Raw genomic sequence first — 57,671 nt, 5'->3', positions numbered from 1 at the left:
TTATTTCCACTTGCTTGCTATAACCGCTATATTCTATCTTCACGCCGGAATTTTCTTTCGCCATCTCATAAGAGCCTGCAGCTACATAAATCTTCTTGCCATCCAGTTTGACTGCATTGGCGTTGGAGATGTCACTGTTACCATTCGTTTGTAACAAGTTGCGCAGCGCATCCACTCCCATAGCATTATCCCAATCCATACCGGTTGCGTTTCCGGCAGGCTGTTCTTTTACGTAATAAGCCGCAAGCTGCAGTTCTTCCGCATCTCCTCCCGGCAAAGTACCGCTATCCCACGGAGACACAATGGGTTCACTAATACTTATAATCGAACCTTCCACTTTCAGCGTGAATTCATAACACTTTGCGGGCTTCAATTCCGGAATACCGGGTAATACCAAATCTTCTCCCAAATAATTCAAAGAGACAAAGGTAGCGGTGGTTCCGGCTTTTCCGGGAGCTACGATGGCAGTATAAGTACAACCGTTCTGTCCTGCCTTACCACCTTCGGGAACTGTAATGAACGGTGATATCAAAGAAGTGCCCGATACCACTTCACCATTCGTGTATCCCTGATAAGAACCGATCTTTACTCCCTGCACCTTGCCTTGTCCGCCTACATCTGCAAGCGTCATAATCACTTTTGCCATTTTCCGGTTCATACCCAAACGAAGAATACGGGAACCATCATCTGTTGCATTCTCCACAGTACATGTCATATAGTCGGCTTTGGCCAGGTTTTCCAGACGTTGCTGGTTGGTGGGAAGTGTAAAGTTGGCCGTACTGGCTCCGCTCACCACCGGATAGAAAGCCGAGTAAGTCACCGGCTCCGCACCCCACCTTAAATAATAGTTATCCGTCGGTATCCATTTTCCTTCCGAGAGTACATAGCTCAAATACCCATCCTCACAACTTAACTGAATCTCATCACCCTCATTAAATTGTTTCTGCTGATCTCCCGCCGCACCGGGATTACTGCGGGTAAAGGCAGTATTAATAGAGGCTTCAATCCGGATAGCACCGGAATCTTCACCATACATAGCTATATTCTTATCTGTATCACAAGCCGCCATACTCGTCAGTAAATACGCAGCCAATATCAGTTTTGTAATCTTCATCGTTTATCTCCTCCTTCTTTAATTCCGGTCGATAAGTTGCCCGGTTGCCCAATTTCTGGCCATTTTAGCAGCCAGTCGGACTGTTGTGTTTACATTGAGAGTTAAGGTATGTTCCACTCCTTCTTCCAGTTCAATGGCCTCTTTAGCAGTCCAGATATACAGTTTCCCGTCATAGCTGAAATTGACAGAGAAGCCCTCTGCTATTTTTTGAGGAGGCAGGATACATTCGCAAGATTCCGTCCCTTTATAGGGAGCCACAGTTGCCACTACCGCATCCGCCGCAGGAACAACTACCGGAGCCGCTGCTGACAAATCACAAGTGGCATTGACAACAGCCCCATTGATAGCCATATCTCCTAACTTACTCATGGAAGCATCCGTCGTACCATTGACCGTGATTTTTATAATCAACTTACTCATGGCATGATTCAAAGAGATTTTCAGTTTCCCATCTGCCGTCAAATCCTGCTCCGGGTCAACTGTTGCTTTCATCAACAGGAAATCGGAGGATTTCACATTTTCTTCGGTAGACTGGTTGGTTAACGCATTGACCGTCAACGAAGCGTCCGGAGTGGCTTCACTCATAAATGGCGCATACGCTATCATCGTCACAGGTGTTCTTTCTGCATCCCAAAGCATCTGTTGACCGTCAGACGTACTCCATGCACTGCCGGAACCAACCATTTGTTTATGATAGTTATAAGCAGCATTTTCGCTGTTCCGGATCATTAATCCGAAACGTTCCAGATTCATGGCGTCATACCCTGCACGCGACAGAGGTTCATTCACTTCGGTAATGACGCGGATGACATGATCTTCGGGGAAACTGCCCGTTGATAGTAACTCATCCTCGTTGTTTGAGCATCCGGCTAGTGCGATACCCAAAGCTATTATATAAAATATCTTCTTCATGTTACAGTCGTTTTAAAGTTTAATTTGTCAGAACCGCATCATAAGCACCGGCTTGCATCTTGTTCGCATTACGAGTCACTCCGCGTTGGTCTATACCGAAAGCATCTTCACCGATCCATTCCACAAACACTTCTCCCAAATCAGCAATAGGCGAAGCCACCGGATTAAAACTTTTCGCAACTTCTATCACCGCCTGTTTGGTAGCATATCCTTTTACCGAACCAATCAGATTGAGATCCCACACATACACTCCCTTTTCATTCAGCGTGCCATTCACCGGATTGGGATAAGCCGTGTCGGACGCGCTCATCGTTATTCCCGTCACGCGCTGATACACATTATATCCTTTTGAGAAGGCTTCAAAGTTACTGCCATTCAGATTAAAGCTCGGAGCCGAAGGATTTTCAGAGATCAACAGGTTATTAATAAACTTCGTATCACCACCGGCACCTGTCTCACAACGTACCGCTCCATGAGTATCGCTCGCATTTCCAATGATTGTATTATTGGTCAGCAGGATGCTTCCTCCTCCGTTCAAAGCGGCACCCGTCCCCATATTATCTATCAGCGTGGTATTGTTAATACAGATATGTCCTTCCGACATCTGAATTCCATTTCCCCACGAGCCGTTATGAGAGTTGCCTTTCAACAGACAACCATTCATAAACACCACCGCTGTCTTGCTACTACAACGAACAGCTCCTCCACGACCGACAGCCTTATTATCCAGCAAGTTCACCTTATTCAGCCGCACCTGTCCCGACAAGACAAAGACTGCCGGACCACCCTGCTTGGCAGAAGTCGTTACTGCTGACGTACAATCTCTAATCACGCAATCGGTCAACTCGATGGAAGTATCACCGACACCACCGCTCACGTAAATTCCACTACCACATTCGGTTGTACTGGCATCTGCTTCAGACACATATCCATATTGGAAAGTAACTCCCTCAATGGCAATATGCCCTTTCTTCACCAATAACAAACCACAGTCACCGGCATCCGCCTGTTTATTTCCGTTCACATCGCCGCTGATAACAGTCACATACGCATCTATATCACGTGCCGAAACATCGGTCCCTTCGCTAAACTGACTATATCCGCCCTTAATCGCCTTTACATTCTTGCGAACAATTACACCAAGTCCACTTTCTTCGGACATGACATATTTCCCCTGACTCATGTAAATCGTACTCTTGGACAGATCGACAGAACCGCTCAACAACTTACGGAAGCCAGCCACATCCAACGCCTGTTCCCAGGAACTACCATCCATTTCCCCTTCACCGAATTGAGTCACGAAGTAACTCTCCAGTCCTTTCTGCATAATCACTTCTTCGTCCAGATCATCGTCGTAGTCGGTCATCATCGGCGGATCTATCATCTCATAGTCTTCCTGGCATCCCTGTGCCAACAGGAGAATGAAAGCCAGCATACATAGCTTCGATATTATGAATAAACTATTTTTCATTTTCTTTCTTTTTTAACTTGTACATTAGATAAGAATAATCACAAATTCACCGATTTCACCGGGCAATATCCGGATAACCGGGATTCTGTTTCAGGTATTCATTCTGTTCCAGTTGTGTCTGCGACAAGGGGAACAGTTCATAATGATTGTCCGCATCCCGTGGTTTGTCCCACCATGCTTCCTGATACCTGCCGAAACGAATCAAGTCTGTACGACGACGGCTTTCCGCCAGAAATTCCCGTCCCCACTCATCCAACATTTCTTTCTGATCGAGTACCACGTTGCCTTCCGGCTGGTAAGCGATATTCGCTGTAAAGTTTTCGTAGTTGCGCTTACGCACGCTGTTCAGCAATTTGCCAGCCTCACCTGCTTGTCCGAGACGGAGAAGGGCTTCAGCTTGAGAATAAATAATCTCTGCCAAACGAATCTCTGTATAGTCGGACTCAATATAATAACCTCCGGTAAACGGATAGAAAGGATACTTCACACAGTAAAGTCCGGAATTGAAGTCACCATTACCCAATTTAGATTCCTTATAAGCCGGATTAGAGATATAACCTGACTCTGCATTTCCCTCAAATCGTCCGACCTGGTCACGCAAATAAATCACATATTGATTATCCGGGTTCTTGGCATATCCTCCACTGACAGCGGAGTTGGCAATCTTACCTTCGAGAAAAAACATACCTTCGCGGGTATTGTTACCGGTGTTTACATATTGCTTATAACGTATGTCCCCCTGATATTTGGCAAACTTCCGGGTAACCATTCCCAATCCATAGTCGAACAGTTCGCGTGGCTGCTGATTGTCATAGCTCGGTGAAAGCGCGTATTTCGGATTCCGTTCGCCGTTTCCCTCTATTTTCAGGTAATACGCACTACCATAAGGCAAACCACGTCCGTAAACCGTTCTTCTGTCATTTTGCAGATGCCAGCTGGTCAGCCCGTAAGAACCGGGAAAACCGAAGATCACCTCATTGCACATTTCATTGTTCCAGTCGAAAGGTTCATACCAGTTATCGGCAATCGCATAATATCCGAACTCTCCTCCCGTGATACGTTTACACATATCGATACATTCCTGCCATTTCGCCTGACCAATCCATACCTCCGCATTCAAATAGAGACGCACCAATAAGGATGCCGCAGCAGCTTTCGTGAACTGTCCCTGTTGGCTACCATTCCCAGATTGTCCACTCTTGACGGGCAAAGCTGCCAGACAGTAATCTTTCAATTCACTCTCGATGAAATCGAACATTATTTGCGGAGAGACTTGCTTCCGGTTTTCCGGCAGTTCGTTCACAGCCTGGTCTGATGTAGTGGTGAGAATACAGTTGCGATGGGTATTCAACAGACGGAGATAACCCCAGGCACGCATACAGCGCAACTGTGCTTTAAAACTTTCAAATTCACTGTCACTCAAACCAAAATTGGACGGATTCAATTGGTTCAAGTCGTCCAATACCATATTACATTGGCCGATACCTACATAAAAGTTTTCCCATTCGCTCAACCAGTCGCCCTGATTGATATCATCATATTGATGACGGTGATACATTTCCCACAAACCTCCATCGTACCACCAAGTGCCACGAGTGGGAGTAATCAACTGGTCTGCGGGAAGTTCCTCGTTCTCATGGCGTATCCAGATACAGCAATACATGTGCTCAAAGGGACGGAAAACGGCGTTGATAACATCCTGTTTCGTGTTATAATAGTTTTTGGACATCACCTGGTCATACACCGTTTCCGACAGATCCGTACAAGACGGTAAGCCTAACACTGTGCCCGCCATCATACTTAATCCTATGATATATTTTGTTATTTTCATAATGGTTCTTTTTTTAAAAACTAACTTGTAAACCTAAAATAAACTGGAAGGCAGACGGATAATAGTTGTATCCTCCTCCGAAAGTACCCGGCGTCAGTCCGTTCACTTCGTAGGTAGAAGGGTCTACACCGGTGAACTTCGTGAATGTATAAAGATTGTTGGCTGTGCCGAACAAACGTATCTTTTCAATATACTTCTTATTCAGGTTCATGGTATATCCTAAAGTGATGTTGTCTATCTTCAGGTAATCACCCGGTTCGATGAAATAGTCGGTAATCACATTCTTACCCGTCATGATATGCGCATTCTTCGAATAGGCGGTAGTCAACTGGTTGGTACTCATACTCTGCAAGCCGAAATAGAAATCGTGCACATTGAATATATCAAACCCGGCAGCACCACGGAGGGCAACAGTCAAGTCGAAGTTCTTGTAAGTGAAGTTGTGCGTCATAGAACCGGTGAATTTCGGCAAACCGTTTCCGGTCACTGCCTTGTCTTCTTCCGTACCCTGCGCAACAGGAATCACATTTCCTTTCTTGTCATAAATCAGCCAGTCACCCTTTTTATCCACTCCTGCATAGCGGTAGGTGAAGTAGTTGCCGATACGTTCGCCTTCTTCAATCCGCTGCAAATATCCCGGATTGTTAGGATTCGCCATGTTGCAGGTGGAGTAATATTTCTGTCCCTTGTATACATCATTGGAGAAGCTGACAAACTTATTGTTATTGGTAGCTCCCACTAAGGTGAAACTATAAGTGAAATCCTTTGTCCGGACAGCATTTACGGTTATGTCAAGCTCGAAACCGGTATTGCGCAATGTACCTACATTGGCATAGATAGTAGAAAACAAATTGGGCGGAACCGATACGGAATAGCTACCGAGCAAATCGCTTTGTTTACGGTGGAAATAGTTAAATGACCCGGTCACTTTGTGCTTGAAGAGCGAGAAGTCCAAACCGATATTCTGATTGTGCCCTTTCTCCCAACGGAGTTCCGAATTGACATTCTTACTCGGTCCCCATACATGGAAGTTGTTGCCGCCATACTGATACCAGCCATAGGCTCTATAGGTTGCCAAAGACTGGTAATTACCTATTTCCTGATTACCTGTCACCCCATAGTCATAACGCACTTTCAAGTCGTCAATCCATGAGAGTCCTTTCATAAACTTCTCATCCGAGATACGCCAGCCGACAGATATCGCCGGGAAATTACCCCATTTATGATTCTCACCAAAGCGGGAGGAACCTTCGTGGCGTAAAGAGAAAGTGAACAGATAGCGCTCTTTCCAATCGTAATTGACACGTCCGAAGAAGCTGATTAATTTATGGTCATTTTTATAAGAACTCATCATGGTTTTTCCTTCTTTGGCTGCTTCCAGACCGGAGCCCAGATTATTGTACGTCAATCCGTCGGAAGAGAAGTCCCAGTTTTCGGCTCCCATACCCGAACTTACCCCATAATTGTAGCTATAACCTACCATTGCACGGATTTGATGATCCTTGATGCGTGTAGAGAAGTTGGTCACCCATTCGAGATTGTTGTTAGTGTTTTTATCAAAGTCACGGCTCGCTTTTCCGGCAACGCCCGAATTGACATTGGGACCATAAGTAGACGGAATGAACCATCCGTTGAACTTATCCACCTGATACTGTGAAACAGTAACCTGTGATTTCAAGACCATGTTCGGATTATTAGGATTGAACAACGGCAACAAATTAACGGCAGCAGTAGCATTCCATTCCAGCAATTTAATCTCTGTGCCATTCTCTTCCTCATTCAATTGTTCGACAATATTCGAGCTGTCGCCTCCAGACGGAAAACGATAATATCCGTTAGCTGATTCAGGATCATAAACCGGCATTGTCGGATTATTCTTGATGACACTGCCATAGACACTGGCTGACTTGTTCCGGTCGATGACACGGGGAGTCATGTTAGCTGCAAAGGTAAACAGGCCGTCTTTCGTTGTGTGGCTGATGGTAGCACGCGCACCATATTCCCTACGGTCGGAACGCAAGTCAATTCCCTGCGCTTTGCGATAATCGGCTGTTACACGATAATTGGTTCTCGCATTGCCTCCGGAGAAGGTCAACGTGTGCATGTGTGTCACTCCCAAACGGGTAACGGCATCAAACCAGTCCGTACTGGCTCCCATATCGGAAAGTGGATTGGAAACCGTGCGGTAAGCACGATATTCTTCCGCATTCATAATGTCGAGCTCTTTCTTTGCTTTATTGAAGGTGACGGCAGCACTGTAAGTCGTATGCACTTCCCCGTCACGGGTTCCTTTTTTCAGATTCACAAGGATCACACCGTTGCTACCCCGTGTACCGTAGATAGCGGAAGCGGCACCGTCTTTCAACACATCGATCGATTCAATATCGGCGGGATTGATATTCGTCATATCGCCTCCTGGCACTCCGTCTACAACAATCAACGGGCCCAGCCCGGCATTACGCGAAGATATGCCACGAATCTGGATACTTCCCGTACTGTTCGGATCGGCCAAAGCCGTATTGGAAACAGATACACTGGATACTTTCCCCTGCAACAGCATGGAAGCATCGAGACTGGAGATTTGATTCAGGTCTTTCGCACCGACATGGGAAATAGCCGAGGTCATTTCTTTCCGTTTCATCGTACCATAACCCACCACTACCACTTCATTCAACGCTGTGGATTCTTCTTTCAACACGATTTTCAGTAATTGCCGGTCTTTGATAGCCACCTCTTGTGTCTCATAACCGATATAGGATATTTTCAGGCGACCGTTCTGCGGAGCATTCACCTGAAATTTACCGTCGATATTGGTGATGGTGCCTTGTTTCGTCTCTACAACTACCACCGAAGCTCCGATGACAGGTTCCCCCTTTTCGTCGATCACCGTACCGGATATTTTACGTTCCTGCTGCACTTCTAAAGAAGCTCCTCTTGCCTGAATACCGGAAAACAGCATCAGCAATATACCTAACAGACAGGTACACGTTTTGAAATGAATATTTCTCATAAATAGATGATTTTTATATTAGATGATAAAGTTAACGAAGCCCTCTTGCCTGTAATGCCGGAATCAACAAGTCCGGTAAGTCCGTCTGTATCATACATACCATCGGATAGATTTGCAAGAGTTCATTCAGATAATCCTCGTTCAGTGTCCATTCGGATACGCTACTGCCACTTGCCGGAAGCATATTTACCGTAGCAAGCATTCCGTCATTGATTGAACTTCCCAAAGGAGTGCTTTTTCCGTTTGTCAGGTAGCTGTATTGCACAAAGTAATTGCCCGGCAGCCCTATCATCGGTTTATGACTTCCTGTCCATGTGTACACGTGCGCTTTAGGAGTAATGCCCAATACTTCTTCTGCTTTCTGCGCACTGTTACAATAGAAAAATACAGATTCCATCATATCCAGTTTCATCACGATATCCACCACCTGCTGCGAAGTAGCCGTGCGCGGAGAGTAGTCGAGATTGTAATAAATTCTACCTCGGCCTGCTTTCAGAAACTCTTCCAGAGTAGGCATTTTTTCATCAGTCACCCGGCCATTCCGGTCTTTCAGGTTGTACTTCTGTAATTCCGCATAGGTCATTTTTGTGATGTCGCCTGTGCCATCCGTAGTGGCATTAATGGTTTGGTCATGGCATACCACTACCACTCCGTCACTTGTCACATGAGTATCACACTCGATCACTTCCGCGCCCGAATCAATGGCATCTTCTACGGAAGAGACTGAATTTTCGGGAACAGTTCTGTCCGACGTGTGCGCCCGGTGTGTCATGACCCATACTTTTTTGTTGTCCGGCTCTCTGAATTGCTTCATCGCCTCCGTCAGTGCCAACAGATTATAGATACGGATTCTCTTCTGCACCTCATACTGACCTGCCGTAACATGCAGCGTGTAGTCACCACTTTGGGTATAAGCATAAGTGATAGGGGTAGCAGCTTTTCCTTCCTTGACCGTCCCGTCACCAAAATCGACAGTAATATCGGTATTTCCATCAATGTTGTTGAATTTGACCTCCACCACTTCTTTCAGCAGGGCACGGGTACTTACTTGCAGGTAAGGATTCTTTTTTACAGGATCATCGTCAGAGCAAGCGTTGCAGACTATTCCCAATAGAATAGCCCAACAGCATAACCAGCTTATCGGCTGGCGTTTTGTTCTTCTTCCTTTTTCCGGAACAAAAAAATGCAGTAATTCATTTTTCATTTGTATTTCTATAAAGGTTAATAAAAAAAGGAACTCCCGAAGGCGAAACCTATTCGTTCCGTTCGGTTATGACAAAAATAGAGGGAAATGCCCCGATAAAAAATAGCAAAGGGAATATAAGTGGAAATCTACAATTCTCTCAAAGAAATAACCACTTGATTATTAATATCTTACCTCTAAACAAGCTCACATTAAAAGGTAGATTGGGCACAGATTTTATTAACGGATTTTTGCCACCAAATCTTCAAAATCGTCTCGTGAAACACGTGCTTTTGTTTTTACTCTCGAACGGTAATTATAGATTGTATTCACCGAGTAATGCAGAAGTTCCGCAATCTGCGAACTGTCTTTTATTCCCAAACGTATCAAAGCAAAAATACGCAGTTCGGTATTCAGTAGTTCATCCGGTTTCAAAACAATTTGCTCATCCGGCAATAATAAGGCATTGAGAGATTCCACGAAATTAGGAAAGAGATGCAGAAAAGCGGAATCAAAGTTCGCATATAATTCTTGCACTTCAACGGTTACAATGTCATTGCTAAGATGTGTCATTTTGAGCAACTCTGCCACTTGTCCGCGTTGCAGTTTCTTGTTTACCAGCTTTCTGTACGCTTGCAAACGGTCTACATATACAGAGCACAGTTTGAAGAAACGGGCAATATAGGCTTCTTTAATGAGATTGGACTCGGAAAGCTCGAGATTGGTGGAACGAAGATGACGGTTCACTTCTTCGAGTTCTTCATTTAACGAGAAGAGCCGTTCGTTTACTTCCTGCAATCCTTTTTTCGCGATGGAAAGGGCTTTCATCTGCCGGTAGATATAGATTAATGCGATCACCAACAGTAATGCCAACAAGGCTACGCACGCAATATAGATCAGTAATTCCCGGTTCTGTTGCTTGATAATATCCTGATAATTCCCGTTTATCATAGAAAGCGGGGTGATATTCATCCAGCTCCGCAACCGCGTTTTATAGAATTGTGATATTTCCCATGAGAAATTGATATAGTCATAGGCACGTTTCAAATCTCCTTTTCTATTCAGTTCTTGTGCCAGTACCATCAAAGAAGATTGCTCCTTAATGGCGGAACGCACATCTGAAATGGCTGAAAGCACCAGATAATACAAATGCTCGTCTTTCTTGCCCATGCTCTCAAAAAGGCGGAAACGCTGATAGGCTACCAGTGCATATTGAGGTGTGCCGAAAGAAGCCTCCGCAAGCCGGCGGTCACTGAATTCAAGAGCCTCATCGTATTTTCCGGCTTCTCTTAATTGCGTCTCACGCAACCACAGGTATGTAGCCGAGGACGGATCTAAAGTGACCTGCATCGAATCACGGTATGCATGGCTCAATTTTGCATAACGGGAAGCAAACATCTTATATCGGGGTTGTGCCGCTCCTGCTTCGAAATATACATGCTCGTAACAAGTATAGTAATATCCCAAAAGAGACGATGGAAGTGTCTGACGATCAATCGAGTTAAGTATATCCGCTGCTTCCATATACATTCCGATGGAGGATAACAGATAGGATAGCTCCAATTGAATTTTAAGTTCCCGCTCTTTGTCATTCAACTGGCGGGCCAGCAGCATATTTTCATTCAGATAGTGGAGTGCGGAATCGGAACTGTATGCTTTATATTCAAGATAAATATCGTTATTCAGATGATAGCGTTCGACAGAAACGGGAGGTGTCTTTCGTGCTTCTTTTTTCAGTTCATGGAGTTTATTCTCTTTGATCTGTACATAAGTATCGGCTTCCTTAATCGTTTTATCAAGCACATTCAACAATGAATCCAGGCTTTCACCAGCAAAAGCCGAATAACAGGAAAAGAAGAGCAAAAAGCAGAGTAGACAGTTCTTTTTCATTGGGCGGATAGACTTTAGTGAGTATGAGATGATAGAGATTAACCGGACAAATGTAGAGAAAATCTTCGTAACCTAACTATAAATGGCTCATAAATTAAAGGAACAAACAGACTATTATAAAGAAAAAACAGAAGCCAGACAGAGTATATGTTACATTATTATTAATAAAAATGAGTCTTACTCTATCAGACAAATCCATTCCCAGATACAGACCTGATGAAAATAAATACCATATTACCAATCCAAGCTCTTACCAATAAAAGTATTATCTTTGTTGCATGAAAAAATTAGTCATTGTAGGATGTGGACGACTTGCAGGAATCGTTGCGGATGCAGTTGTCAAAGGCTTATTACCAGATTATGACTTGGTAGGTGTCTATTCGCGTACGGCTTCAAAAGCAGCGCACATCGTTCATAAAATGCAGCAACATGGCAAGCCTTGCATTGCTTGCGCCACATTGGAAGAGTTATTAGCATTAAAACCAGATTATCTGGTGGAATCGGCCTCTCCTGCCGCTATGCGGGAATTGGCTTTGCCAGCATTGAGAAACGGAACCTCTGTCATTACCTTGTCTATCGGTGCTTTAGCAGACGAGACATTCTATCGGGAAGTGACAGAAACAGCCAAGGCAAATGGTACACGAATCTATATCGCATCCGGAGCTACCGGTGGATTCGATGTTTTAAGAACTGCCTCTCTGATGGGAAATACGACGGCCCGCTTCTTCAATGAAAAAGGTCCTAACGGACTCAAAGGAACTCCCGTTTATGATGATTCCTTGCAAACGGAGCAACGTACTGTTTTCTCCGGAAGTGCTGCGGAAGCTATTCGCCTCTTTCCAACCAAAGTGAATGTTACAGTTGCCGCCTCACGAGCTTCTGTCGGTCCGGAGAACATGCAGGTATCCATACAATCTACCCCCGGATTTGTGGGAGATACGCAAAGGGTAGAAATCAAAAATGACCAGGTGCATGCCGTAGTAGACATTTATAGTGCTACATCGGATATTGCAGGGTGGTCAGTAGTGAGCACCCTGATTAATATCACATCACCCATTGTATTCTGACAGATTGGCCAATACTTTTGCGCTCAGGCGGTCAAACGCCTGACGCGTGCGGCCAGTAGACACCTGCATACAACGTACATGCGGATGATTGAGCAGTTGCTCACTCCCCAACGCGCCTATCGTGTCACAAAAACAAAGGTTGTCACCTTCCAGCCATTCAGCGAAAGCTGCCTCATCCCATGCCGGCGACAAACCGGTATTGAATAAGATTTTCCGATTACCCATCTGCCTGAATTCCTCTTCATGCAGCAGAACCGTATTTTTATTAAGGCAACAGCAAATGACTTCACTCTCTGCAAGGAGTTTCTCCAACGGCAAAAAGCAATATCCTTTGGCAGTAGCCGCTTCTTTCTCACTGCGGGCATAATATGAAATATCAGCACCAAAGAACTTCAAAGCGTCCGCTATCATGCCGCCCGACTTACCCAATCCGACTATTCCGACTTTTAAGCCGGTGATCTCACGAGGTAACTCCTCCCACGATTCCTGCCCGAAGCCATGCAAACAGCGCACCAACTCACTGACGACATATTCTACCACTCCCTCATCACCATAATCCCGGATACCTGTTACCGTGATACCCCGTTCATTGGCATAGCGAATATCGACATTCGCACTTTCGGGAGAATAGAGCGAGCAACACATTCCAATGTATTTCACATTCAGACAACATTCAAGTACATACCGGTTGATACGGGAGGTATAACTCAAAAGCACCGCATCGGCATCTCCGATACGGGCAATGATTTCATCATCACTCGCGGGTACATCAGGATACATCACCACCTGACCGGCAAATGAATACAACGCTTTTTCGGCCGACGGAACCAGACTGACCGGCTCTATAGCTACAAGTTTCTGAAACATCGTTTTTTTATTTTAGAAGTATTATAAAAACAAACATACACGGTTACCGGATTAGCAACCCAACATGGGCGCTAAGATACAAATTTCTAGCCATAATATCATTTAATGATGGACGATAACAGTATGTTTTAGACACACGAACGCAAGTTAAACATATCCAATCAGAGTTCACTACTCGCCATCCGGTTCCTTTCGTGGCAGTGCTATAAAATGCATCTGATTACCCCGTCCCTCCCGCTTGATAATGCCTTCGGCCGCAAAAGATTTAAGATCGTCCAATGCAGTATTCTTCAAACGCCCGGTAAGTTCTGTATAAGTGGTTCTTGTGATGAAGCCATGCTCTCCGATATATTGCAGGACGAGTTTCTTCAGGTTCTCCCTGTCCCACTTACGCGAAGTATTGAAATCGACACACTTTCTGCGCTCCAAATCTCCGCGAATACCTACACGCATACTCTTGGAAGCACGGAAATTCACCCCGTTGAAAGCTACGGATTCAGAACGAATATCATTCTTATTTGCTACCAATCGGGAAGCTTTCACTTTGGCTGAAAAGAAACCGAACTCTCCCAATTCAACGCGGTATCCTTCACCCAGATATTGCAATACATCCTCTTTCAGTTCTATAAGGATACCTTCTATCACTCCTTCCTTAAATCCGGTTCTCTTAGCAACGCCACGGATCAATCGTTCTGCCGGAATCGTTCCACTGTAGACAATGTCGGCATACATTGTTTCCGTTTCTCCTTCCTTAGTAGTCAAGGCAGGCTTCTTCTTTAAATTGTAAAAGGCCATAATCTTATTATTATATTTAAGACTTTTCAGTGCAGAGAATAAAGATTTTCAGTGCAGAGATTTATCATAGTTTATGCACTCGGGTAGTTGTCCAGTTGTAACGGGACAATAGTCACCTTATAGAAAAACAAATATCACCTTATAAAGTGATATTTATCACTGCATAAGATGACCACTTGTCTTTGCAAGGGTAAAAAACAGTAAAGATACAAAATTAATTAGCGGAAAGCAAGAGACGGTACAATAAAGCTCAATATATGATTGTAATATGATTGCAAAATAAAATTCATCTGCCAACTACCGGACATCGGTTTCTCTTTATTTATTCACATAGATTTGTTTATTTCTAAATTATTTCAGTACATTTGCCTGACCTACTTCTATTACAGAAAGGATGAAAATAGACGAAATACAGTGCATAAAAGAACTACGCAACGGCTCTTACCAGGCTTTTACCCAGATTTATGAAGCCTACGCCGACCGACTTTACAGCTTTGTTCTTAAACAACTAAAAAATCGTTCCCTGGCACAAGATATTGTTCAGGATACCTTTTTACGCCTATGGGACAACCGTAGCCAACTGAATAGCTTTGGCAACCTGCAAGCCTTTATTTTCACTATTGCCAAACATCAGGTAATCGATTATTTCCGCAAACAAGTCAACGAACTACAATTCGAAGACTTTATGGAGTATTGCGAGAACCAAGAGAGCGATGTATCTCCAGAAGACCTATTATTGTATGATGAATTCCTGCAACAACTGAAGAAATCAAAGAATATTCTGTCACAACGGGAACGAGAGATTTATGAACTAAGCAGAGAAAAACATATTCCAGTCAAACAGATTGCCGAGCAACTGGAGCTTTCCGAGCAAACAGTAAAGAACTATCTGACTTCCGCTCTGAAGATCCTTCGCAGCGAAATAATGAAATATAATATTCTCTTTATTTTCTTCTTATAATATCGTCACTGCAACACATCACAAGGGGAAGGCAATAATATCTTCTCCCACAAAAAAGATCTCTATCTGATTTTTATGTTATAAAACACAAAGAAATCATAGTACTCTCTTATTCCATTCACGTATAACCAATAGAAACACCTATAATATGGCTACACATTTTAAAGATTTATACCGCCGATATATGGAGAAGGGACTACCTTCTTCTGACTTGAGAGAGTTCAAAAAAGAACTTGACCACATACCGGATGAAGAACTTTGGAATACCATGATAAACATGGAAAAAGATTCTGCACCGGAAATCGGGATGCCCCCCATGATGAAAAAGCAGATACGTAAGGAACTTCATCAAATCATCTGGAGAAGACGCTGGTATCAATTTGCGAAATATGCCGCTGTCATCGCTCTACTCGTCACCTCTTCCTTCGGCATATATTCCTTATTCGATACTCCAAGTTCGCAACAAATGATAACTGCCAATGTAAAACCCGGCAGCAAATCAGAGATCATATTGCCGGACGGAACAAAAGTGCAACTGAATGGTGCCACTACCATCAGATATGACGTCAATGATACAGAACAACGACTCGTACATCTATCAGGAGAAGCTTTCTTCGATGTAGCCAAAAGCCCGGACTGTCCTTTCAGAGTCATGGTAAATGACTTCCAGATCGAAGTATTGGGAACTTCTTTCAATGTGAATACATATAAGAAAGATGTTATCGAAACCTCTCTGCTTACCGGAAAAATTAAAATATCCGGCGGCTCTCTCCCGCACGAATATACGCTTACTCCCGGTGAAAAAGCAACCTACTCCAGTGTAGACAAAGCCCTCAAAATTACAAAAGCTGATGTGCATGTAGAAACAGGCTGGTGTAATGATTATCTAATTTTCGACTCCGAGCCTTTAATTGATGTTATAGAGCAAATAGAACGGTGGTATGGAGTAGAAATAGAACTAAAATATCCACAGATTGCACAAGATTTACTGTCCGGTTCTTTCCGCCATGAAAATATACAGAATGTTATCCATTCATTGAGCCTTCAGTATAAATTCAAATATGAGATACATAAAGATAAAATCATTATTTATTAACCTCAAAAGAAAGGAGCCTATGAAAGATATAATATAAGCTATTTAAAGAAAAACAACCAAAGAATCGCCCAATCCTTTGGTTGTATGAAAGTCGATAAAATTAATCCATTAAAACATGAAAAAATAGTATCAACTATGAATTACACAAAGTTAATTTTTTCCTTTAAAAAGAGGAGACATAATCTCCTTATTTTTAGAAACTTTACCATTTTGCTCACTGGAATGATTTTACTATCCACAACAGGAGCATTGGCACAAAAAGGAAATGTGTCGGTAAACATCAATAATGGTACGGTGAAAACATTCATAAAGGAGATCGAGAAACAAACCCGGTATACATTCGTTTATCGGAACAATGTCCTCAACGACCAATCGAAAGTGACCGTCAACTGTAAAAATAAGCCTCTTGATCAAGTACTGTCACAAGTATTCACTCCATTAAATGTTTCTTATTCGCTTAATAACAATACCATAGTATTAGTGAAGCAAGAAGTGCAACAACAGAAAAAAAACGAAAAGAAAACCATCAAAGGTACTGTGACAGATGGAAAAGGCGAACCGATTATCGGAGCCAATGTAATACAGGAAGGTGGCATCGGAACAATTACAGATGTTGAAGGAAATTTCACCGTCACAGCAGACCTATCCAAGCCGTTGGAAATATCCTACATCGGATACAAAAAGAAATCTATCCGCATCGGTGCTTCACCAACAATCAACATAGCGCTGGAAGAAGATGCACACGTCATGGATGAAGTTATCGTCATCGGATATGGCTCCAAAACCAAGCGGGATGTTACCTCTTCCATTGGAACTTATAAACCGGGAGAAGTCAATGTCCGCCAGGTATTAGGTGTTGACGAACTGTTGCAGGGACGCGTATCCGGAGTGAATATAACGTCAGCATCCGGTGTACCGGGAAGTAAAAATCGGGTCAGTATCCGTGGAATCGGTTCAATTACCGCAGGTAACGAACCACTATATGTAATTGACGGAGTACCTATCAACAATACGTCAGGAGATACTGGTGCTTGGGGAGCACAATCAATGAACGGTCTGAATGATTTCAATCCCTCCGACGTAGAATCTATACAGATTTTGAAGGATGCAGCTTCCGCTGCTATTTATGGCTCACGTGCAACAAATGGTGTTATCCTGATAACAACTAAAAAAGGAAGCAAGGGACAGGCCAAAGTAAACATTGACACGAATGTTAGTTTCTCCAACCTGACCAGAACAGACAAACTGGATATGACCGACACTGATCTGTTTCTGGAAGTTCTGAACGAAGCTATCGACAACTATAATCTGCAAACCAACAGTACGCAGGCACGTATCGATAACCCTGCACCGGGAAAAGCACAGACAAACTGGCTCGACCTGGTACTTCGTACGGCTGTTACCTACACGACTACCGCGTCTGTGTCAGGCGGAACAGATAAAACGAATTATTACTTGTCCGCCAATTACAAACACAACGAAGGTGTAATTATCAACAATCAGCTCAAACGTTACAATTTGAAGGTTAATCTGGACACGGAAATCAAAAAGTGGCTCAAGGTAGGAACCGCCCTGAATTTAAGTTACTCGCGTAATAACCGCGTTCCCACCGGCTATAATATAGGAACCAGTGTCATTACCCGCGCCATCGAACAACGTCCATGGGATTCCCCTTATCGTCCCGACGGAGAATATGCTGTCGGAGGACAGGAGTTGGCCAACCATAACCCGATACAGGCTCTTAACGAAGAAGATGTATATATCGATAATTACCGTGCCCTCGGTTCACTCTATATGCTGTTTAACATAACGAAAGACTTGAACTTCAAAACCACACTCGGAGAGGATTTCAACTATACGGAAGAACACATTTATTACACAGCCGATCACCCCTATGGCAATAAAGTAGGAAAGCTTATTGACGGACGAAAATCTTATGCGAGTACTTTATGGGAAAACGTGCTCACTTATAAACATTCCTTTGAAGAAGATTTCTCTCTGGACGTCATGCTGGGGCATTCTATACAAAAGGATGTAACTTCCTCGGCCGCACAAACGGGTATCGGATTTCCCTCTCCTTCTTTTGACGTCAACTCTGTTGCTGCCGAATACTCGGATATAAGTACAGGACTTTCTTCATTCCTGCTCCAATCATTCTTCGGCCGTTTAAGTCTGAACTACAAGAACCGCTATTTACTAACGGGAACCATGCGTGCTGACGGTTCTTCCAAATTCATATCCAGCAATCGCTACGGATATTTCCCGTCTGTCAGCGCCGGTTGGAATTTGGGAGAAGAATCTTGGTGGAAATATCCACAAACCGATGTAAAGTTCCGCGCAAGCTGGGGTTGCACCGGTAATCAGGGAGGTATCGGCTCTTATGCTTATCAAGCATTAGCCGGTGGAGGGTACAACTATAACGGTGAGAACGGTTTAGGACTGACTACTGCAGGCAACCGCGATCTTAAATGGGAAAAAGCCCAACAAGCTGACGTCGGAGTAGACCTTTCTTTTTTCAGAGGTGCGATCACATTCACAGCAGATGCATTTATCAAAGATACCAAGGACTTGCTTTACCAAAAGCCAACTCCTGCTACATCGGGTTATACCAGCCAGGTATGTAATATCGGATCAATGCGTAATAAAGGACTCGAATTTACCTTAGGAGCCAACCTTAGCAAAGGTTCATTCTCATGGCATTCAGATTTCAATATCTCCTTTATCAGAAATAAACTGACTGCGCTTCTCGACAATAATGAGATATTGACAACCAGCTCGATGCACGCCCTTAAAGTCGGCGAACCGATAGGGTCCTTCTATATGATTAAGTGGAAAGGTATTTACCAGTCGGATGATGAAATTCCTGCCAAGATTTACGATCAGGGCGTAAGAGCAGGAGACTGTATTTACGAAGATGTGGATGGTAACGATGTCATAGACGAAAACGACAAACAGTTTGTCGGCTCGGCTAATCCAAAGTTCACCGGTGGTTTCAATAACACATTCAAGTACAAAGGCGTTGACTTGAGCCTGTTCTTTACATTTTCGTCAGGCAACAAGCTCTATGAACTGTGGACCGGAGGTTTACGAATGGGTAACGGTACATGGCCGATACTGAAATCATCTGCAGAATCCCGTTGGACGGGACCAGGCAGTACTAACGAAAATCCGCGTGCCATTTATGGTTATACGTGGAACTCAACCAAGTTTGTCAATACCCGAATGTTACACGATGCATCTTATATCCGTTGCCGTACAGCTTCTATTGGATATACCCTCCCAAAAAGTTGGATTAACCGGATACATATCGATAATCTACGCATATATTTCCAGGCAGATAACCTCTTCATATTAACGAAGTGGCCGTATCTGGATCCGGAAGTAAATGTAAGCCTCTCTGCAACCAATATGGGATATGATTATCTCTACCCATCCCAACCGCGTACGTTTACAATAGGTGTCAATCTTAAATTCTAACAGATATGAAGAATTTTATTATATCGTTATTAACAGTATTATTGGTGTTTGCCACTAGTTGCAACGAAATGGACCAATATCCGCATAATGCCGTATCCAGTGATAACCTCACCGAGGAGGATGCTCAATTACTGCTTACCGGACTCTACTTTTATATACAAAACAAACCAACAGTCAATGGTTATCTTACACAAGACATTGTCGGCGGAGATCTTGTCCGCGGCGGAGCGACAGGACTGAAAGATCCGGTATTATTGGTAAAAGACCTGGTTACCCCTGAAAGCGGTTTCGTCAGCGGACCGTGGGATGGATTTTATACTGCTCTCTACCAAGTAAATTCACTGATTGTCGCAGTTGACAAATTAGCAGCCAGCCAGTCACGAAACGAGATACTGGGAGTAGCCAGTTTCTTCCGTGGTCTGATTTATTATCACCTGGTTACCCGCTATGGAGAAGTTCCCATTCTCGAAGCTCCTTTCTCGGGAGACATCGCAGCATCTACCGAAACAGAAGGATGGAGTTTTGTAGAAAAGAATTTTCAGGTAGCAATAGATTATGCTCCTACTTTTTCCGACAAGTATTACGTCTCAAAACAAGCGGCAAAGGCTTTAATGGCAAGAACCAAACTTGCACAAGGCAAAATGACTGAAGCTGCCAAACTTGCTGAAGAAGTGATAGGTGATGCCAATTTCTCACTTGCCGACTTCGACCAGATCTTCCGTGGAAAAGCAAACCGAGAAGAAATATTCTCATTTGTCAATCTGCTCAATGAATCAAGCGTAAACTTGAGTGCTTCCCTCTATTCACGTGCTTCTGCCAATGGAGGTAGCTATACATATGCGCCGACGACAAAAGTGATGAATATGTTCGAACCGGATGATAAACGAACCGCCATATCAATTGATATGCAGGAAACAAATGAAGTCATTAATAAATATCCCGGTGGAGAGGTGACTACCGATCCGATCATTATTACCCGTTTGGGGGAAATGTACCTGATCAGTGCTGAAGCACAAGGACTTTCCAAAGGGCTTACCCGTTTGAATGAGCTTCGGAACTTTCGTGGTCTTCCTTCTGTACACCCTGCCACTGAAGAAGACTTCATAGATGCAATTCTCAATGAGAGACATACGGAACTACTGGCAGAAGGTTTCCGTTGGTTCGACCTTGTCCGCCTCAACCGCCTGGAAAGTGATCTCGGCTTTGAGCGCAAGTATAACAAATTACCTATTCCTGCCAAAGAAAGGTCTCTCAATAAACTTTTAAATCAAAATTCATATTGGGCTAACTAAAACAATGAAAATGATGAACTTATTAAAATACATGCAGATTCTGTCATTTGTATTACCAGTGGCTTTCTTAAGTTGCTCAAACGATACAATTGAAGACGTACATTATACCCCGCAAACAAAAATCGGTCAAAAACTATTAGCGGGTAGTGAAACAGTGGCACGTGTATATACCGATACCAGCTTTGTTGTTGCATTGGGAGTTACGGAAACAGATGTCCATTTTCAAAAGGCAGACAGCCGCTCTACTCATATATTTATAATCGACATTGATTTGAATGAACCAGGGGTTTCATTAGAAGTAGGTATGCCGTATGATGCGGATGTACGCAACAACTTCCAGCGGCAGACACTAACAGAAATGGCAGATTACGCCGACCGTCCGTGGCACCGGGTAGCTGCCATGATTAATGCTGATTTTTGGGATGTCAGTACAATGGATATCAGGGGGCCCATTCATCGCAATGGAGTGATCTTAAAAAACTCATTCATCTTTAAAGAAACACTTCCCCAACAAGCTTTGAGTTTTATCGCGCTGACGAAAGACAACAAAATGGTAATTGCCGACTCTGTGGAGTATCGTGGTATGCAGTACAACCTCAAAGAAGTGACCGGGAGCGGAGTTATCGTGCTACGGGATGGAGAAATATCCGGCGCGACTTATCCAGGTATCGATCCGCGTACTTGTCTTGGATATTCAGATGATGGTCATGTCTACTTCATGGTGGCTGACGGACGTGTAGAGTTCTACTCATACGGACTTACTTATCCGGAAATGGGTTCAATAATGAAAGCATTAGGATGCTCATGGGCTGTGAACCTGGATGGTGGCGGTTCTACCCAAATGCTTATACGACATCCGATAGCGGATATATTCCAAATACGGAACCGGCCTTCTGATGGACAGGAGCGACCTGTCGTAAATACGTGGATGGTAACAGTCAATGAACCTTAAAAAGCAGAAAGTATGAAGAACTCAATATTTATTTTATCTATCCTATTTTGTTGCAACTTGTTCTGTGGATGTTCGGAATCGGACGAATCCGATTCCCGACAATTTCCTCCGAAACTCATTTCCATTATTCCGAAAGCTGGATCGACAGGAGGTACCGCAATTATTTCAGGAGTTCATTTTTCTGAAACAGCAATTGATAATGAGGTATTTATTAACGGAGTACAAGCGGAAATTATCGATGCAACCCAGAATCGTTTAGTGATTGCTCTTCCCAATAATCCGGAAGGTACTTATTCAATCAAAGTTAGTGTGAAAGGGGAAGTTGTAGAAGGACTCAAATTTACTTATGCAACACCTCAAGCTCCACCTGAACTTGCTGTATTACAGGTTATGCCCTCCTCTGCCTATGCAGGAGATTTAGTGACACTGATCGGTCAGTGTTTCAGCACAGTGGTATCAGAAAATCAGGTGACAATCAACGGAGTGACTGCTGAAGTTAAAGAGGCGACTTCCAGCCAACTCAAAATTATCATTCCCGACACCGAGGAAGGCAGTTACCCTATCCGTGTGAGAATTGGTACTAAAGAAACTGAAAGCCCCCTGTTTACTTACCTTCACACAGTGACATTAACGACCTCTTCTCTAACCCCCGCACGTGGAAAAGCCGGAGAGGAAGTGGTGATTTCAGGAGAAGGATTTGGAACAACGATCGAAGAGAACATGGTTTCTATAAACGGAAAGCAGGCAACCGTAAAAGTTGTAACCGCAACAACGCTAACCATTATTGCTCCGGAGAATCCTTCCGGTACCTATCCAGTCAAAGTTACTGTCGCAGATAAAACGGTAGAGAATCTAAGTTTCACCTACGAAGATTTATCTTACACAGTTGCAACAGTAGCAGGTAACTCCGCAACTACCTCTACTGACGGTAAGGGAACGGCTGCCTCTTTCAAATTCCCGCAGGGACTAGCTCTCGCACCCAATGGTGACATATGGATTGCCGAAAGAGGAAATAACGTCATCAGAAAAATGGATCAGGAATATAATGTTTCAACTGTTGCCAAAAGTGGCACCGTTACATTTAATGCTCCCTGGCAAGGTGGTTTCGATCTCTCGGGCATATATTATGTAGCCAATAAAGCTTTGAATAATATTATTAAGATTACACAGGAAGGCACTTGCTCTGTGTTCTCCACCGAAACAACCTTTAAAAGTCCGATGAGCATCACTTTTGATAGTAACGGTAATATGTATATTGCGGACCGCGATAATAAGGCAGTAAAGAAAATAACGTCTGGCGGTACTGTAACTAACTACGATATGTCTTCACTCAAAGCCGGTCCCAATTGTATGGCGGTAGATAAGAAGGGAAGAATCTTTGTAGGTACCGGCGGTACTTATCAGCTGCATATGTTCGATACGGACGGTACACTAAAAACTGTATTCGGAACTGGCGTAGTACCCACTGCTGCGACTTATTCTGATGGTGAACAGAACGACCTGTCAAAAGCAACCATGGGGGCAACATTCGGCATTGCATTCGGCCCGGATGAGGTACTTTATATCACCGATTATACAATGCATACCATACGTACGCTAACACCGGATGCAGAAGGCGACTATACGAAAGGAACATTAAAAACAATAGCCGGTATTCCGGGAACGAAAGGTAAAATTGATGGTTCTGCCCTGACAGCTACATTCAATTGCCCTGCAAGCGTACTGGTTTCGGATAAAGTATATATCGCTGATGAGCAAAACCATTTGATTCGTACCATAACAGTAAATAAATAAAAGACTATGAGAAAGATATACATACTACTGCTCGCCTGCCCACTCTTATCATTGTTTGTAGCCTGCAATGATAATGACTACAAAGCGTCAGTGACAGAGCTTAGGCTGGTCCTCGTGAAACCCACCAATGTTTATTCCGGTGAAATAGCTACAATACTGGGACGTAATTTCAGCACGGTGCCGGAAGAAAATGCTGTTTTCATCAACGACCAGCAGGCAACCGTTATAGAAGCCTTCAAGGACGAACTGAAAATAATATTACCTGAAATGGCTCCGGGAAAATATTCCATCCGCGTCAAATCCCCCTCGGGTGAATTGACAGGCCTCGAGCTCAATTATCTAAAAACACCGGATCAGGAATATATCGTTCAAACAATCGTTGGACAGAAGGGAGTATTCGAAATGACAGACGGAGTCGGTACGGAAGCCACAACCAAGCTTCCCACTGGTATCGCTTTTGCTCCGGATGGCAGTTTATGGTTTACAGAACGAGGATACAACTATATACGACGTATCTCTCCGGACTTCCTGGTCACTTCACTCCTCGATGTGGCAGTAGACGGTAGCAGTGCTATCTGGCAAGGTGGATTCGATTCGAAAGGAAACTATTATTTCATCGACAAAGGAAAAGGAATGTTACGGAAAATAGAAACCGGCAGTATGTCTGTTTCAACCATAGCATCCGAAATGAAGAGTCCAATGAATGTTACATTCGATGATGAAGATAACATATATGTATCGGCACGCGACAATAAGGCGATTTATAAATTCACACCTTCAGGTACAAAAACAACTTTCGCCACTCTTAACGTATCTCCCAACTATATTGTGTTCGACAAAAACAAGAATATGATTGTTGGTACTTCTAATGGGTATGTGTTGATTCAAATCAGTCCAGATGGCACGCAAAAAACAATTGCAGGAGACGGAGTAAAAGGACAAGAGTATTATGACGGAGAACCCGGTAATCCGCTTAGTGCAAAAGTGGGTGCTACTTTCGGGGTAGCCGCCGGTTCAGATGGATGCCTGTATCTTTCGGATAACACGTACAACTGCATCCGCAAACTAACTCCTGACGCAAATGGAGACTACTCGAAAGGAACGCTGGAAACCATCGCTGGTTCTGGGAAAGCAGGTTTCTCCGACGGAAAAGGACTGAAGGCTACCTTCAACCAACCGTATGAAATCATAATTACGGAGGACTGTAAAACAATGTATGTGGCAGGCGCCGTCAATTACCTGATTCGCCGCATTACTGTCAAATAATAGCGAGTACCCGGGGCGATGCCCCGGGTGACTTTTATCATCATTAATGAATTCTATTAAGTTATGACGAAAAAACTTTTTTTCTTACTACCTATTCTGCTAACCGCATTTTCCATCAGCGCACAAACAAGAACTGATAAACTTTTGAAAAATCTACATGATAATGAATCGAAGTATATCTTTGTTATCGCTCATAGAGGAGACTGGCGCAATGCGCCGGAAAACTCCCTGCAAAGTATCGAAAAAGCAATTGCAATGAAAGTTGATATGATAGAACTTGACATACAACCGACTAAAGATGGCAACTTTATTTGTATGCACGACGAAACTCTCGACCGTACTTCTACGGGAAAGGGACCGATAAAAGATTATACGACCGAGGAACTGAAAAAGTTCGTCCTACGCAGCGGCAACGGAATCAAAACCCGCCAACCAATCCCCACACTGAAAGAAGCATTAAATGTCTGTAAAGGCCGTATTCTTGTCAATATAGACAAAGGAGGTACTTACATAAAAGAAATTATGCCTATCATCCAGGAATGTGGAATGGAGAAACAGGTCATCATCAAAGGATACTATCCTGTAGAGAAAGTGAAAAAAGAGTATGGCTCCAATGAAAGCATGCTTTATATGCCTATCGTTAATTTATGGGATAAAGAAGCAGTTGCCACTATACAAACTTTTATCAAAAACTTTACCCCAATTGCTTACGAACTATGCTTCAAAGATGATGCAAATCCGAATCTAAAAATAATAGATGAAATCGCTAAATCAGGTAGTCGGGTATGGATGAATACTTTATGGGATAGTCTATGTGGCGGACATGATGATGAGAATGCTCTATTGGAAAGTAAAGATAAACATTGGGGTTGGATGTTAAAGCATAAAGCAACAATGATACAAACAGACCGTCCACAAGAACTTATTCATTATTTGGAGGAAAAAGGATTGAGAGATTTGGAATGATCTTCTCTATAAGTCATTCGAAACATCTTATTAAAGAAGTAGTGGGCTTCTTGTTTTCAGGAACAACTTAACACATTTGCAAAAGAAAAAAGGTCAATTCACCCCCATGAATTGACCTTTATTTCTTCTTATTTCTTTCCGTTATTCGTCTCTAAACTTAATTTTCAGAATCTTGCTGATAGCAGGTTTATACTTCTTTAGCATCCGGTCGAATCCCAAATCGTTCGGATGAGTTCCGTCGATGGTTCCCTCGTGATCTGTTCCCAAGAAACGGTCTTCTTTAATGAAATACAGGTTCTTTACGCCTTTTTTACGCAGTACTTCTACTTGCTCGGCGATAGCCTCATTCTGTTGCTTTACATTCTCACGGGCTTTCTGATTAAAGTTTCCCGTTTCGCGTATCAATGTCTGTATGATAATAATAGGTGTATCCGGATGTTTCTCCCGCAAGGTCATTACAAAGCCTACAGCCCGTTCGGTAATCTCTTTTGGAGAAGGATTGGGAATACAATCCAAGATAAAAGCGTCTGCATCAATATTCGCTAACATCCCGGCAACTTCTTTCTCCATTTTTCCATTACCACTCAATCCCAAATTAATGAAATTATATCCACTGCTACGGGATAAGCGGGCCGGATAGGCCATACCCGGACGGCTGGCAGAAGCTCCCTGCAAAATGCTGGATCCGTAGACTACTATTTTCTTTTTGAACGGATTTTCTCCTTTATATATGTGAGCATCAGAAGAGACGCCTATCTCCAGACTCTTCAACTCATCGTATAAGGGCAGATACAACAAACATTCTTTCTCTTCGGTTCCCATATTATCGACAATCACTCTTTCCGTAGTCACGCCACCCGGCATCCCTACTCCGGCAAATTGCCATTTCCCATCCCGTTTGATATACAAATCCAAGCCTTTTTGGGCTATTCTGGTCAAGTTTGGCAGTTGGTAATTGTCAGGAACAGTCCATTTAGCTTTTATCACCGGACTGTTCGTTGTGAAGGAAATAGCCAAACCTGCAGAGTTGGTGAATAGCTTCTTTACTGCGGGAGGCATCGTACAATACTTTGCTGTATCTACCCGATGGAAATATTCACCTTCGGTAGTCGCTTTTCCTACCAATAAAAGCTCTTGGGCGGGCACATAGGTAAAATTGTTCTTCTGCTGCCCGAATGTTGTAAGGGGAAACATTATCAGACCCAGGCAAATCCAGAAATTTCGTGTTAAGTTTCTCATGGTCAGTTTAATATTAACAGTTTATTAATTGTCAGTATATCGCAGCAGTATCAAAAAGCTACTTATAAATCAGCGTTGATAAATACTCTTCTGCAAACATTTCATTGGCAACCTCCAGTAGTTGCTCTGCCGTTAACTCTTCAATACGCTTAAAAACAAGCTCGGATGATTCATATTTATGATAATGAAGGTATGTTTTCGCCATTCCCAATGCATTATTCTCAAAGTTATCAGATGCCACTCCGATTTGTCCGATCAACTGCTTTTTCGCTGCTGCCAATTGGGAGGAAGTCATTTTCACATCACGCATCCGCTTCAGTTCCTTATAGGTCAGTTTCAAACAGGTATCCATGTCATCCACATCCGTCCCGAAATAAATACAGAAAGCCCCTGTATCCGTGTAAGAGGTCAGATTGGATTCGACATTATAAACCAGTCCTCTACGCTCACGAAGGGATACATTGAGTTTGCTATTCATTCCGGGACCTCCGAGGACATTGTTCAATAAATAGAGAGCCGTGCGTTTGTCGTCATACGCATTATAGCCACGGCTACCCATCATTACATGTGCCTGGTGTGTGTCTCTAGAAACCGTCAAATGTTCCGGCATATAAAGAGGCGGAGGTGTGCGACGATTCTCTACTCTTACATCAGGAATATCCGAAAGGTATTTTTCTACCAAGCGGATGATTTTCTTGAAATCATATTGTCCCTGAACAAAAAACACCATATTCCCCGGTTGGTAAAACCGGCGGGTAAACGATAGAACATCCTCTGTGCGAAAACTCCGCAGCAGTTCCGGTTTACCAAGAATGTTTCTTCCCAATGGATGATTGCGGAAGATCATATCTTCAAAATCATCGAAGATCAGTTCCGACGGAGTATCTTCATACGACTGGATTTCATCGATAATGACCTCCGTTTCTTTTTCTATTTCATGCTGCGGAAAAGTTGAATGAAATACAATATCCCCCAACAGTTCAAGCGCCCGTTCCAGATGTTCTTTCAGGAAAGCGGCATAGACCACCGTTTCTTCCTTATTAGTGTAAGCATTCAGGTCGCCCCCCACATTCTCCATCCGGTTGAGGATATGCCAGGCTTTCCGCTTCTCCGTTCCCTTAAAAATCAGGTGTTCTACAAAATGGGCCATTCCCTGCTCATTCTCCGCCTCATCGCGCGTTCCGGCATCGATCGCAAAACCACAATAAGCTACTTTTGAGAGGGTCGGTTCATGGATAATACGTAAGCCATTTGGCAATGTATATTCGTTGCAATGCATTGTTTTCTACTTCCTTATTGAATTAATGCCGCAAAAATACAATAAAACTTATTGCTGTTTATAGAAAATTGCAGATATTTGTGGACTATAACAGCAACAACGTATATGGAAAAGATAGGAATATTCTGTTCCGCTTCCGAAAACATTGACAAAGTGTACTTCGAAAGTGCCCGCCAAATAGGAGAATGGATGGGGCAGAAAGGCAAAACCTTGATATATGGAGGTGCCAGCCTCGGACTGATGGAATGTATCGCCCGCGCCGTGAAAGAAAACGGCGGCAAGGTCATCGGAGTTGTTCCCGCCAAACTGGAGGAGAACGGCAAAGTAAGCACTCTGTTAGACGAAGAAATTCACACCCGCAATTTGAGTGACCGCAAAGATATCATAACGGAGAAGTCGGAGGTGCTAGTCGCACTACCCGGAGGCGTTGGTACGCTCGATGAGATCTTCCATGTAATAGCCGCTGCTTCTATCGGTTATCACCGGAAAAAGGTCATCTTCTACAATGAATATGGTTTCTATGACGAACTATTGAAAGCACTCCACACGTTGGAGGATAAAGGTTTTGCACGGCAACCATTCTCAACCTATTACGAAGTAGCAAACACATTGAACGAATTAAAAGAAAAAATAAACTGATTATATGATAGACTCCATCAAACAACTTTTGCAACAGGAAGCACAAGCTGTGCTCAACATCCCAATAACAGACGCTTATGAAAAAGCAGTAAAACTGATTGTAGAACAAATACATCAGAAAAAGGGAAAACTGGTAACTTCCGGTATGGGAAAAGCCGGACAGATTGCCATGAACATTGCTACAACTTTTTGTTCCACCGGTATTCCATCTGTCTTTCTGCATCCCAGCGAGGCGCAACACGGTGATTTGGGTATTTTACAAAAAAATGATTTACTCCTGTTGATCTCCAACTCGGGCAAGACACGGGAAATTGTGGAATTAACCCGTCTGGCTCATAATCTGGATCCGGATTTGAAGTTTATTGTTATTACTGGTAATCCGGACAGTCCGTTGGCAAAAGAGTCGGATGTTTGTCTTAGTACCGGTAAGCCGGCTGAAGTCTGTGTGTTAGGCATGACTCCTACTACCTCTACCACTGCCATGACAGTGATCGGAGATATATTGGTGGTACAAACCATGAAAGAAACCGGATTTACGATCGCCGAATATTCAAAACGCCATCATGGTGGTTATCTGGGAGAAAAATCAAGATCACTATGCGAAAAGTAATCGGTATCGGAGAGACAATCCTCGATATCATCTTTCGAGGTGACCAGCCTTCCGCAGCCGTACCGGGAGGCTCTGTATTCAATGGCATCGTCTCATTGGGACGAATGGGAGTAAACGTCGGTTTCATCAGTGAAACCGGAAATGACCGTGTAGGCAATATTATCCTGCAGTTTATGCGTGAGAATAATATTCCAACCGATCATGTCAACGTATTCCCGGACGGTAAATCACCAGTATCTCTGGCTTTTCTCAACGAGCAAAGCGATGCAGAATATATATTTTACAAGAACTATCCCAAGCAACGTCTAGACGTCCTATTCCCTAAATTAGAGGAAGATGACATTGTGATGGTGGGGTCGTATTATGCACTGAATCCGGTACTGCGGGAAAAGATTCTCGAATTACTCGATCAGGCACGGGAAAAGAAAGCCATCATCTATTACGACCCGAATTTCCGCTCTTCTCATAAGAACGAAGCCATCAAACTGGCTCCAACCATTATTGAGAATCTTGAATATGCGGATATTGTACGCGGTTCATTGGAGGATTTCCTCTATATGTACAACATACAGGACGTAGACAAGATATACAAGGATAAAATCAAATTCTATTGCCCACGATTCATCTGTACTGCAGGTGGAGAAAAAGTAGCGTTGCGCACCAATCTGGTCAACAAAGATTATCCGGTAGAACCGTTACAGGCAGTCAGCACCATTGGGGCCGGCGACAATTTTAATGCAGGACTCATTTATGGATTACTCAAATATGATGTTCGATACCGCGACCTAAATAACTTGAATGAAGATATATGGGATAAAATAATCCAATGTGGAAAAGACTTCGCAGCCGAGGTTTGCGGAAGTTTCAGTAATTCAGTATCCGTGGAGTTTGCTAAGAAATACAGGTAAAATTTACCATAATGCACAAAAGGACACAGAGCTTTATATCATTCGCTCAACAACTATATAGGAGTATACAAACGTATCTGAAAAGAGGAATCGGACTCTTTATGGAAGACATAGAACAGTTGCGCAGCATTTTATTAACAGATAATTGATTGTTGATAAAGGATAAATATGGCTCAGTTGTAATTCTTGGGGATTTGATTCAGTGCAATCACATCCTTAAAATTTAATTCAATTCTATATTGGAATGAATGAGATTTTGTTTTCAATTACTGATTTGCATAAGTATAACATGAACTTTGGATTCATAAGTTTCACCCGTTTCACCTTATAACTGAAACATCGATGAATAAGGAGATAGCGGGTGAAAGCGTAGGAAAAAAACAGGTGAAGGCTTCCATTATCGCTTTCACCTTTTGAATTTATTTATACCGATTGCTGGACATATATAGCCATCGTGATGGACATATATAGCCACCGTGATGAATATATATAGCCACCGTGATGAATATATATAGCCACCGTGATGGACATATAGATGCAATACGGTGAGTATATAGATCCAATCTGTTGAATCTACAGATGTACCAATTCAAGTATTAACAGATGAGAACCAAGGTATTAACACCTGACAACTAAGCTATTAACATCTGACAGTTCATCTATTAATACCTGACAATGGATTTGCTATAAGCATATTTTCATTAGCTATAATGATATCCGGATTAGCTATAATGATATTGGTTTTAGCTCAAAGGATATTTTGAAAAGCCAAGGTGAAACCGATAATGTTCTGTTTCACCTGATTTCACCCCTCGCTTTCACCCGCTATAGCCTTATTCATCGGCATTTCAAGAATCAGGTGAAAGCGATGAATGGCAATAATCTTATAGTGGCATTGATGATACTTTATTTATAAAAAAAGAGGTAAGTTACGCAGTATTCCGCTATCGAATGAGTCAGAACTGCACAGTTTAGTTCATTTTCACACCGGAATGAATCTATTTTGTTAAGAATATGATTGCTCTGAATCAAATCCCCCAATTTTCAGACTGATCCATAAATATGATGACGTCTACAATAATTATCCGTTATCAACCATTCATTATCAACTAAATTAACTATCTTTGCAGCCGAAATAAAAGATATACAGAGATTTAATGAAGACATTTGAAGAGCTTGGTGTTTCTCCGGAGATACGTAGAGCAATTGAAGAAATGGGATACGAGAATCCCATGCCGGTACAAGAGGAAGTGATTCCGTACCTTTTAGGAGAAAATAATGATGTAGTAGCTCTTGCACAGACAGGAACAGGTAAAACAGCCGCATTCGGTTTGCCTCTGCTCCAACAAATTGACGTAAAGAACAGAATCCCACAATCACTTATCCTCTGCCCTACCCGTGAGCTTTGTCTCCAAATAGCAGGAGATTTGAACGACTATTCCAAATACATTGATGGACTAAAAGTACTGCCTGTATATGGAGGTTCTTCCATTGACAGCCAGATACGCAGCCTGAAACGAGGCGTACATATCATCGTAGCCACTCCTGGACGTTTGCTGGACTTGATGGAACGCAAGACCGTTTCCCTATCCACCATCCGCAACGTTGTAATGGACGAAGCAGACGAGATGCTGAACATGGGATTTACAGATAGCATTAACGCTATTCTGGCTGATGTACCGCAAGAACGTAACACACTGCTTTTCTCCGCTACTATGAGCCCGGAAATTGCACGTATCTCCAAGAACTATTTACGTAACGCGAAAGAAATTACTATTGGCCGTAAGAACGAAAGTACCAACAACGTTAAACACGTAGTTTATACCGTACAAGCGAAAGATAAATACGAGGCTTTAAAACGCATTGTCGACTATTACCCGCAAATATACGGTATTATTTTCTGCCGTACCCGCAAGGAAACACAGGAAATTGCTGACAAATTAATGCAAGAAGGCTATAATGCCGACTCGCTGCATGGCGAACTTTCACAAGCACAACGAGACACTGTCATGCAAAAGTTCCGTATTTGTAATCTGCAGCTGCTTGTTGCTACGGATGTAGCAGCCCGTGGTCTGGATGTGGACGATTTGACTCACGTCATCAACTACGGCTTGCCTGATGATACAGAAAGCTACACTCACCGCAGCGGACGTACAGGACGTGCCGGAAAAACCGGTACTTCTATCGCTATCATCAATCTCCGCGAGAAGGGAAAGTTAAGAGAAATAGAACGAATTATCGGCAAGAAATTCATTACCGGAGAGATGCCGACTGCGGCAGGCATTTGCCAAAAGCAGTTGATTAAGGTTATTGACGACCTTGAAAAAGTAAAAGTAAATGAAGAAGAAATCGCAGGCTTCATGCCGGAAATCTATCGTAAACTAGAATGGTTGAGCAAGGAAGACCTGATAAAACGAGTGGTTTCGCACGAATTCAACCGTTTCGCAGAATATTACCGCCACCGCCCGGGAATAGAACAACCAACAATTGAAAGCCGTAGTGAACGTGCCAGAAAAAGTGACCGCAAAGAAAATGGTTTCGAAAAGAGAAGTCGGAAAGCTGCTCCAGGCTTCAACCGCCTATTCATCAATCTGGGTAAAACAGACAGTTTCTTCCCCAGTGATCTTATCGGCTTATTGAACAGTAATACACGCGGACGTATCGAGTTGGGACGCATTGACCTGATGCAGAACTTCTCTTTCTTCGAAGTACCTGAAAAAGAAACCGTCAATGTTCTAAAAGCTCTAAACCGTGCCAAATGGAATGGTCGTAAAGTTGTTGTAGAAGTCTCCAGTGAAGAAGGTGGAAAAGGACACGAAAACGGTTCGGGTGAACGCAAAGGCGGTAAAAGATCCGGTAAAAACGAAGAGCGCGCTCCACGCTATGAAAATAAAGACAGAAAATCTAAGGATGCTTCTGCCAAAGGTTCAAAATCCAGCAAGAAGGAAAAACCAAGCCGTGCAGAGCGGGGATATTCGGATGCCCGCGGACCGAAAAGGAAAGATAACTGGCAGGAATTTTTCAAAGATAAAGAACCCGACTTTAGTGAAGAAGGATGGGCGAGAAGAAAGCCCAAAAAGCAACTTTAATCTTCCGAGAAATTGAGGGTGTGTCAAAATGATAAACTATTCAAACCCTTGACACACCCCCACTCAATTATACTAATGAAAGTCCTTCTCTTTCAAATCTTTTTTTTTCATCTCTCTATACTGCCGCGGAGGCATTCCGAACTTTTGAGAAAACACTTTATAGAAAGTACCTCTATTCGTATAACCCGCCTTATTCATAATCTCCTCTACTGTAAGATTTGTAGTAAGCAACAGGCGTTCCGCTACCGTCAGACGATACTCTTTGATAATGTCAGCCGGAGTTTTATCCGTTACATTCTTCAATTTCCGATAAAACTGACGAGTGCTACACCCTAATGAAGCGCTCAACAACTCTACCGAAAGCTCCGGATTCTCCACATATTCATCTATCACTCGCATCATTTTCTCAAAGAACGACTTGTCTTCTTTATGCAAAAGATGCCCGTCTTCCAGTTTAAAAGCACTATAAATAGAGCTATAATACTCTTTCATATCCTCTTTACGCCTAATCTGCCTTTCTACAATCTTCTCTAGATATTCGACATTAAAAGGTTTTGTAACGTATGCCTCCGCACCCGATTCGATTCCTTTCACTTGCTCATCAATATAATTAAGTGCCGAGAGCAATACTAGCGGAATATGACTCAACAATTTATCTTCCTTCACAATCTTCGCAAATGCCCGTCCATCCATATCCGGCATCATCACATCCGATAAAATCAAGTCCGGTTGTTTCAGTTTCAGCTGTTCCAACGCCTCCTGAGCACTATTAAACGGCTGCACATTATATTTACCCGCAAAAATTTCTGTCACAAACCACAACATAGAAGGATCATCATCAATAATCATTATAGTCTGCCTAGAAGCGTCATAATCTGCAACAATATCCTTCTTCTGCTCTACTGGTTTATCGCTAATTGGCATTACTTGCTTCTTCAGTTCCTTCAATTCTCCTGATTTCGCATCAGTGACAGTCAACATCGGCAAAACAACCTCAAAAGTCGTCACCTCTTCCGGTATGCTCATCACGCGAATCTCTCCAGCAAGCAGATTCACCATACTATGACAAATAGCCAGTCCCAAGCCATTTCTCGGGAAAGCTTCGTTCTTATTCTGCGTTTCAAAATCATCCAGAATCTTATAGCGGTCGAATATCTTATCCAGATTCTCCTTCTTAATTCCCTTACCTGAATTGGATACACGGATACAAAGCCTTTCTCCTTCAATACATTGCTCCACAGTTATCTTACCGCCATCGGAGGTATATTTGAAGGCATTCGATATCAAATTATTGACAATTTTACTCAAGCAACTCACATCTGTATTCCAGCGATCTCCCTCCTCAATATTTAGTTGATAATCCACCTTTCTACTTTCCACCCATTCACCAAAAGATTCGGCAATGCCCCGAGTATGCTCATCCACAGCTACCTCTTGTATATCCAATACCTTATGCCCTGTTTCTAACCGACGAAATTCTATCAATTCTTGAATCAGCGAATTCAGTTTCTGTGCATTCTGTTGAACCAAATCAGCATATTTACGGATATATCCATCTGTTCCGGCATAAGACAGAATCTTCTCACAAGGTCCTGATATTAAAGTAAGAGGCGTACAAAATTCATGTGTGATATTTGTAAAGAACCTTAATTTAGATTCATAAATTTCATCTCGTTTTTGTCGGTTCAGTTTCTCAATAATAATATCCCGTTTCCGACGATAGCGACGAATAGCCATATAAACAAGCCCCCAAAGCAAAAGAAGAAACAGCAAGAAATATCCCCAATAAGCTAATTGTGTCATATACCAAGGAGGAGCAATACGAATGACCAAAGAGTACGGCTTGCTTTCTTTACCCATAATATTACTCCGGCATTTCACCCAAAGAGTGTATTGACCGGGTGGAAGATTGGAGAAAACAGCCGTTGTAGAAGAGCCGTTCTCTATCCAATTATTGCTTAGTCCGTCTATCATATAAGAATAAGTATAATTATTACCATTGATATAATCGACAGCTACAAAAGATAAATTGAAAAAATTCTGGCTATAATCCAGTTCCAATACTTCCACATCTTTATCTTGCCGCAAAAAATGATAAATATTATATTCTTTTCCAAAGATAGATAGACGGTAAAACTGCAATTTCGGCATATATTCCATAGCCGTAAGATCGTTTTCATTGATAGTAATAAATCCGTTTGTTCCACCGAAGAAGAGAGTCCCTGTACGCTCGTCCTTAAAGAAAGCACCATCACTGAACTCTGTGACTTCCAGATTATTCTGCCGATTATAAGCCTGGACAGTATTTGCCTCAATATTAAACCGTACCACCCCTTGATTGGTACTTAGCCAAAGATTATGTTCGCCATCTTCCAAAATGCCGTGAACCGTATTATTGGGGAATCCATCTGCCTCATTATATACCCGATAATTACCGGGCGACTGCATGTGTGTCAACCCAAAACTAGTACCCAACCAATAGCCTTTTTTATTTGAAAGAATGGCAAAAATATCATTTACAGCCTGGTTACTGACTTCCTGGTCAAAACGAAATGGCATCATCACCTCCGTCTTCACATTCATCCGGTAAGCACCATAACCACGATTACCAAACCATAGAATGGAATCATTTTCCTGATGAGACGTAAAAAAGTAATTAGAAGCTCTTCTCCCTCCATCTAACACAATTCTTCGGGTAAACATAACTTTAGGTTCTCCATCAGAAACGTTCAGTACAATTTTCACAATTCCCTCACCTACAGTAGCCACCCAAATCGTACTGTCATTCAATTCACATATAGAGTGCACATATCTCAACGTCTTACCGTCAACCATAACAGGAAACTCTTTTACTTTTCTCTCCCGATAAGAATAATAGTTCATCCCATGCTCCGTTCCTATCCACAGTCGATTCCAACAACTAGGAGCAAAACAGTAAACGGAATTATCCGTCAACGAACTATTCCCTGTATGCAACCGTTCCACATCAAACTTTCCTCCCGTATCTGGAGCATAACGGAGCATACGCAAAATTCCATCTCCTTTAGTCCCTACCCATAACGTTTGTTCATCATCCAAAAACAAAGCCCGCACCGGAGTGTTAATTTGATAGTCAGAAGTATCCAATAAAGTATTCCGAATAGAAAAATGGTCGATGAAATACATATATACCCCCTGTCCATCAGTTCCCACCCAAATAATATCCTGAAATCGATCTTTAAACAGACAGAAAATGCCGGATTCAATGCCGATTGATTGCATGACATATTTAACCTTACTGTCGGACTGATATTTCAAGCAAATCAATCCACTGCTTTTGAAACCGACATAATAATCATCTCTTTGCTTGACAATAGAAGAGACCTGCCCTCGCTGAGCTATCTCCTCTTTCAAATCAGCTATGAAATATTTATTCCGGCTACGCAAATCATACTCATAAAGATCATAAGCACCGTCAATAAAATAAACCAAATCTCCTTCTCCTGATGTCCAAAACAACTCTCCCTCCTGCTCAAACAACGACTGAAGAATAAGTTCCGGGATACTATCTTCCTTCTTTTCAATAACATAACTACGGACATCACCACTAGAAGAAAAAATCCATAGAACATTCGCACTATCCACACATATATACTGTATATCCTCAAAAGCTAACCGCTTTGCATTCAAACGGTGGAATTTAAGTCCTTTCCGATCAAAATAATAAATATAACCGTCATCCTTAATGACCAAGACATCATTCTCCCGCGTTTTTGCCATACAGCTAATATCCTGAAAGTCTTTAAACCGCTGAACAGTCTGCAAATGAGTATCGAAACGGTCGAGTCCATAATTCGTCTGTATCCATAAAACATGGTCTTCCGCTTCCATTATATTATCAATCAAGTTACCTGACAAATTGTTCCGGACATCAACAGGCTTATACAAACGGAGTTCAGTCCCATCAAACACATTTAATCCATCACACGAACCAATCCAGATCAATCCATCACAATCCTGACAAATAGAAAGAATGGCGCTATTAGACAATCCGTTTTTGCTGGAAAACTGACGCAAACTATATGCTGTAGCCTCAACATCCAACAGACTCCACCAACCGATAACGAGAAAAAAGAAAAATCGAGAAAGATATGTTTTTCCCATAAGCAACAAAGTATTTCATTCAATAGCAAAGGATGCAGTTCATTAATACAAAAGTAATAAAGAAACTTCTTACACCAATAATAAACAGATAATAAATTGCACGATTTTCCGCCATTTCCTCCTCAATTCCTGCCATTTTATCAAGAAAAGACATAAATGGCATAAATTCGTACATACATTCCTCAGCACCACCCCCATATTTGCAACGTCTGATTTTCATAACGGTCAAGACACTATTTTATATTAACCATTAAACACTAATACGTATGACCTAAAAGTACTCTCCATTCAAAATCAAAACTAGCATCAGAGAATTTTAATCATTTAATTTAATTCCTTAAATCAAAACAAGGTATGACTTGTAGAAAGTATAAACTTTTGTTTTTCAGTCTCGCTATAGCCTCTTTATTTATTCTGGCGCCCGACATTAATGCCGGACAGGCGAGCATATTGAGCACTTCGCAAACGAAGAATACCCTCGTAAAAGGAACGGTAAAAGATGCATCCGGTGAACCTCTCATCGGAGTAAGCGTAAGTGTAAAAGGCAAGTCGGGAATCGGAACAATTACAGACATCAACGGCAACTTCTCCATTCAATGTGACGCCAATGATACACTAGTTTTTTCGTACATCGGCTATGCTACTCTAGAGTTTCCGGTTAACGGAAAGAGTTCTCTTTCCATTAGCATGAAAGAAGACACGAAAGTCCTCGATGAAGTTATTGTAGTAGGATATGGCACAACAACCCGTAAAAGTGCGGTAGGTGCGGTAGACCAAGTAAAAGCCGACATGATTGAAAACCGTCCGGTGGCAAACATGACTCAGGCATTGCAAGGAGCAGCACCGAACGTTATCATACAGCAACGTAACCACAACCCGAATGATAACAAAACGAATTTCAATATCCGTGGTATCAGTACGCTGAATGACAATAGCCCTCTATTTGTGATAGACGGACTGGTAGCTGACGGTGAAAGCTTCAATAAGCTGAATCCGATGGACATCGAAAACATCTCTATTTTGAAAGATGCAGGAACGGCCGCTATCTACGGTTCACGTTCTTCCAACGGTGTAGTAGTGGTGACCACCAAAAAAGGGAAAAAGAACCAGCGTCCGGTAGTCCGCTTGAGCGGCATGATAGGTTGGGAAAATCCGGACATCCTGTTCTCTCCGGTAGCAGGCTATCAAAACGCAACACTGAGAAATCTTGCAGAAACCAATGCAGGCAATGCTCCCAAGTATACTCCTGACCAAATCCGCGATTTAGCCGCTCATCAGAATGAAGAGAGCTGGTTCTTTGACCAGATTATGCGAACAGCCATGCAACAGAATTATAACCTAAGCGTATCCGGAGGTAGCGAACACTCTACTTACATGATTTCAATGGGTTATTACGATCAGGAAAGCAACTATGTAGGAAACGACTCTTTCGGTGTTCAACGCTACAACTTCCGCACAAGTCTGAGTACTGAGCTCGGACGCTTCAAACTGACCGGAATCCTTGCTTATGCCCGCAACAACAGTGTAAGCACTACCGGAGGAAGCCTGGAAGTAGATGCCGCCCGCACCCCGACCTACTATTACTATAAAATGAAATCAGCAGACGGACGATACCTACTGAATGATATATTGTCCGAGTTCAACCCACTGGGACAGTTGGAAGCGGGTGGAAGAAATAAATACCGTAATAACTACATCAACACAAACGTTTCCGCCGAAATGAAGATTATTGACGGATTAAAATTGAAAGGAGTGTTCGGTGCTGACATCATGAACGACACACGTTTTACCAGGAATCATGCAGTGGCTTATTATAGTAGCGAAGAAGCCACAGAACCGCGTCCAATCAAAAAAGAGAACAACAAAACCAGTAACTGGAACAGTAACGCCTATCTTATCAATACTCAACTGCTATTGGATTACAACAAAACATTCGGCAAGCATACGGTCAACGGTCTAGTAGGATTGACCAACGAGTCATACACACAAAGCAGTAACGAAATAGAAAAGAAGTATGTAGACCCCGATTTAGGTATTGCTACTGACGAAACAACCAGTGAGCCGGGAAACATCACAGGAAAAACTTCCGTTGACGACAGTAACCGCACCAGCATAACCTCTTTCCTTGGACGTGCAGGTTATTCGTATGCCGACAGATATTATGCAGAATTCAGTTTTCGCTACGACGGAGCTTCTAAGTTCCACAAGGATTATCGTTGGGGCTTTTTCCCCTCAGTTTCCTTGGGGTGGCGCCCTACAGAAGAATCCTTCATGGAGTTTTATAAAGAAAAGATAGGCGACTTGAAGTTACGAGCCTCTTATGGTATCTTGGGCAGTCAAGCAATCGGTACTTACGATCGTTTTACCGTATATGACGTGTATGACAACAGCTATGCCTACAATAACAAAACGGTATCGGGAGCCGGATTCAAACTGGGACTAGAAAATCTGACTTGGGAAAAAACCCAAACATTCAATATCGGTGTCGATGCCTCTTTCCTACAAAACAGTCTGACTGTCACTTTCGATTACTTCCATAAAAGAACGAATGACATCTTAATGAAACCGCTGATTTCTTCCGTATTCGGTACGGAAATGCCTATGGCAAATATCGGCAAGATGCAAAATCAGGGATGGGATCTATCTGTCAACTATCGATTGAAAACTGGGGCGTTTACTCACAATTTCAACTTTAATTTGGGAGATTCTTGGAACAAGGTATTGGAATTCCCCGGAGACGAACAAATTACCCAAGTGGAAGAGTTAAGCCGTATCATCCGGGTCGGTGTTCCCTTGAACTCTTATTATGGCTATAAGATGGCAGGATTTTTCCAAAGTTACGATGAAATTGAAGCGTCTGCCATACCAGTAGGAGCTAAGGTACAACCCGGAGATATTAAATTTGTAGACCGAAATGACGACGGTATCATCGACTCAAAAGATAAGTTTATTCTTGGTAATGCCTTCCCACGTTATACTTTCGGATTCACCTACGGTCTGAACTGGAAAGGGATCGATTTCAGTATGTTCTGGCAAGGAGTAGGCAAACGTGACATGATGTTGCGTGGTGAATTGATAGAACCATATCACGCCAACTACTCTTATACCATTTATAAACATCAACTGGATTTCTGGACACCAACCAATACCGAGGCCCGCTGGCCAAGATTAGCAGCGCCAGGTTCTGACTCCAACAGAAACAACTACGGCAATGGAAACGGCTCCGACCTCTTCTTGCTAGACGGTAAATACTTGCGGTTGAAAAACCTCACGATTGGTTATACCCTGCCCAAAGAATGGACTAAACATTTGGGAATGCAAAAAGCCCGCTTGTATATAAACGGTCAGAACTTACTGACATTCAGCAACAACTCGTTTATAGACCCGGAATCATCCGAATTTGATTCCAAAATGAGCACAAGCGGTGCCAATAGTGGGCGTTCGTATCCTACTCTGCGTTATTTCGGATTTGGTGTAGACATTGAATTTTAATCAAACAACAGTATGAAAAGATATAAACTTCTCTATTTAGTGGCTGGGGTTGCTTCCGTGCTGATGACCGGTTGCAACGATATGGAAAATACCCCGTCCAACAAATTCACGGACAACAGCTTCTGGAACTCCACAGAGAAAGCACAATACGTAGTTAACATGGCCTACAGCCAAATGTACAATGCCGGAAGAATGTGGCAGGACGAAAGTCTGAGTGACAATGTATTCGACGGAAGAAATGTAACCGACCCGCGTGCCATTCGCAAAGGTATGGGCACTCCTTCTTTAGAACTCTTTAAAAATGAATGGAAGGATCTATACGGTGGTATCAAAACCTGCCATGTGTTTCTGGAGAAAGTAGATCTGGTTCCGGGAATGAATGTAGCTGTCAAAGCACGCATGATTGCCGAAATTCGTTTTATCCGTGCCTTTATCTATTTCCGGCTAACTAATCTGTATGGAGATGTGCCATTCTTTGACAAAGATATTACAATTGATGAATCCAACTCCATTGCCCGTACTCCACGTGCTACCATCATCAGCTTCATCCATCAGGAATTAGAAGATATAGCAAACGCACTTCCCACCCGTGACCAATTGCAAGATGCTGAACAAGGCAAGATTACCAAAGGAGCGGTCAGTGCTCTACAGGCGAGAGTCTACCTAATGGACAGTGACTGGGATAACGTTATCAAATATTGCGATAATCTGATAAAGAAACAGAATGAATATGGCACATACAGCCTTCTCCCCACTTATCGTAGTGTTTTTGAAGAAACCAACGAATATAATCAGGAGATTATTCTAGACCGTGCATACGTTCCTTTCCTACTGACATGGGGTGAGATGTCAGATATGGCTCCGCTATCAGTTGGTGCACGTCTTTGTAACCGCGCTCCGCAACAATCGTTGGTAGACAGTTATTTAATGGTAGATGGCAAAGCATTCAATGAAAATAGCCCGTTATACAATCCAAGTACTCCGTATGCCAACCGCGATTTGCGGCTGACCGCCACTGTTGTTTATGACGGTTATGACTGGAGTAAGAATGTTTCGGACGGCAGTACAGGAACTATCATTCAAATCAATCCGCAATCCAACACAGTGGATAAGTATGAAGCCGGAAGTAACAAAACTGCTACCGGATATTACACCCGCAAATACTATAGCCCACAAGCAAAAGGTGATATGAATTCTGGGGTAAATCTTAGCATCATACGTTATGCCGATATTTTGTTAATGTATGCAGAGGCTCAATTTGAGAAAGGAAACATGGATGCTACTATCTGGAATCAGACCATACTCCCACTCCGAAACAGAGCTGGATTCACAGAAGAAGCAAAAGCTTATCCTACCGAAAAGACAGAAGCGGAAATGAGACAAATCATCCGTAACGAACGCCGTTGCGAACTAGCCCTCGAAGGATTGAGATGGTATGATATCAAACGCTGGAAAGCCGGAAAAGAATACCTTGAAGGATATGTTTATGGCGCAAACTTCAACAACGGTAATCCTATCCGACTGGATAAACGTCAGTTCGACGAAAACAGAGATTATTTATGGGCAGTTCCTCAAAGCCAAATCAACCTGAATCCGAATCTAGCCCCTAACAATCCCGGATATTCTAACTAATCACCCTATTAAAAGGAAATTAATATGAAAACAAAAATAACAAAAGTAGTCGCCTTATTCACTACATTAGCAATCATCTTCTCATGTACGGAAGATATGGAATACAGAGATACGGCAGTAAGCCCGGTGAATCAACTTTATGAACCAATCAGCGGAAAAAGTGTAGAACTAGTAGCATCTGCTACCGCTTCCCTATTCTTCGAATGGGAAGCAGCGAAAGCTGAAGACAGTGGCTCACCGCTCTACGAAATCGTTTTCGACAAAGAAGGGGGAAACTTTTCTAATCCTCTTTACAAAGTATTGTCTGACAACAACGGGGCGCGCAATTACGCGACTATCAGTCATAAAACACTGAATAAAATAGGTGCAGCAGCAGGATTGAACAGTGGAGAGACAGGTACAATTATCTGGACGGTCATCGCATCACGCGGTCTGAGCACGGCAATGAGCAATGTCTCACATAAACTGACGATCACCCGTATGCTCGGATTTGCAGAGGTTCCATCTCAATTATTTCTCACCGGTGAAGCAACCGAAGGGGGAAGTGATATCAGTCAAGCAGTACCTTGTTCCTCACCCGAACAGGAAACATTTGAAATCTTTACCCGTTTGAAAGGAGGAAAAAGCTATAAGCTGGTAGATAAAACCAATGACAACGCAAACTATTTCTACATTGATGGAAATAGAATTGTAGAAGGCGAAGGCGAAACGACAGTAGAAAAAGACGGAATCTATCGCATCACTATGGACTTCTCTATTGCTTCAGTCTCTATTCAGGAAGTAAAATCAGTAGGAGTATTTTTCTGCCCGAGCAACAAGGTTATTTTCGAGCTGTCTTACAAAGGTAACGGAATATTTGAAGGAGAAGGCAAAGTAACGTTTAAACAGGAAAGCTGGGGAAAAGACCAACGTTACAAACTGTTGATGTCTTACAGCGATAAAGATATGTATTGGGGAACATTGAATGACGTAGATTCATCTCCGAACGGAGCTGGTCAAGAAGATTCATATTACTTTATCAAAGAATATGGAATCAATGAAGGTAATGAACCGCAATGGAATCACAAATGGAAATTTGACAATCAGTTTGATGGTAGCATGACCAAAGTCACCGTTAAATTCAACGGAGCAAACTATACACATTTTGTATCTCTCGGAGACGGTGTATCTCCTGAAGAACCGGAAACAACTCCTAAAAACTTATTCTTGACAGGTGAAGCCAGTGAAGGGGGAAATGATATCAGTAAAGCCGTGCAATACAATAAACTGGGAGAAGGCATATTTGAAATATTCACCCGGCTGCAAGGAGGAAAGACTTATAAGATGGCTTCTTCTCAAGAAGCAGATGCAAAGTTCTTCTATATAGAAGATGGAGAGATTAAAAGTGGAGACGGAATTACCACTGTCGAAAAAGACGGAATTTATCGTGTTAAGGTAGATTTCTCCAACAAATCAGTCATTACAAAAGAAATTAAATCAATGGGACTATGGCACTGCTGGGATCGAAATGTCCTTCTTGACTTACCCTATATAGGAAATGGAGTATTTGAGGGAACAGGTACAATAAGTCCTAGTAATAATGACAATCGTTACAAACTCCTAATGGTATATGCGGACGATAGCGAATTGATTTGGGGCACCAAAAACGACACAGACGTAGTACCAGGAGCAAACCCAGATCCATCCTATTTCTATATCATGGAAACAAATGATAATGCAGAAGCAGGTCAATGGGATCGTAAATGGAAGTTTAATGATGGAATCATAGGAAATAATACAAAAGTTCGTGTTATTTTTACCGGTGAAAATTACACCCATTCTATAGAACCAGTTAATTAAGAAGATGTATGAAAAAACTATTATTATGTGTCCCGTTCCTCGCGCTGATGTTCCAAAGTTGCAGCAACATCGAAGACGAGTATATGTACGACAAGGGGCTTTATACAATCAACTGGGAAGCAGCAGCAGACAGTAGCTCGGTCACCATAATTAACCGTTTCTGGAATGAAACGGGCAATTACTTCAACTATGAAAGCGACGGTTATGACGAAACTTTTCATTACTGGCCGCAAGCGCATGCTATGGACGTATTGATTGATGCCTATATTCGTACTCATGATGCTAAATATAAAGACTGCTTCGACAAGTGGTATGCTGGCATCAATTCCAAAAACGGCGGAAGTTATTGGAATAACTTCTACGATGACATGGAATGGATTGCCCTGACCATGATACGTTTGTATGAAGTCACCGATGAAGCTAAATATCTGGATACAGCCAAGCAACTTTGGAATTGGATTAAGGAAGGTTGGAATGAAGAATACTGCAACGGTGGTATCGCATGGAACCACGGTGATGTATGGAGCAAGAATGCCTGTTCCAACGGTCCTGCCGGCCTCATCGCCTGTCGCTTATATCAAATAGAAAAAGTGGAGGAATACAAAGAATGGGCTATCAAGATTTACCAATGGGAAAGAGAACATCTGTTCAATCCTGCCACAGGAGCTGTCTACGACAATATAGACGGAAGAACGGATAACTTAAATACTCTGACATTGAGTTATAACCAAGGGACATTTCTCGGAACAGCCCACGAACTGTTTAAGATTACAGGAGAAGCATCATATTTGAAAGACGCCCGTAAAGCCGCTTATTTCGGAATCAGTGACGGCAGTATGATTGACGCAGGAAACAATCTTCTCCGAGACGAAGGAAACGGTGATGGCGGACTGTTCAAAGGAATATTCATCCGTTATTTTGTGAAACTCATTTTAGATGATAATTTGGAACCCATTTATCAGAAGAAGTTTATCACCTTCTTCAATAACAATGCGGATATATTATGGAGAAAAGGCGTCAACAAGTCCGACCTTCTCTACGGAAGTAGTTGGGCAAAAGGAGCCGAAGGCAGCACTCAACTGACCATACAGACAAGCGGCTGCACCCTGATAGAAGCAAAAGCTTATTACGAAAAATATAAAAAATAACAAGAAACATGCGAATTATTGAAACCGTACTGTGTGCTGCTTTCCTCACCGGATGCGCACCAAAGGGGAATAGTAATCCAAACATCAATTTAGAGAGAGCCCAGCAAACGCTGGACTCCCTCTATGTTCACTATTCAGTACCCAACACTTGTCTGCTTCGCGAAAATTTTCCTTTTGACGAGAAGCACAAAGTCACTTATCTGGCATCAGAAGAACAAGCTAACGTGCCAAACGCCTATTCGTATCTCTGGCCTTACTCCGGAACATTCTCCGCAGTAAATGCACTGTTCGAAGCCACTCAAAACAAAGAATTTCAAAAACTACTGGACGAACGGGTATTACCGGGACTTGATGAGTATTTTGACACTGCACGCACTCCCAATGCTTATTCGTCGTATGTGCGTACCGCTCCTGTGTCAGACCGTTTTTATGACGACAATGTATGGTTAGGCATTGATTTTACAGACACTTACCAACTCACCCAAAACAAAAAATATTTGGACAAAGCCACACTTATATGGGATTTTATAGAAAGCGGAACAGATAGTGTGCTCGGAGGCGGGATCTATTGGTGCGAGCAGAAAAAAGAATCGAAGAACACCTGTTCAAATGCTCCTGGTTCTGTTTTTGCGCTAAAACTATTCAAAGCAACAAACGACAGCAGTTATTTCAAAAAAGGTAAAGCGTTGTACGAATGGACTAAAGAACATTTGCAAGATAGTACAGATTATCTATATTTCGACAATATTCGTTTGGATGGAAAAATCGGAAAAGCCAAATTCGCTTACAACAGCGGACAAATGATGCAGTCCGCTGCCCTCCTTTACCAACTGACGAACAATCCGGTTTATCTGAAAGAAGCTCAAAGCATTGCCAAAGAGTGTTACAACTACTTCTTTTATGATTTTACACCCGTATCCGGAGAACCATTCAAAATGATAAAGAAAGGAGATATCTGGTTTACTGCCGTGATGCTCAGAGGATTCATCGAACTTTATCATCTTGACAAGAATAAAACATATCTCGATGCCTTTAACAAAAGTCTCGATTATGCCTGGGAGAACGCACGTGATGAAAAAGGACTGTTCCATACAGACCTCAGCGGCAATAAAAAAGACAATAAAAAATGGCTGCTGACACAAGCTGCCATGATAGAGATGTACAGTCGGCTTTCTGCCTTTGAATAAACTACTGTAGAACATTAATAAATGATAAAAAGAAATATGATAAAAAGAAACGCACGACTTTGCACCCTTGCGACAGTTCTATTTATCGGAAGCAATATGAACGCTTCCACTTTCATTTGTCCTAAGGACAATACCATGATTGCCAAGCAAGCAGAAATTACCGGAAAGTATAAAAGCCAGCGTCCGGCTAAAAAAGACCGTTTATTCACTTCACAGGCAGTAGAAGCTGAAATCTTGAGAGTGAAGAACCTGCTGACCAACAGCAAACTTGCCTGGATGTTCGAGAACTGTTTTCCCAACACATTGGAAACAACCGTACACTATCGCACCACCGATGGCAAACCGGATACTTTTGTCTATACCGGAGACATCCATGCCATGTGGCTTCGTGATTCGGGAGCTCAAGTGTGGCCATATATCCAGCTAGCTCATAAAGACCCGGAATTAAAGAAAATGCTCGAGGGCGTTATCCGCCGCCAATTCAAATGTATCAATATCGACCCTTACGCAAATGCTTTCAACGACGGAGCTAAAGGGGGCGACTGGATGACAGACCTGACGGACATGAAGCCGGAACTGCACGAACGTAAATGGGAGATTGACTCTCTCTGCTATCCCCTCCGCCTGGCTTATCAGTATTGGAAAGAGACGGGAGACGCCAGTATTTTTGATAATGAATGGATTCAAGCCGTCATCAATATCCTGAGAACATTCAAAGAGCAACAGAGAAAAGAGGGAGTAGGTCCTTATAAATTCCAGAGAAAAACGGAACGTGCGCTTGATACGCTGAACAACGACGGGCTGGGCGCTCCGGTAAATCCTGTAGGATTAATCGTTTCGGCTTTCCGTCCTTCCGATGATGCTACCACCCTTCAATTTCTGGTTCCTTCCAACTTCTTTGCAGTTACTTCACTCCGGAAAGCTGCTGAAATATTAGAGACTGTCAATCAAAAGACCGAATTGGCAACACAATGCAGCGAACTGGCACAGGAAGTGGAAACGGCTCTGAAACAATATGCAACCTATAATCATCCCAAATACGGCACAATCTACGCTTTCGAAGTCGATGGATTCGGAAATCATTTCCTTATGGATGATGCCAATGTACCAAGCCTGCTGGCAATGCCATATTTGGGCGATGTAGATGTGAACGACCCGATCTATCAAAATACCCGCCGCTTTGTATGGAGTAAAGACAATCCTTACTTCTTTAAAGGAAAAGCCGGAGAAGGTATCGGGGGGCCGCATATTGGTTATGATATGATATGGCCCATGAGTATTATGATGAAAGCCTTTACAAGCCAAGATGACCAAGAAATCAAAGAATGCATCCAAATGCTAATAAATACAGATGCAGGCACAGGATTCATGCACGAATCTTTCCATAAAGATAATCCTGAGAAGTTCACACGTGCGTGGTTTGCATGGCAGAATACATTGTTCGGCGAACTGATACTCAAGCTAGTAAACGAAGGAAAAATTGATTTACTGAATAGTATTCAATAAATAGGCTCTACATTAACGTCAGTTCGATATAAGCTTGTACTATTCCTATTCTCCTCCTTCCAGAAGGAGGAGTCCCCGTAGGGGGGAGGTGGTAGGTAAACACATAAGTTTATCATCCACAGTAAGATAGGAATACTTTATCAAAACATTTGCTTCATCGAGCTATCTTCAACTCCTGAACAAGATTGCCCGCCTTACCATATTTCTCCATAATAAAGAGCATATACCGCACATCTACCCCGATACAACGCTGCAAGTCAGGTTCAAATACGATGTCACTGCTCATTGCTTCCCAGTTGCCATCGAAAGCCAGCCCAAGCAATTCTCCTTTGGCATTGAACATGGCACTGCCGGAATTACCGCCTGTAATATCATTATTAGAAATAAAGCAAACATTCATGTCTCCCTGTGCATTGGCATATCTTCCGAAATCACCGGAAGAAAGCAAACTCAACAACTCGGGCTGGACGGCAAAGTCAATATCACCTGCATGTTCCTTCACCTTCTCAAAGATGCCTTTCACGGTGGTATAATAATCGTAAGTGGCCCCATCAAAAGGAGTATATCCCCCAACCGTTCCGAAACTAAGCCGCATAGTGGAATTGGCATCCGGATAGAAATTACGATCAGCATACATACGGCGCATGGCAGCGTTGAACAAGCGTTCCCCTTGCTCTATCTGCTCGGAAGCTTCGGAAATACTCTGATTCATCTCATAATACTTCACGATCAGGTCCAGACTCAAAGAAACAGCCGGGTCCTCTATCAGATTATACGTAGTATCCCGCTCCAGAAAACGTTTTAGGCCCTTAGGAGACGTTATATTGGACGTTGCATACAAAGAGTCTACATAAGCCTGAATATTCCCGTTATAGAGTGTATCTATCTTTTCATACATAGCAGGCAGATACTTCTTATCCACTTTCAACTGATATTCTTTGAGCATGGCAGCAAAAACCTCCTTATCAATGGAAAGATCAAGATTATCATATTTTTCCAATAACTTCTTCATGCGGGTAATCACCAGCTTCTCCTCGGCTTCAAAGTCGAAATTGAGAATTTCAAGAGCAAGCTGCACCAACTCGGGACCATTGATAAACGATTCACCGAAATAAGCCAACGCACGATTTGTTTCCCGACGATTACTATAACTCAACTCCAGAGAAGAGAATAAACGAATCAGTTTCTCTCTTTCTTCCGGATGAGACTGAATCCAGTCGCGAAGGGCTGCTTCAGCCGCCCGCTTCTTTTCCAACACCTTCAGATGCTTGATGGCCTTGTTTGTTCCGATGCTATTCTTCCAATAATTGGAACTTTCATCGTATTTTGAAGCATACTTGATACGAATATCCGGACGACGATCCATCTCCCGTTTCCAAACCGTTTGTTTTACTCCCCGCACATCAATCATTGCCTGGTTGATTCCATTCATCATCTCTTCGATACCATACGAAGAAAGATAACGTTCCGTACTTCCCGGATAACCAAGCGTCATACAGAAAGAACCTTCCTTGTATCCATCCAAAGAGATGGGCGCTACATATTCAGGGTGATAAGGGACGTTGTCAGGAGAATAATCAGCCGGGCCATTCTTCGTATTAGCATAGATACGAAATACACTGAAATCGCCCGTATGCCGCGGCCACATCCAATTGTCCGTATCCCATCCGAACTTCCCGACAGAAGAAGGAGGCGCAAAGACTAAACGAACATCGTTATAATCACGATAAACGGAAAGCCAGAATTCATTACCTGCATAATAAGCATCGACAATACCGGTCAGCGTAGAATCTTTTTCGGAAACTTCCAGACCGATTACATTCATGATCGAATCGACAGCTACACGGCGTTCTGTTTCCGTTTTAGCATAGCGGGCGGCAGATAATACCCGTTTGGTTACGTCTTCCGTACGAAGCAGAAAACGGACATATAACTCCGGATTCGGCAGCTCTTCGTCAAGGCTACGTGCAAAAAAGCCATCTTTCAGATAATCATGTTCCACAGAAGAGTGTTGCTGGATACTGCTGAAACCACAATGATGATTGGTAAACACCAGACCGTCTTCGGAAACCACCACTCCCGAACAGAAACCTCCAAAGCTGACAACAGCATCAGAAAGAGAAGGTTTCTTCGGATTATATATTTTATTCACAGGCATTTGCAAACCAAGTTCTTTCATTACCCGGTCTGTCTGTTTGTTCTTGCGGAGATTTCCCAGCAGCCACATTCCCTCATCGGCAAATACATTCGACAGACAGAGGGAAAAGACTATCAAGACAGTTAGTCTGAATTTCATATTACTATTTTTAGATTCATTATTCGGTAATCAGCCTCAACTTCTTCGCTCCTACACGGGCTTTCAGCCATTCGCTGATTTTCTGTTTCTCGGCAGCAGACGGATGTCTGTCGAATTTCAAAACAGCCAATGTTACCGTATCGGTCTTCATCGAGTCAACCCGCACTTCGAGCGAATGAGCGATGGAGAGCGTAGTGATGGAAGGATAAAGCACTTTCAGTTCGGGCACTAATGTACGACTCATTGCGTCATATGTTCTGTATTGTTCCAACGTTGTCTCCAGTTGGGAAATCTTCACTGCCTGTTGCTGAAGTCGCTGCTCGCTGTTTTTGTAGAAATCTTCCATGACCATGGCACGGATAGAAGTCACATCTACCGCTTCATTATTCATCCCCTGTAATACAACCAGCTTCGTATCTTCCAACTTATATTCTTTCATCTTGCTACGGGCAATAGAAATCGAAGCATCGGGCACTTCAGGACCAATCAAAACAACCCGCACTTCTTTATGCTCATAGCTGATCTTTTTATCAAGTACCTGTGTATTTTCAAAGCTCAACTGATCGCTAATAAAACGATTGGCTGCCGCCTCATAGAAGGTGCTTTTTATAATTCCAAATGTCAGATAAACCGCAGGGCACATGGTAAGCACCACAATCAGAACGATGTATTTACGCACGGTCTTCTCACGGGTTTTATCTACAAACTCTTTTCGTTGGAAATGCATCACACGAACTCCGAGGAAAGTAGCCAGACTGATAAAAACAGAGTTGATGAAGTAAAGATAAAAAGCACCCAGGAAATAAATAAGATTACCGGAAGCCAGTCCGTAACCTGCCGTACAAAGCGGTGGCATCAATGCAGTAGCAATGGCAACGCCCGGAATCACATTTCCTTTTTCCTTGGTGGAGAGAGCCACCACGCCTGCCAAACCACCAAAAAGTGCGATGAATACATCATAAATAGTGGGCGATGTACGTGCCAGCAGCTCTGACTGTGAACCGGCAATAGGGGCAAGAAGGAAGAAGATAGTGGCCGTTGTCACACTGAAAGCGGTCGTTATGAGAAAGCTCTTTAAAGAGCGTTTCATTAATTCGAAGTCGTTCAGTCCGACAGAGAGTCCCACTCCCATAATAGGCCCCATCAGCGGAGAAATCAACATGGCACCGATAATTACTGCGGTAGAGTTTACATTCAATCCGAGTGATGCCATAAAGATGGCAAAAATCAGAATCCATAAATTGGCACCTTTGAACTCTACACCTTTACGGATAGAATCCACGGTGGCCAGTTCGTTATCCTTGTCTTTTTTCAAGTCCAGATATTCTCCTAGAAAGGACTTGATAGCAAACTTATTACGTTCATCTGTCTTCATAGTTATTTCTTCTTTATAAAGCGATTAATAACAGGAATCTGACTCAATGGTAAATCCTTCTTGATAATATAAGCTATAAATAGCAATAAAAGTACGGTACGGAAAGCGAGACGGAGCACCAGATTAGGGATAGGCACCTGTTCTCCAATAACGTAAAGTACCGCTGCCAGCAGAACATAAAGTCCGAGGCTTTTCAAATCATAACGAATCGGGTATTCTTTCTGTCCTATCCAGTAGGATAACAGCAAAATTACCGCATAGCCTGCAACAGAAGCCCATGCCGAAGCAAGATAGCCGTAAACCGGCACAAATAATATGTTCAATACAACAATAATAACACAGCCGATCACCGAGAAGTAAGCTCCCCAATAGGTCTTATCCGTCAATTTATACCAAAAGGAAAGATTGAAATAAATCCCTTTACAGATTTCTGCAAGCATCACAATAGCCACCACTCCAAGGCCTTCCCAGTAACCTTTTGCCACAAGATAACGCAGCAAATCGAGGTAGAACATTACAGCAAGGAAAGCCAACAACGAGAAGATAAGAAAATATTTCATCGCAGCCGCATACATTTTTCGGTTATCTCCTTCGCGGTCTTTACCAAATACAAACGGTTCGTAAGCGTAACGGAAAGCCTGTGTAAACATGGCCATCACCATCGCTATTTTGCTGGTTGCCGCATAAATACCCAGTTGTACCAACCCTTCCTGTCGATCTTCAAAGAGAAACGGATAGATCATCTTGTCAACAGTCTGATTCAGAATACCTACCAAACCTAAGATCAATACCGGAAAAGAGTATACTACCATTCGCTTCAGTAACACCCGGTCCAACTTATAAGCAAATCCTGTCAGTTCCGGGATAAAGAAGAACATCTGGACAACCGAGATAATCAGGTTGCTGATGAAAATATATCCCACCAGATAGTCCGGATCATAAAACCAAGAGATGGTTGCCGGACAATGTACATTCAGCCACGGACACACCAACAGGAAAAACAGATTCAAACCAATGCCGCCAATGATAGAGAGTAGTTTGATAGCTGCAAACTTGACAGGGCGTTTTTTATATCGCAAATAGGCAAAAGGAATGCATTGAAAAGAATCTAAAGCTACCACAACAGCCATCATCGCTATAAATTCCGGATGATCGCCATAATCCAGTAAATTGGAAATCGGTTGCAGGAACAACAGGCAAAGGAGAACGAAAATCAAAGATACGCCTCCTACTGACAATAGGGAGTTGGCATATACTTTCATCGGGTCTTCCCCCGATTTATTGGCGAAACGGAAGAATCCCGTTTCCATACCGAACGTAAGCAGTACGAGCATCAGGGCTGTAAACGCATACACGTTCGATACGACTCCGTAACCTCCGGTAGAAACCGGCAATACGGCTGTATACAGAGGTACCAGCATGTAGTTAAGAAATCGTCCGACAATACTACTTAACCCATAAATCGCAGTATCTTTAGCTAATGATTTTAGTCCAGCCATGTTTTATTAGTGATTATCATTCAGATTGGTTCAACGTTTCTTCTTTTGTTTGAACAACCAATCCATAAATCCGGGATAATTGAAAGCCGGATTCCAGCTTCCATGATTACAACCGGGAAATTCAATATATTCCACATCTGCACCGGCAGCTTTCAGTGCTTTATATGCTTCGCGAGAACCTTTCACCGGAACTACATCATCCGCATCTCCATGAAAGATACGGAACTTCACATCTTTGGCAGCCGACAACCGGCTTGGATTGACTATACCGCAGATAGGAATTGCAGCAGCAAATATCTCCGGGTAGCGTATTACTAAATCATACGTTCCCATCGCTCCCATTGAAAGACCGATAATATAAACCCGTTGCGTGTCCACTTCGGGCATCACCAGATAGGAATCAAGCAACTGTTTGAGTGTCTGCAATATAGGACTGATCTCCTGTCCTACCGGCATTTCAGCAGGTATAAAAGACTTCGGACGTTCCGTATAAGCCCAGTAACCGTCTGTCGGACACTGCGGAATCAGCACAAAAGCAGGATACTTTTCTTGATTGACCGGATTAAGAAACATCTGTCCGCCATGAGTCAATTGCTTCTCATTATCATTTCCCCGTTCGCCGGCTCCATGCAAAAACAGCACGATGGGGTACTTCTCACCCGGTTTCACCGATTCGGGGTGAATCATCCGGTAAGGTAAGGAATCTCCTTTAGAAGAAACAAAAATATCTCTTCCATATCCCTGTTGAGCCGATAAAGAAAGGCTCAAAAAGAGAAAAACAAATAAAGTAGTCCATTGCTTCATCATCCAACTATGCTTTATAAAGTTCTTTTATACCGTTAATACCACTTATCACATGACGCTTTATGTTAGTCATTAAACAGTGTTTTCTGACTGTTATAAAGACTTCTTCCCAAATGCTTATAGGCAAGTTCGGTCACCTCACGTCCGCGGGGAGTACGTTTCATGAATCCTTCTTTTATCAGGAAAGGTTCGTAAACTTCCTCGATGGTTCCCGCATCTTCTCCCAAAGCCGTAGCAATGGTCGTTATACCGACAGGCCCGCCTTTAAACTTGTCTATAATGGTACAAAGTATCTTATTGTCTATCTCATCCAGTCCGTACTTGTCAATATTCAATGCCTCCAGCGCAAACTGGGCAATCTCTGTATCGATAGAGCCGGTGCCTTTCACCTGTGCAAAGTCACGTACCCGGCGAAGCAAAGCATTAGCAATACGGGGCGTCCCACGGCTGCGGGAAGCAATCTCCGAGGCTGCACGTACCGAGCAAGGCACATCCAGTATGGATGCAGAACGACGGATGATATTGCTCAAAATATCATCGTCATAATACTCCAAATGAAGGTTAATACCGAAACGTGCACGAAGCGGAGCCGTCAGCAGACCGCTACGCGTGGTTGCACCAACCAGCGTGAAAGGATTCAAATCGATCTGGATGCTGCGTGCCGAAGGTCCCTTATCGATCATAATATCGATGCGATAATCTTCCATGGCCGAATAAAGATATTCTTCCACTACGGGCGACAGACGATGAATTTCATCAATAAAAAGCACGTCGTTCGGTTCGAGGCTGGTCAATACACCAGCCAGATCACCCGGTTTATCTAGCACCGGACCGGAAGTTACTTTAAAGCCGACTCCCAATTCGTTGGCGATAATATTTGAAAGAGTTGTTTTTCCTAATCCGGGAGGACCATGCAACAGCACATGGTCGAGTGCTTCGCCACGCAGACGTGCCGCCTTCACAAAAATGCGAAGGTTTTCCACCACCTTGTCCTGCCCGCTAAAGTCTTCAAAGCTTAACGGACGGAGTGCATTCTCGAAATCCCGTTCTTTTGAAGTAAGCTGATGTTCGCGTATGTTAAAATCTTCCTGTTCCATTTATTTCTTGAAAAGTAGGAGACAAAGATAGAGATTTACATTCATTTTCAGTATAAGAAAGACGAAGATTTAGTTTATTTGAAACGTAATAACTACTTTTGCACTATCTATATACACGTTATCAACTATGGTTCTAAATTACATTTGGATAGGATTCTTCGTCATTGCCTTTATCATCGCTCTTATAAAAGTGATTGTTTTGGGAGATACGGAGATATTTACGGCTATCATGAACGCTACATTCGACTCTTCAAAGACAGCTTTCGAGATATCGCTGGGACTTACGGGTGTACTGGCCCTTTGGTTAGGTATCATGAAAATCGGCGAGAACAGCGGATTGATTAATGCACTGGCCCGCTTTCTTAGTCCGGTGCTTTGCCGTCTGTTTCCAGACATTCCTAAAGGGCATCCGGTGTTAGGCTCCATCTTCATGAATATGTCCGCCAATATGCTTGGTCTCGACAATGCCGCCACCCCGCTGGGGTTGAAAGCTATGAAAGAGCTACAGGATCTGAATCCGAAAAAGGACACTGCTTCCAATCCGATGATTATGTTTTTGGTGATTAATACATCCGGCCTTATCATCATTCCGATCAGTATCATGGTATATCGTGCACAAATGGGGGCTGCACAGCCTACAGATGTATTTATCCCTATTCTGCTAAGTACTTTCATTTCCACTTTAGTAGGAGTCATAGCAGTGAGCATCGCTCAAAAGATAAACTTAATCAATAAGCCTATTCTCATTTTAATGGGCATTATTTGTCTTTTCTTTTCCGGCTTGATTTACTTGTTCCTAAGCGTTTCACGAGAGGATATGGGTACTTATTCTACATTGATAGCGAATATTCTGCTATTCAGTGTCATTATCCTGTTTATTCTGACGGGAGTCAGGAAAAAAATCAATGTATACGATTCGTTTGTAGAGGGAGCTAAAGAAGGGTTTACGACGGCTGTGCGCATCATCCCTTATCTGGTTGCTTTTCTTGTAGGAATTGCAGTGTTCCGCACTTCGGGAGCAATGGATTTTCTGGTGGGAGGCATCGGCTATATAGTAGGCTTATGCGGAGTCGACACGAGCTTTGTAGGTGCACTGCCTACCGCATTGATGAAATCACTTAGCGGTAGCGGTGCGAACGGATTGATGATCGATACGATGAAAGAACTGGGACCTGATTCGTTTGTAGGACGTATGAGTTGTGTAGTTCGCGGAGCTTCGGACACCACATTCTACATTCTGGCCGTTTATTTCGGCAGTGTGGGGATCACCAAGACTCGTAATGCGGTGACTTGCGGTCTGATAGCAGACTTCTCGGGTATCATAGCCGCTATCTTAATCAGTTATTTATTTTTCTTTTAAATCATAACATTCAATTATGGCTGTAACTTATCAAACAGAAGGCGTAAAAATGCCTGACATCAAGAAACGTGAGACTACGGAATGGATAAAGGCCGTAGCTGCTTCTTACGGGAAAAGACTCGGTGAAATCGCTTATATCTTCTGCTCGGACGAAAAAATTCTGGAAGTAAACCGTCAGTATCTGCAACATGATTACTACACGGATATTATTACTTTCGATTATTGTGAAGGCGATCGTCTATCAGGTGACTTATTCATCAGCCTAGATACGATACGCACCAATGCTGAACAGTTTGGAACTTCATACGAAAACGAACTACATCGTGTGATTATCCATGGAATTCTTCACTTGTGCGGCATCAACGATAAAGGTCCCGGGGAGCGGGAGATTATGGAAGGTGCTGAAAACAAAGCATTATCTATACGAAAAGTGTAAACAAGCCTCAACAGCAAACGATTTCAATAAACAAGCGATTTATTCAAACATACTATACTGTAACATACTGTATAGGGATATTCCTAAAATAATAAAATTTAAGGCAACTAATTCATTGCGAGTTAGTTGCCTTTTTTGTATCTTTAAGC

At 42.7% G+C, this 57,671-nt stretch carries 39 protein-coding genes (1 of these 39 running past the window's edge); 21 read left to right on the top strand and 18 right to left on the bottom strand.

Annotation, left to right across the window (positions count from 1 at the left end; genetic code table 11):
* The 7 genes from LPH68_RS13210 to LPH68_RS13180 form a co-directional block, all read right to left on the bottom strand.
* On the bottom strand, positions 1-1,114 hold the 5' portion of the coding sequence (locus tag LPH68_RS13210; protein WP_008023869.1) for a fimbrillin family protein. The gene continues 1,037 nt to the left of window position 1, outside the view; only the first 1,114 of its 2,151 coding nucleotides appear in the window; its start codon is at positions 1,112-1,114; its stop codon lies off the left edge, out of view.
* An 18-nt stretch (positions 1,115-1,132) separates the two neighbouring features.
* Positions 1,133-2,026, bottom strand: coding sequence for a fimbrillin family protein (locus LPH68_RS13205; protein ID WP_008023868.1), 894 nt, complete (start codon positions 2,024-2,026; stop codon positions 1,133-1,135).
* 19 nt (positions 2,027-2,045) lie between these two features.
* Complete coding sequence (locus LPH68_RS13200; protein WP_008023867.1) at positions 2,046-3,497, bottom strand: right-handed parallel beta-helix repeat-containing protein; 1,452 nt, start codon at positions 3,495-3,497, stop codon at positions 2,046-2,048.
* Positions 3,498-3,552: 55 nt separating this feature from the next.
* Complete coding sequence (locus tag LPH68_RS13195; RefSeq protein WP_008023866.1) at positions 3,553-5,328, bottom strand: RagB/SusD family nutrient uptake outer membrane protein; 1,776 nt, start codon at positions 5,326-5,328, stop codon at positions 3,553-3,555.
* Between the two features lie 13 nt (positions 5,329-5,341).
* Positions 5,342-8,338 (bottom strand): SusC/RagA family TonB-linked outer membrane protein, encoded by a 2,997-nt coding sequence (locus tag LPH68_RS13190; protein ID WP_008023865.1) that lies wholly within the window; start codon positions 8,336-8,338, stop codon positions 5,342-5,344.
* Between the two features lie 31 nt (positions 8,339-8,369).
* On the bottom strand, positions 8,370-9,542 hold the full coding sequence (locus tag LPH68_RS13185; RefSeq protein ID WP_008023863.1) for a glycerophosphodiester phosphodiesterase family protein: 1,173 nt from the start codon (positions 9,540-9,542) through the stop codon (positions 8,370-8,372).
* Positions 9,543-9,761: 219 nt separating this feature from the next.
* Complete coding sequence (locus tag LPH68_RS13180) at positions 9,762-11,411, bottom strand: DUF6377 domain-containing protein (RefSeq protein WP_008023862.1); 1,650 nt, start codon at positions 11,409-11,411, stop codon at positions 9,762-9,764.
* 278 nt (positions 11,412-11,689) lie between these two features.
* On the opposite strand from LPH68_RS13180, the gene LPH68_RS13175 reads away from it, so the two are divergent.
* Positions 11,690-12,478 (top strand): aspartate dehydrogenase domain-containing protein, encoded by a 789-nt coding sequence (locus tag LPH68_RS13175; RefSeq protein ID WP_008023860.1) that lies wholly within the window; start codon positions 11,690-11,692, stop codon positions 12,476-12,478.
* Here the strand turns inward: LPH68_RS13175 and LPH68_RS13170 are convergent.
* Both LPH68_RS13170 and LPH68_RS13165 read right to left on the bottom strand, forming a co-directional pair.
* Positions 12,461-13,345: an NAD(P)-dependent oxidoreductase gene (locus LPH68_RS13170; RefSeq protein ID WP_004309884.1), complete on the bottom strand. Its 885-nt coding sequence runs from the start codon at positions 13,343-13,345 to the stop codon at positions 12,461-12,463. The two genes, LPH68_RS13175 and LPH68_RS13170, sit on opposite strands and share 18 nt — an antisense overlap.
* Before the next feature lie 171 nt (positions 13,346-13,516).
* Positions 13,517-14,140 (bottom strand): HU family DNA-binding protein, encoded by a 624-nt coding sequence (locus LPH68_RS13165; RefSeq protein WP_008023859.1) that lies wholly within the window; start codon positions 14,138-14,140, stop codon positions 13,517-13,519.
* Between the two features lie 394 nt (positions 14,141-14,534).
* Between LPH68_RS13165 and LPH68_RS13160 the strand changes: the two genes are divergently transcribed.
* The 8 genes from LPH68_RS13160 (at position 14,535) to LPH68_RS13125 (ending at position 25,944) form a co-directional block, all read left to right on the top strand.
* Positions 14,535-15,101: an RNA polymerase sigma factor gene (locus LPH68_RS13160; RefSeq protein ID WP_008023858.1), complete on the top strand. Its 567-nt coding sequence runs from the start codon at positions 14,535-14,537 to the stop codon at positions 15,099-15,101.
* Positions 15,102-15,249: 148 nt separating this feature from the next.
* Entirely contained in the window at positions 15,250-16,197 is a 948-nt protein-coding gene (locus tag LPH68_RS13155; protein ID WP_008023857.1) for a FecR family protein, read from the top strand.
* Between the two features lie 222 nt (positions 16,198-16,419).
* Complete coding sequence (locus LPH68_RS13150; protein WP_192923086.1) at positions 16,420-19,674, top strand: TonB-dependent receptor; 3,255 nt, start codon at positions 16,420-16,422, stop codon at positions 19,672-19,674.
* 5 nt (positions 19,675-19,679) lie between these two features.
* The gene (locus tag LPH68_RS13145) at positions 19,680-20,966 is read left to right on the top strand and encodes a RagB/SusD family nutrient uptake outer membrane protein (protein WP_004313820.1); all 1,287 of its coding nucleotides are present in this window, start codon (positions 19,680-19,682) and stop codon (positions 20,964-20,966) included.
* Positions 20,967-20,976: 10 nt separating this feature from the next.
* Positions 20,977-21,918: a phosphodiester glycosidase family protein gene (locus LPH68_RS13140; RefSeq protein ID WP_225473428.1), complete on the top strand. Its 942-nt coding sequence runs from the start codon at positions 20,977-20,979 to the stop codon at positions 21,916-21,918.
* Positions 21,919-21,930: 12 nt separating this feature from the next.
* Complete coding sequence (locus LPH68_RS13135) at positions 21,931-23,712, top strand: IPT/TIG domain-containing protein (RefSeq protein WP_151923266.1); 1,782 nt, start codon at positions 21,931-21,933, stop codon at positions 23,710-23,712.
* Positions 23,713-23,718: 6 nt separating this feature from the next.
* Entirely contained in the window at positions 23,719-24,978 is a 1,260-nt protein-coding gene (locus tag LPH68_RS13130; protein WP_004313817.1) for an IPT/TIG domain-containing protein, read from the top strand.
* A gap of 63 nt (positions 24,979-25,041) precedes the next feature.
* Positions 25,042-25,944 (top strand): glycerophosphodiester phosphodiesterase family protein, encoded by a 903-nt coding sequence (locus LPH68_RS13125; RefSeq protein WP_008641676.1) that lies wholly within the window; start codon positions 25,042-25,044, stop codon positions 25,942-25,944.
* 141 nt (positions 25,945-26,085) lie between these two features.
* On the opposite strand, the gene LPH68_RS13120 is transcribed toward LPH68_RS13125, so the two are convergent.
* Positions 26,086-27,183, bottom strand: a complete 1,098-nt coding sequence (locus LPH68_RS13120) for an SGNH/GDSL hydrolase family protein (protein WP_032851617.1) — start codon at positions 27,181-27,183, stop codon at positions 26,086-26,088.
* Positions 27,184-27,241: 58 nt separating this feature from the next.
* Positions 27,242-28,462 (bottom strand): pitrilysin family protein, encoded by a 1,221-nt coding sequence (locus LPH68_RS13115; RefSeq protein WP_009040953.1) that lies wholly within the window; start codon positions 28,460-28,462, stop codon positions 27,242-27,244.
* Positions 28,463-28,567: 105 nt separating this feature from the next.
* Between LPH68_RS13115 and LPH68_RS13110 the strand changes: the two genes are divergently transcribed.
* The 4 genes from LPH68_RS13110 to LPH68_RS13095 all read left to right on the top strand — a co-directional run bounded on the left by LPH68_RS13110 (position 28,568) and on the right by LPH68_RS13095 (position 33,708).
* Positions 28,568-29,101 carry a TIGR00730 family Rossman fold protein gene (locus LPH68_RS13110; protein WP_004313813.1) on the top strand — a complete coding sequence of 178 codons (534 nt, stop codon included), beginning with the start codon at positions 28,568-28,570 and terminating at the stop codon, positions 29,099-29,101.
* A gap of 4 nt (positions 29,102-29,105) precedes the next feature.
* Entirely contained in the window at positions 29,106-29,711 is a 606-nt protein-coding gene (locus LPH68_RS13105; protein ID WP_004313812.1) for an SIS domain-containing protein, read from the top strand.
* Positions 29,699-30,619, top strand: a complete 921-nt coding sequence (locus LPH68_RS13100) for a carbohydrate kinase (RefSeq protein ID WP_009040952.1) — start codon at positions 29,699-29,701, stop codon at positions 30,617-30,619. Before LPH68_RS13105 ends, LPH68_RS13100 begins: the two co-directional genes overlap by 13 nt.
* 1,157 nt (positions 30,620-31,776) lie before the next feature.
* Positions 31,777-33,708 carry a DEAD/DEAH box helicase gene (locus LPH68_RS13095; protein ID WP_151923267.1) on the top strand — a complete coding sequence of 644 codons (1,932 nt, stop codon included), beginning with the start codon at positions 31,777-31,779 and terminating at the stop codon, positions 33,706-33,708.
* Between the two features lie 72 nt (positions 33,709-33,780).
* Here LPH68_RS13095 and LPH68_RS13090 read toward each other — a convergent pair whose 3' ends face one another.
* Together LPH68_RS13090 and LPH68_RS13085 are read right to left on the bottom strand one after the other, a co-directional pair.
* Entirely contained in the window at positions 33,781-37,851 is a 4,071-nt protein-coding gene (locus LPH68_RS13090; protein WP_004313809.1) for a two-component regulator propeller domain-containing protein, read from the bottom strand.
* A gap of 19 nt (positions 37,852-37,870) precedes the next feature.
* A complete protein-coding gene (locus LPH68_RS13085) occupies positions 37,871-38,071 on the bottom strand; it encodes a hypothetical protein (RefSeq protein WP_008641668.1) in 201 nt (66 codons plus the stop codon).
* A 134-nt stretch (positions 38,072-38,205) separates the two neighbouring features.
* Between LPH68_RS13085 and LPH68_RS13080 the strand changes: the two genes are divergently transcribed.
* Genes LPH68_RS13080 through LPH68_RS13055 form a run of 6 tightly spaced genes read left to right on the top strand, consistent with a single transcriptional unit; the run spans position 38,206 to position 48,655 of the window.
* Complete coding sequence (locus LPH68_RS13080; RefSeq protein WP_008015620.1) at positions 38,206-41,343, top strand: TonB-dependent receptor; 3,138 nt, start codon at positions 38,206-38,208, stop codon at positions 41,341-41,343.
* 12 nt (positions 41,344-41,355) lie between these two features.
* Positions 41,356-42,975 (top strand): RagB/SusD family nutrient uptake outer membrane protein, encoded by a 1,620-nt coding sequence (locus LPH68_RS13075; RefSeq protein WP_004317653.1) that lies wholly within the window; start codon positions 41,356-41,358, stop codon positions 42,973-42,975.
* Between the two features lie 24 nt (positions 42,976-42,999).
* A complete protein-coding gene (locus LPH68_RS13070; RefSeq protein WP_004317655.1) occupies positions 43,000-44,814 on the top strand; it encodes a SusE domain-containing protein in 1,815 nt (604 codons plus the stop codon).
* Positions 44,815-44,822: 8 nt separating this feature from the next.
* Entirely contained in the window at positions 44,823-45,962 is a 1,140-nt protein-coding gene (locus LPH68_RS13065; protein WP_004317658.1) for a glycoside hydrolase family 76 protein, read from the top strand.
* Between the two features lie 8 nt (positions 45,963-45,970).
* Positions 45,971-47,149 carry a glycoside hydrolase family 76 protein gene (locus LPH68_RS13060; protein WP_004317660.1) on the top strand — a complete coding sequence of 393 codons (1,179 nt, stop codon included), beginning with the start codon at positions 45,971-45,973 and terminating at the stop codon, positions 47,147-47,149.
* Positions 47,150-47,185: 36 nt separating this feature from the next.
* Positions 47,186-48,655, top strand: coding sequence for a glycoside hydrolase family 125 protein (locus tag LPH68_RS13055; protein ID WP_008641652.1), 1,470 nt, complete (start codon positions 47,186-47,188; stop codon positions 48,653-48,655).
* A 154-nt stretch (positions 48,656-48,809) separates the two neighbouring features.
* Here the strand turns inward: LPH68_RS13055 and LPH68_RS13050 are convergent, their stop codons facing one another.
* The 5 genes from LPH68_RS13050 to ruvB all read right to left on the bottom strand — a co-directional run bounded on the left by LPH68_RS13050 (position 48,810) and on the right by ruvB (position 55,726).
* A complete protein-coding gene (locus LPH68_RS13050) occupies positions 48,810-50,951 on the bottom strand; it encodes a S46 family peptidase (protein ID WP_074705687.1) in 2,142 nt (713 codons plus the stop codon).
* 19 nt (positions 50,952-50,970) lie between these two features.
* A complete protein-coding gene (locus tag LPH68_RS13045; protein ID WP_004313751.1) occupies positions 50,971-52,326 on the bottom strand; it encodes a TIGR00341 family protein in 1,356 nt (451 codons plus the stop codon).
* Between the two features lie 2 nt (positions 52,327-52,328).
* Positions 52,329-53,825 carry an oligosaccharide flippase family protein gene (locus LPH68_RS13040; RefSeq protein WP_151923268.1) on the bottom strand — a complete coding sequence of 499 codons (1,497 nt, stop codon included), beginning with the start codon at positions 53,823-53,825 and terminating at the stop codon, positions 52,329-52,331.
* A gap of 30 nt (positions 53,826-53,855) precedes the next feature.
* A complete protein-coding gene (locus tag LPH68_RS13035) occupies positions 53,856-54,632 on the bottom strand; it encodes a dienelactone hydrolase family protein (RefSeq protein WP_008641644.1) in 777 nt (258 codons plus the stop codon).
* A gap of 62 nt (positions 54,633-54,694) precedes the next feature.
* Entirely contained in the window at positions 54,695-55,726 is a 1,032-nt protein-coding gene (gene ruvB, locus LPH68_RS13030; RefSeq protein ID WP_004313748.1) for a Holliday junction branch migration DNA helicase RuvB, read from the bottom strand.
* Positions 55,727-55,853: 127 nt separating this feature from the next.
* Between ruvB and LPH68_RS13025 the strand changes: the two genes are divergently transcribed.
* Together LPH68_RS13025 and ybeY are read left to right on the top strand one after the other, a co-directional pair.
* A complete protein-coding gene (locus tag LPH68_RS13025; RefSeq protein WP_151923269.1) occupies positions 55,854-57,086 on the top strand; it encodes a nucleoside recognition domain-containing protein in 1,233 nt (410 codons plus the stop codon).
* 16 nt (positions 57,087-57,102) lie between these two features.
* Positions 57,103-57,522, top strand: coding sequence for an rRNA maturation RNase YbeY (gene ybeY, locus LPH68_RS13020; protein ID WP_008641633.1), 420 nt, complete (start codon positions 57,103-57,105; stop codon positions 57,520-57,522).
* The last annotated feature ends 149 nt before the right edge of the window (positions 57,523-57,671 follow it).

This window comes from Bacteroides sp. 1_1_30 (genome assembly GCF_020982715.1).
Classification (GTDB): domain Bacteria; phylum Bacteroidota; class Bacteroidia; order Bacteroidales; family Bacteroidaceae; genus Bacteroides; species Bacteroides xylanisolvens.
This window is presented reverse-complemented; position numbering and strand designations above follow the sequence as displayed.

Coding starts and splice junctions, on each gene's coding strand:
- LPH68_RS13205 (WP_008023868.1), bottom strand. CDS start 2,026: ATGAAGAAGATATTTTATATAATAGCTTTGGGTATCGCACTAGCCGGA.
- LPH68_RS13200 (WP_008023867.1), bottom strand. CDS start 3,497: ATGAAAAATAGTTTATTCATAATATCGAAGCTATGTATGCTGGCTTTC.
- LPH68_RS13195 (WP_008023866.1), bottom strand. CDS start 5,328: ATGAAAATAACAAAATATATCATAGGATTAAGTATGATGGCGGGCACA.
- LPH68_RS13190 (WP_008023865.1), bottom strand. CDS start 8,338: ATGAGAAATATTCATTTCAAAACGTGTACCTGTCTGTTAGGTATATTG.
- LPH68_RS13185 (WP_008023863.1), bottom strand. CDS start 9,542: ATGAAAAATGAATTACTGCATTTTTTTGTTCCGGAAAAAGGAAGAAGA.
- LPH68_RS13180 (WP_008023862.1), bottom strand. CDS start 11,411: ATGAAAAAGAACTGTCTACTCTGCTTTTTGCTCTTCTTTTCCTGTTAT.
- LPH68_RS13175 (WP_008023860.1), top strand. CDS start 11,690: ATGAAAAAATTAGTCATTGTAGGATGTGGACGACTTGCAGGAATCGTT.
- LPH68_RS13170 (WP_004309884.1), bottom strand. CDS start 13,345: ATGTTTCAGAAACTTGTAGCTATAGAGCCGGTCAGTCTGGTTCCGTCG.
- LPH68_RS13165 (WP_008023859.1), bottom strand. CDS start 14,140: ATGGCCTTTTACAATTTAAAGAAGAAGCCTGCCTTGACTACTAAGGAA.
- LPH68_RS13160 (WP_008023858.1), top strand. CDS start 14,535: ATGAAAATAGACGAAATACAGTGCATAAAAGAACTACGCAACGGCTCT.
- LPH68_RS13155 (WP_008023857.1), top strand. CDS start 15,250: ATGGCTACACATTTTAAAGATTTATACCGCCGATATATGGAGAAGGGA.
- LPH68_RS13150 (WP_192923086.1), top strand. CDS start 16,420: ATGATTTTACTATCCACAACAGGAGCATTGGCACAAAAAGGAAATGTG.
- LPH68_RS13145 (WP_004313820.1), top strand. CDS start 19,680: ATGAAGAATTTTATTATATCGTTATTAACAGTATTATTGGTGTTTGCC.
- LPH68_RS13140 (WP_225473428.1), top strand. CDS start 20,977: ATGATGAACTTATTAAAATACATGCAGATTCTGTCATTTGTATTACCA.
- LPH68_RS13135 (WP_151923266.1), top strand. CDS start 21,931: ATGAAGAACTCAATATTTATTTTATCTATCCTATTTTGTTGCAACTTG.
- LPH68_RS13130 (WP_004313817.1), top strand. CDS start 23,719: ATGAGAAAGATATACATACTACTGCTCGCCTGCCCACTCTTATCATTG.
- LPH68_RS13125 (WP_008641676.1), top strand. CDS start 25,042: ATGACGAAAAAACTTTTTTTCTTACTACCTATTCTGCTAACCGCATTT.
- LPH68_RS13120 (WP_032851617.1), bottom strand. CDS start 27,183: ATGAGAAACTTAACACGAAATTTCTGGATTTGCCTGGGTCTGATAATG.
- LPH68_RS13115 (WP_009040953.1), bottom strand. CDS start 28,462: ATGCATTGCAACGAATATACATTGCCAAATGGCTTACGTATTATCCAT.
- LPH68_RS13110 (WP_004313813.1), top strand. CDS start 28,568: ATGGAAAAGATAGGAATATTCTGTTCCGCTTCCGAAAACATTGACAAA.
- LPH68_RS13105 (WP_004313812.1), top strand. CDS start 29,106: ATGATAGACTCCATCAAACAACTTTTGCAACAGGAAGCACAAGCTGTG.
- LPH68_RS13100 (WP_009040952.1), top strand. CDS start 29,699: ATGCGAAAAGTAATCGGTATCGGAGAGACAATCCTCGATATCATCTTT.
- LPH68_RS13095 (WP_151923267.1), top strand. CDS start 31,777: ATGAAGACATTTGAAGAGCTTGGTGTTTCTCCGGAGATACGTAGAGCA.
- LPH68_RS13090 (WP_004313809.1), bottom strand. CDS start 37,851: ATGGGAAAAACATATCTTTCTCGATTTTTCTTTTTTCTCGTTATCGGT.
- LPH68_RS13085 (WP_008641668.1), bottom strand. CDS start 38,071: ATGAAAATCAGACGTTGCAAATATGGGGGTGGTGCTGAGGAATGTATG.
- LPH68_RS13080 (WP_008015620.1), top strand. CDS start 38,206: ATGACTTGTAGAAAGTATAAACTTTTGTTTTTCAGTCTCGCTATAGCC.
- LPH68_RS13075 (WP_004317653.1), top strand. CDS start 41,356: ATGAAAAGATATAAACTTCTCTATTTAGTGGCTGGGGTTGCTTCCGTG.
- LPH68_RS13070 (WP_004317655.1), top strand. CDS start 43,000: ATGAAAACAAAAATAACAAAAGTAGTCGCCTTATTCACTACATTAGCA.
- LPH68_RS13065 (WP_004317658.1), top strand. CDS start 44,823: ATGAAAAAACTATTATTATGTGTCCCGTTCCTCGCGCTGATGTTCCAA.
- LPH68_RS13060 (WP_004317660.1), top strand. CDS start 45,971: ATGCGAATTATTGAAACCGTACTGTGTGCTGCTTTCCTCACCGGATGC.
- LPH68_RS13055 (WP_008641652.1), top strand. CDS start 47,186: ATGATAAAAAGAAACGCACGACTTTGCACCCTTGCGACAGTTCTATTT.
- LPH68_RS13050 (WP_074705687.1), bottom strand. CDS start 50,951: ATGAAATTCAGACTAACTGTCTTGATAGTCTTTTCCCTCTGTCTGTCG.
- LPH68_RS13045 (WP_004313751.1), bottom strand. CDS start 52,326: ATGAAGACAGATGAACGTAATAAGTTTGCTATCAAGTCCTTTCTAGGA.
- LPH68_RS13040 (WP_151923268.1), bottom strand. CDS start 53,825: ATGGCTGGACTAAAATCATTAGCTAAAGATACTGCGATTTATGGGTTA.
- LPH68_RS13035 (WP_008641644.1), bottom strand. CDS start 54,632: ATGATGAAGCAATGGACTACTTTATTTGTTTTTCTCTTTTTGAGCCTT.
- ruvB (WP_004313748.1), bottom strand. CDS start 55,726: ATGGAACAGGAAGATTTTAACATACGCGAACATCAGCTTACTTCAAAA.
- LPH68_RS13025 (WP_151923269.1), top strand. CDS start 55,854: ATGGTTCTAAATTACATTTGGATAGGATTCTTCGTCATTGCCTTTATC.
- ybeY (WP_008641633.1), top strand. CDS start 57,103: ATGGCTGTAACTTATCAAACAGAAGGCGTAAAAATGCCTGACATCAAG.